The sequence below is a fragment of the Micromonospora lupini str. Lupac 08 genome (genome assembly GCF_000297395.2).
Lineage (GTDB): Bacteria > Actinomycetota > Actinomycetes > Mycobacteriales > Micromonosporaceae > Micromonospora > Micromonospora lupini.
Map to the genome: position 1 here is coordinate 6686255 of NZ_HF570108.1, position 54683 is coordinate 6740937.

Below are 54683 nucleotides of genomic sequence, written 5' to 3' on the forward strand. Positions count from 1 at the left end.
GGCGGGCGCGAGCCGGCTCGCCGGTCGGTGCCGTTGCGCCGCGCCGGCTCCGCGTCCGGCACGGGCGGCCCCGGCGGTACGTCGTACGGCCCCATGCCCGCCGGCTCACTCCTCGCGCTCACAGCGTCCGCTCCCGTACCGCTGCCCGGACCTGCCGGATGCCGTCCAGGACCAACTGCTCGGCGGCGGCCAACTGCCCCCGGCTGAGCACCACCCCACCGTGGTGGGCGCGGATGAAGTCGTCGAACGCGGCGGCGGTGGAGCGGGGTGTGAAGCCGTACTCCTGCTCGAGGCGGGTGGTGTCGACGACCCGCCCGTGCACGAAGAGATCGACCTGGTCCAGGCCGTAGCCGCCGAAGCCCATGCTGCGGGCCAGCGCCGCGGCGCCGGAGAGACCCGGCTCCAGCACCGGCACGGCCACCCGACCGGCCCGCCGGATCGCCTGGGACAGCGACAGCACCCCCGGACCGGCGACGTTGTAGGTGCCCGGATGATCCTCCACGATCGACCGGTGCAGCACCTCCAACGCGTCGTCGAAGTGCAGGAACTGCAACCGGGGATCGCGGCCGAAGACTGTCGGCACGAACGGCTGCGCGAAGTAGCGCGTCAACGTCGTGTCGGCTGTCGAACCGATGAACGGGGCGAAGCGCAGCACAGTCGCGGTCACGTCGGCCCGGCGGCGGCGGAAGCCCCGGACGTACCCCTCGACGTCGAGGATGTCGCGGCCGAAACCGCCGCGCGGCACCTCGCGCGGCTCGGTCTCCTCGGTGAACACCGCCGGATCGCGGAACGACACCCCGTACGCGGCGGTCGACGACCGGACCACCAGCTTGCGCAGGCGGGGCGCCCGCTGGCAGGCGGCGAGCAGTTGCATCGTCCCGATGACGTTCTGGTCCTTCATGGCCGACCGGCCGCCGTGCTGCTGGTCGGGGGCGCTCACCAACGCGAGGTGGACCACCGCGTCGACCTCCAGGTCGGCGAGGAGCCCGCCGAGCGACCCCGGATCGACGCGGATCCGTTCGACCCGGTCCAGCAGATCGGTGAACTCGGCGCCCGGCTCCGGCGCGTCCACGCCGATGACCCGCTCGATGCGGGGGTCGGCGGCCAGCCGGGCCGCCACGTGCGCGCCCAGGTACCGGCCGACCCCGGTGACGACGACGACCCCCGGAGCACCTGGGGTGCTACCGGGGGTCATCTGACGCACCTACGCCGACAGGGAGGATCGAGCCGGGACGACCACGGCCTGATCACCTGAGCCTCCGGAGGTCGACAGTTTGGCAAGTGACACCGAATGCCGGGCGGGTAGCCCGGCGTGGGTCACTTGCCGAGACGGCGACGCTGGACGCGGGTCTTGCGCAGCAGCTTGCGGTGCTTCTTCTTAGCCATGCGCTTACGGCGCTTCTTGACCACCGAGCCCATACGACAGCCTTTCGATACAACGTGCGGGGCGGACCGGATGACACCACGCAGGTGGCGACGGCGACCGCATGCGGACAACGGACCGGACCAGTCTGGGCGGCGGGGCGCACCGGTGGGGTCTCGGTCGGGCTCCAGGGTAGCCGGAGAGCGTCAGCAGGACCAACGCGCCCCCGTCCATGCCGCCTACGTGGCACTCGATCGGCGGACCGGTGGCTCAGGCGGTCTCCTGAAACGCGCCCCGCAGGTATTCGTGCACCGCGTGCTCGGGCACCCGGAACGACCGCCCCACCCGGACGGCGGTGAGCTCACCGCTGTGCACGAGGCGATAGACGGTCATCTTCGACACCCGCATGACCGTCGCCACCTCCGCGACGGTCAGGAACTTGACCTCCGACAGCCGTCCGTCGGACTGCGACCCGGCCATGGCTCACCGACCCATCCCATGCCCGGCGCGTGCCAACCCGACGGATGCTCCGGGCCGGGCGGCGACGCGCGTGTTACCAGTACGGTAGCGGGGCGGCTGTGACCGGCGCGATCCCTTCGTACAACTGATCATGCCCGGATCGTCGGTTCACCCGATCCGTGCTCCCGCTATCTCCCCGCCTGCGTCGGTCGTCCGGTTGACCCGGCCGACTCTCACTCGGCGCGGAGCGCCACCACCGGGTCGAGCCGGCCGGCGCGCTGCGCGGGGACCACCCCGAAGACGATCCCCACCGCGGCCGACACACCGAAGGCCAGCGCCAGCGACCACCAGGTGATCGCCGCCGGGATCGGTGACAACGCGTCCACCAGCAGGGCGGTGCCCACGCCCAGCGCCATCCCGGTCAACCCGCCGATCGTGGTGAGCAGCACCGCCTCCAGCAGGAACTGCACGCCGATGTCGCGGGGCCGGGCGCCGACCGCCTTGCGCAGACCGATCTCCCGGGTCCGTTCCCGGACGCTCACCAGCATGATGTTGGAGACGCCGACGCCGCCGACGAGCAGCGAGATGCCGGCGATGGCGGCGAGCACGCCGGTGAGGACGCCCAGGATGTCGCCGAGCACACCGAGGATCTGCTGCTGCGTGACCGCGCTGAACTCGGTGTCCGGGTGGCGGCGGTTCAACTCGGCGACGATGCGCTCACCCAGCTCGTCGATCCGCTCCCGGTCCGGCGCCTTGACCGCGATGCCGTCCACCCGTTGGGTGCCCCACAGTCGCTGCGCGGCGGTCACCGGTACGTGCACCTCGTCGTCCCGGTCGACGCCGAGGCTCTGCCCGAGGGGCGCGAAGACGCCGATGACCCGGAACCGCACCCCGGCGAGGGTCACCTGCTGACCCAGCGGGTCGCGGTCGGGAAACAGCGTCCGGGCCACCGAGTCGCCGAGCACCGCGACCCGTCGGCTGGTGTCCACGTCCGTGCCGGTGAGGTAGCGGCCCCGGGCCAGCGACCTGGTGAACACCGTCGGGGTGGTCTCCAGCACGCCCTGCACCGTGGTGAAGTCGGAGCGGGCGCCGGCCCGTGCGGTCGCCCCGGAGGCGACGGTGACCGCGACCCGCTGGGGATCGCCGACGACCCGGGAGACCGCGTCCACGTCCTTGAGCGTCAACGGCGACACGACCGGTGCGGTGCCCACCTCGATCTTGCCGGGGACGACAAGCAGCAGGTTGGAGCCGAGCCCCTCGACCTGCTGCTCGACCTGCTGCTTGGTGCCGGTGCCGATGGCTACCAGCAGCACCACCGAGGCCACCCCGATGATCACGCCGAGCATGGTGAGCGAGCTGCGCAGCCGGTTGGCCCGCAGGGCGTCCAGCGCGACCCGCCACGCCTCGGCGACCCTCATGCCGCACCTGCCGGCCGGTCGACCCCGGGGCCGTCCGCGTCGACCTCGCGCGGAAGGCGCCCGGTGGCTCCGGCGGCGCCACCAGAGCCACCGGACGGGTGCCCCGGGCCGCTTCCGGACACGGACCGGGGCTCCGCGCTGGGAGCGGGGACCAGTGTCTCAGGTCGACCGTGATCGACGGACAGCGGTCGATCATGAGCGTCGGTGGCGCTGTCCGCCACCACCACACCGTCGCGCATGGTGATCCGGCGGGCGGCCCGTGCCGCCACCTCCTGGTCGTGGGTGACCATCACCAACGCCACCCCGGACTCCGCGTTCAACCGCTCCAGCAGCTCCAGGACAGCCGCGCCCGTCACGCTGTCCAGGTTGCCGGTGGGCTCGTCGGCCAGCAGCACCGTCGGCTCGGTGACCAGGGCACGGGCGATGGCGACGCGCTGCTGCTCGCCACCGGACATCTGGTTGGGCCGGTGGTCCAGGCGGTGCCCGAGACCGACCCGGCCCAGCATCGCCGCCGCCCGCTCCCGGCGCTGCCGGGCCGACACACCCCGGTAGACCAGGGGCAACGCCACGTTCTCCACCGCCGAGGTACGCGGCAGCAGGTGGAACGCCTGGAAGACGAACCCGATCGTCTCGTTGCGCAGGGCTGCCATCTCCGGCGGGGAGAGGGTGTTGACGTCCCGCCCGCCGATCACCAGCCGGCCACCTGTCGGTCGGTCGAGCCCGCCCAACAGGTGCATGAGCGTGGACTTCCCCGAGCCGGACGGCCCCACCAGCGCCACGTAGTCACCGGGCTGCACGGTCAACGACACCCCGCGCAGCGCTTCCACCGACACTCCGTCGAGCTGATAGGTGCGGGACACGTCCACCGCCTCGATCGCCGCGACACGCTCCCCCGCCGACCCGGCTCCCGGCGGCTCGCCGTCGCGGGCCGGAGCGGCAGGTTCGGTCACCGGACCTCCTGGCCGTCGCGCACCTGGTCGGTGCCGCGCACGACGACCCGGTCACCGGCCTGGACCCCGTTGAGGATCTGCACCAGGTCGGACCCCTGGACGCCCACCGTCACCGGCGCCCGGTCGGCCCTGCCGTCGCGGACCACCCACACCGCGTCCCGGCCGTCGGCGGAGAACACCGCCGAGGCGGGGACGGTCACCGCGTCGGCGGCCTCGCGTACGCGCAGGTGCACTATCGCGTTCATGCCGGGGCGGGGCGTCGGGGCCGGCGTGTCCTCGGCCAGCTTCCCGGCGCCCAGCGTGAGGCGTACCCGATAGGTGACGCCGCCCTGCGCGGAGCTGGTGGGGAGCACGTCGACCGAGCGGACCGTGGCGTCGTAGCTGGCGCCGGTGACGGCATCCAACTCGACGGTGGCGGTGACGCCTGCCTTGACCAGCAGCACGTCGGTCTCGTCCACGTCGGCGAGCAGCCCCAACTGCCCGGTGTCCACCACGGTCAGCACCGGCGTGCCGGCGGTGACCTGACCGCCGACCGCGACGGCGTCGTCGACCCCGGCGGGCGGTCCGGTCTGGGCGGGGGCCAGCGCGGAAGGGTCGAGGCCCGCCCCACCGGCCTGCTCCAACAACCCGGCCAGGCCGCCCGTCGGACCGCCACCGGCCCGGGTGCCGCCCGGCTGCACCACCCCGGCGATCGGCGCGCGCAGGGTCAGCGCGTCGACTGTCGCCTTCGCCAGGTCGTACGCCTGCTGGGCCTGGAGTCGTTGCGCCGCGGAGAGCGAGCCGACCGCGGAGTTCAGTCCGCTGATCCCCCGCTGTACCGCGCGGACGGCCGCGTCGGCGCTGCGCGCCGCGGCGGCGTACTGCCGCTGCGCGGACGTCACCTGGGCCAGCAGCGCGTCGCGCAGTTGCGGGTCGGCGATCTTCTCGGCGGCCTCGCGGGCAGCGTCGAACGCCTCGTCGGCGGCCTTGTCGGTGCCCCGCCGGCTGCTGCTCAGGTTGCCGACGGAGACACCCCGACCGGCCCGCTTGGCGGCGTCCAGCGCCTCCTTCGCCTGACGCAGCCGCGCCTGGGCCGACGGGGACGCGACCACGGCGAGCACCTGGCCACGCTTCACCCGCTGTCCAGGCTGGACGCGCAGACCGGCCAGGGTGCCGTCGGCGGGCGCGGTAAGGGTGGCGGCGGCCCGGGCGGTCACCGTCGCCGGAGCGTCGATCACCTCGCTGACCGGGTTGCGGGCCACCGAGGCGAGCGCGACGGCCGGCTGGTCGTCGCCGCACGAGGCGGCGGTGGTGGCGGTGAGGACGGCGACGGCGGTCAGGGCGATGAACAGGCGGGGCCGCGTGGCGCTCGCGGGCCGCGGCAGGTCGGGGCGGCGCACCCATCGATCGTACGGCGCACCGTCGCGCGTCCCGCCGCGACGGTCAGGCGACGGTGGCGCGGACGTACGCCACGCACTCGTCGTGCAACGTCGACCACTGCTCCCCGAACGCCTGCTCGGCGGCGGCGTCGGGCGTCTTGCGCTCGTGCACCACTGCCTTGAAGAAGGTCAGCAGCCGCTCCGGCCCGAACCGGTCGACGAGGTGGCGGACGGCGAGGTAGCCGACGCCGTAGCTGCCACCGACCCGCTCGGCGGGGGCGTCGTCGGCGGGCGTGACGCCCTCCAGTCGGCCGTCCCAACCGCCCCGGACCAGCTTGCGCACCTCCGCGAGCCCCTCGTACCTGTCGACGGGCTGACCGCCCGAGCCGGCGAACTCGGCCAGCCCCTCGACCAGCCACCAGGTCGTCTTGCCCGGGTAACCGCGCTCGGGCAGCGAGGCGGCGTGGGTCAGCTCGTGCCGGAGCAGATCGTCGGCGCCGCTGCTGGTCAGCCCGTCGGCGTTGAGCACCACCTCGTGGTGGCCACCGCCCACCGTGACCGCGTAGCCGCCGGTCCACTGTGGGCGCCCGCCGCCGTACCAGCGCTGCCACTCCGTCCGCCCGGCGTAGAAGATCCGGTAGCGGTCCGGCGTGGAGCCGGTCACGGCGTAGGTGTCGGCGACTCTGGCGGCCGCCTCCGCCTGGGCCAGCAGGCCGGGCAGCTTGCCGCGCAGCGCCAGTGTGGTGGCGACGACGGTCCGCGCCCCGACCGCCACTGCCAGTTCGCTGATCTCCCACGGTCGGGTGCCGGTCTCGGCGGACTTGGACTCCTCCAGGGCGACCAGTCGGGGCTGGTCGCCGTTCTCCCGCCAACGGGTGCCGATCAGGACCGGGCTGGGTCGGCAGCCGGGCGCCACGAAGCAGTACTGGAAGCGCACCAGCAGCCGCCACTCGCCCGGCCTGCCGACGACCGGCACGGGCAGGCCGCTCGGCTCGGCCCGCCACACCGTCACCCGCAGGGCGCGCAGTGCGGCGAAGCGACGACGCAGGTCGAGGTGCGCGGCGGGGTCGGCGACGGCGAGGAAGGAAGCCCGGTCGCCGCCGAGCAGCGCCGTGGACTGCCGTTGGAGCTGCGCGGTCATCCGGTCGGACAGCCCACGGGCGACGGCGGTGGCCGGGTCGTCGGCCGCGGTGGCGCCGGCCCGGCCGAGCGTGGCCCGGCCGCCGGCCTCGCGGACCGCGCCGACGACCAACGCCGCCGGAAGGCCGCAGCCCAGCAGCAGGACCACCACGACGAGCACGGTCCACAGCGGCCAGAGCCGCCGCGGTGCCGGCTGCTGCACCCCGTCAGTCACCCGCCGAAGGGTACGACCAAATGCCGGATCGGGCGAGGCCGACCCGGGCCGATCGGACGGGTTCAGGCTTCGCGAGCCGGCCAGGAGCGGAATGCCACATCCAGGCCGGCGACCAACTGGTGGTACGAGCGGTCGACCTCGCGGGGCAGGCCGAAGCCGCCGGCGGCCTCCAGGGCGACGAAACCGTGCAGGGCGCTGCGCAGCGCCCGGGTCGCGTCCACCGCGTCGTCGCCGGTGAGGCCGTAGCCGCGCAGCACCGCGAAGATCGCGCCGACGGCGCGTTCGCCCGCCTCGACGTGTTCCGGGTCGGACGGGTCGGGCACCCGTTGGGTGGCGGGGTAGCGCCCGGGGTGCCGGTGGGCGTAGGCGCGGTAGGCGTCCGCCATCGCCCGCAGCGCGTCCCCGCCGGCGCGGCCGGCTGCCGCCGTGGTCAGGTCGGTGGCCAGCTCGGCGGTGGCCAGCGCGGCGAGCTTCTGGCTCAGCGCGTCCACTCCCCGGATGTGCTTGTAGAGGCTGGGCAGCGCGACACCGAGCCGGCTGGCGAGCGCGGCGAGGGTGAGCTGTTGGTAGCCGACCTCGTCGGCCAGCCGGGCGGCCTCCCGCACCACTGTCTGCTGGTTGAGCCCGGCCCTAGGCACCCGCACACACCGCCAGGAAACCCACCAGCTCGTCGGCGGTGGCCTGCGGCCGGTCGGCGTGCGGGTAGTGCCCGGCCTCCTCGATCATCCGGGCCTCGGCGACGCGGAAGAGCCGGCGGGCCGCCCGCGCCTCGGCGCCCGGGTCGGGGAAGTCCGGGTCGCGGGCGCCCATCAGCACCAGCACCGGTTGGCGTACCTGCGGCGCGCGGGTGGTCCAGTGCGGCTCGACCGGCGCGATCACCCCGCGGGTCGCGGCCATCCGGCCCGGCTCGCGCAGGTTGGCCACCATCGACCGGCGGTACGCGGCGTCGTCGGCGGGTCGGTGCACCGGAAAGAGCGTGTTGTGGAACATCCCGAACAGTCGTGCACTGCGCAGCACGGCCCCCATCGCCACCCGCAGCAGCGGGTTGAGTTTCGGCTGGCCGACGAACGCACCGATCTGCACGATGCCGGAGACCAGCTCGGGCGCGTCGGTCGCGGCGAAGACCACCGCCGCGGCGGCGGACGAGCTGCCGACCAGCACGGCCGGCCCGGCGTCGAGGTCACGGACGACGGCCAGCAGGTCCGCGCCGACCTCCGCCGGGGCGTACGAGGGCCAGCCGACGCTGGACTCCCCGTGCCCGCGTACGTCGACCGAGGCGACCCGGTGACCGGCGGCCACCAGCAGCGGCACCAGGTGTCGGAAGCTCGCCCTGTTCTCGCCCATGCCGTGCGCGAGGACGACAAGTGGGCCGTCGCCGTGCACCTCGTACGCGATGTGTCCGCCGTCCCGCCGCACCTGGCTAGCTGTCATAGCCATAAAGCTAAGCCTGCTAGCCAACCGCGTCAAGCCCTGTTACTTCTTGGAGACCAGCGCCCGCCCGAAGAAGACCAGGTTGGCCGGGCGCTCGGCCAGCCGACGCATCAGGTAGCCGTACCACTCGTCGCCGTACGGGACGTAGGTGCGCACCGTGTAGCCCTCGCCGGCCAGCCGGGCCTGCTCCTCGGGACGGATGCCGTAGAGCATCTGGAACTCGAAGCGCTCCGGCCCCCGGTCGAACCAGCGGGCCCGGTCCTCGCCGATCGCGATCATCCGCGGATCGTGGGTCGCCAGCATCGGGTACCCGTCGCCGGACATCAGGATGTTCAGGCAGCGGACGTAGGACTTGTCCACCTCGCGGGCCGACTGGTACGCCACCGACTCCGGCTCCCGGTACGCGCCCTTGCACAGCCGCACCCGCGACCCGGCGGAGGACAGCTCCCGGCAGTCCGACTCGGTCCGCCGCAGGTACGCCTGGAGCACCGCGCCCGTCGACGGGAAGTCCTTGCGCAGCTTGGCCAGCACCTCCAACGTCGAGTCCGTGGTGGTGTGGTCCTCCATGTCCAGGGTGACAGTGGTGCCCGCCGCGTCGGCGGCCGCGCAGATCGCCCGCACGTTGTCGTACGCCAACTGCTCGTCGAACATCTGGCCGAGCGCGGAGAGTTTCACGCTCACCTCGGCCGCCGGGGTGAGCCCCGCGCCGGAGAGCATCTTCAGCAGCTTCAGGTATTCGTCCCGGGTGGCCGTGGCCTGCTCGGGACGGACGGTGTCCTCGCCCAGGTGGTCGAGGGTGACGGCCAGACCGTCGTCGACGAGCCCGCGGGTCGCGCGCAACGCGTCGTCGGTGGCGGCGCCGGCGACGAACCGGCGAACGACGTCCCGGGTGTACGGGGCGGTCGCGACGAGCCGCTCGACCTGGGATGACCGGGAGGCGGCGAGGATGACGGAACGGAGCATGAGCCGAGCGTATCGTCCCTGCCAGGCCCCCCGCCGAGGGGCGGCCGGGGCTGCGGTGCTGGCGCCGATCGGCTACAACGATCCCGTGGACCAACGCCCCCGCCGCCGCCTCCGGTCGGCCTCCGTGCAGCTCGGCGCGCTCACCGCTCTCGCGCTCGCCCTCTCCGGCTGCAACATGACCTCGGACGACGACGATGACGACTGCGCCCTCGGGCCGGTCGGCGGCGGTGACACGGTCGCGCTGGCGATGCGGGTGTCCGCCCCCGTCGCGCAGCGCGCCGCCGGCGAGCCGACGACCGCCGCCCTGCCCGAGCGCGGCGGGTTCGGCACCCACCTCGCCTCCTGCGGCGGCTGACGTGCGCCGCGAGTCCGTGCCACCCCGGCCCGACTGGGACGCCACCATCCGCGCGCAGGGGCTGGTGTACGTCGACACCGAGCTGCCCGACGGCGGGATCATGTCGTACTGGGACGAGACCGCCGCGTACGCCTTCGACCTCGACGAGGTGCTCCGCCTGGAGGAGGCCACCGAGGAGCTGCACCGGATGTCCGTGGCCGCCGCCGAGCACGTGGTGACCCACGGCCGGTACGCCGAGTTCGGCATCCCCGCCTGGGCGGCCGAGGCGGTCGCCCGGTCGCTGCGGGAGGCGCCACCCACCCTCTACGGGCGCTTCGACCTGGCGTACGACGGCACCTGGCCGCCGAAGATGCTTGAGTACAACGCGGACACGCCGACGGCGCTCGTCGAGGCGAGCATCATCCAGTGGTACTGGCTGGAGCAGACCCGCCCCGAGCTGGACCAGTGGAACAGCCTGCACGAGCGGCTGGTCGGCGCCTGGGCCAAGATCGGCGCCGGGCTGCACGACCCCCTGGTGCACGTGCTCTGGTCGAACGAGGAGGAGTCGGGCGAGGACCACATGACGGCCGGCTACCTCGCCGAGACCGCCCGGCAGGCCGGCCTGAGCGTCGAGCTGCAACCCATCCAGGAGATCGGCTGGGACGGCCGGCGCTTCGTCGACGCCGACGACCGACCGGTGACCACCTGCTTCAAGCTCTACCCGTGGGAGTGGATGCTGGCCGAGCCGTACGGGCCGCCCGCGCTGGCCCCGGGCACCCCGACCACCTGGATCGAGCCGGCCTGGAAGCTCCTGCTGTCCAACAAGGCGCTGCTCGCGATCCTCTGGGAGCTGTACCCCGACCACGAGTACCTGCTCCCGGCGTACCTCGACTCGCCGCGTGGCATGCCCGAGTACGTGGCCAAGCCGCTGCTCGGCCGCGAGGGTGGCTCGGTACGCATCGTGACCGCCGAGCAGGAGATCACCAACCCGGGGATCTACGGCGACGAGGGCTGGTGCTACCAGGAGTTCCGGGCGCTGCCGCAGTTCGCCGGCAACCGGACGGTGCTGGGCAGCTGGATCGTCGACGGGGAGTCGGCCGGGGTGGGCGTGCGGGAGAGCGCGAGTCTGATCACCGACGGCTACGCGCGGTTCCTGCCGCACTACATCGACGCGCCGCGCACCCCGTGAGTCGTCTACGGTTGGGGGCGTGAACTTCGACGCGTACGCCCGGACCGGTGTTGACCTGGTCAACGCCCGCCTGGACGACCTCGACGACCTGCGGGCCCTCTTTCCCGACGACAACGCCTGGATGCGCGACGAGGTCGCCGATCGCGACGTCGCGATCTTCCGGCGGGCGCAGAAGCGGCTCCGCGACGTCTTCGAGTACGGCACCTCGGGGCGCGACGCCCAGGCGGTGACCGAGCTGAACGCGCTGCTCGAGGCGTTCCCGGTCCAGCCGCGCATCTCCGGGCACGACTCCAGCGACTGGCACATGCACGTGACCAGCCGGGGCGCGTCGGTAAGCGCCGAATACCTGGCGGGCGCGGTCTGGGGGCTGTCGGTGTGGCTCTGCGAGTACGGCAGCGCACGCTTCGGGGTCTGCGCCGACGAGCGGTGCGGCAACGTCTACCTGGACACGTCGTCCAACTGCTGCCGGCGGTTCTGCTCCGAGCGCTGCGCCACCCGTTCGCACGTGGCGGCGCACCGGGCCCGCAAGCGGGCCGCCATCGGGGAGCAACTGCCGGTCGCCCCGCAGCCGACCGCGACCACCGAGTCGCTCACCCCGGTGAGCTGACCGCCCGCGCCCCCGCCCACGGGGTGGGGTCAGACGTCGACAGGTGACTGCGCGGGCAGGTGCTGCCGGGCGAACTCCAGCGCGGCGCGCAGGTCCGCCTCGCGCACCGCGCGGCTCTTCGCGCCCCGGGTCGCCACCTCGACGGCCACCGAGCCGGTGAAGCCCCGCGCCGCCAGCGAGGAGAGCAGCTCCCCGCAGGGCTGGGTGCCGCGCCCGGGCACCAGATGCTCGTCGCGGCCCTCGCCGGTGCCGTCGCCGAGGTGCACGTGGGCCAGGCCCGCGCCCATCCGGTCGGCCATCTCCAGGGGGTCGCTGTGCGACGCCGCGCAGTGCGACAGATCCAGGGTGTACGACGGGTAGCCGGCGTCGGTGGGATCCCACCCGGGGACGTACGGGACGAACTGCCGGCCCGCCATCCGCACCGGGTACATGTTCTCCACGGCGAAGCGCAGGCCGTTGAACCGCTCCGCGACAGTGGCCAGCCCCTCGGCGAAGTTACGCGCGTAGTCGCGCTGCCAGGAGAACGGCGGGTGCACCACGACCGTCGGCGCTCCCAGCGTCTCGGCCAGCTCGGCGGCTCTGCGCAGTCGCTCCCACGGATCCGGGCTCCACACCCGCTGGGTGACCAGCAGGCAGGGCGCGTGCACCGAGAGAACCGGCACGTCGTAGTGCGCCGACAGGCCACGCAGCGCGCCCGCGTCCTGGCTGACCACGTCGGTCCAGACCATCACCTCGACGCCGTCGTAGCCGAGCGCCGCGGCCAGTTGGAACGCCGCCGCGGTCGGCTCGGGAAAGACCGACGAGCTGGACAGGAGCACCGGAACGCGGGAAGTCACGTCAGCCAGCGTAGCCCGGCCGTCGTAGGGCCATCAGGACGAGCGCCGGCAAACCGCCCGTAACCCGGCAGCCCGGTCAGATCGGTTCGAGTTGATCGAGTCGGCGGAGGATGACCCCCTCCCGCAGGGCCCACGGGCAGATGTCAAGCGAGTCCAGGTCGAGCCTGCGCATCACCGCCTCGGCGACCACCGCGCCCGCCAGCAACTGGTGGGCCCGGCCCGCACTGACCCCCTCCAACTCCATCAACTGGGTGGGCGGGATGTGCCGGATGAAGCCGATGACCTGCCGCAGACCGGCACGGGTCAGGCTGCGCCGCGTCCAGAGCCCGGCCCCGGACGGCGCCGCGCCGGCCAGTCGCGCCAGGGTGCGGAACGTCTTCGAGGTGGCCACCGCCCGTCCCCAGCCCACCTCGGTCAACTGGTCGACGACCTTGTCCAGCCGGCCGTCCACGTACTCCCGCAGCTTGTCGACGGCCTCGGTGGACGGCGGCGTCGCGCTGTCCGGGTCGACCCGCAGCCGCTCCCTGGTCAGGCGGCCGGCGCCGAGCGGCAGCGAGATCGCCGCGTCCGGGTCCTCGTCGATCCCGGCGGCGATCTCCAGGGAGCCGCCACCGATGTCGAGCACCAGCAGGCGCCCCGCCGACCAGCCGAACCAGCGCCGCACCGCCAGGAAGGTCATCCGCGCCTCGTCCGCGCCGGAGAGCACCTCCAGGCGTACGCCGGTCTCGTCGCGCACCCGGGCGAGCACGTCGGCCGCGTTTGTGGCGTCGCGTACCGCCGAGGTGGCGAACGCGATCAGGTCGTCGGCCTCCAGCCCCGTGGCCGCCGCCTTGGCCATGCCGACCGCCTTGACCAGGCCGTCCGAGCCGGCCTCGGTCAACGCGCCGTCCGGGCCGATCTGCTCGGCGAGACGCAGGACGACCTTCTCCGAGTGCGCCGGCCAGGGGTGCGCGCCGTGGTGCGCGTCGACCACCAGCAGGTGCACCGTGTTGGATCCGACGTCGAGGACACCCAGTCGCATGGTGAAGACCCTAGGTGCAACACGTTCGTGCGGCTCGCCGGCCTGCCGACGTCACCGCGCGTACGCTGGTCCGGGTGACGATGGAGCTGCGCGTGCTGGTGGACGATCCGGGCGATCCGCGCAGCCGCGAGGTGCCGCTGGACTTTCCCCGGGAGTGGATCGAGTTCGCCGACCCGGCGGACGAGACCCACCTGATCCGGGCCGACCTGACCTGGCTGCTCTCCCGCTGGACCTGCATCTTCGGGCGGGGTTGCCACGGCATCATCGCCGGCCGGTCGGCCGACGGCTGCTGCTCGCACGGGGCGTTCTTCACCGACTCGGACGACGAGAAGCGTGTCCGCAACGCGGTCAAACGGCTCACTCCGTCGACCTGGCAGCACTTCCGGCGCGGTTTCAAGAACTGGACCGACGAGGACACGATCGACGGCAAGAACCCGGCGCGCCGCACCGCCACCCAGGGCGCCGACGGGCCGTGCGTCTTCCTCAACGACGCCGACTTCGCCGGCGGCGGAGGGTGCGCGCTGCACGCCCAGGCGCTGCGCGACGGGGTGCACCCGCTGGAATACAAGCCGGACGTCTGCTGGCAACTGCCGATCCGGCGGGACCAGGACTGGGTCAAGCGCCCCGACAACTCCAAGGTGCTGGTCTCCACGCTGTCCGAGTTCGACAGGCGCGGCTGGGGCGCCGGCGGGCACGATCTGGACTGGTGGTGCACCTCCTCGACGGACGCCCACGTGGGCACCGAGCCGATGTACCTCTCCTACGGGCCGGAGCTGACCGCGCTGATCGGCGCCGCCGCGTACGAGCGGCTGGCCGAGCTGTGCGCGGCGCGGGTCAAGCAGGGCATGGTCGCCCCGCACCCGGCCGACAATCTCTAGCTGGTCAGCGCAACGCCGCGTCGACGAGCGTGCGGGCGCTGCGCCGGGCCGCGTCGGCGTTCACCGGATCGCCGTCCAGCACACCGCCGGCGAGCCCGCCGTCGAGCAGCAGGGTGAGCTGCCGGGCGAGCAGCTCCGGGTCGGCGGCGCCGGCCTGCCGGGCCAGCTCGGTCACCCACGCCCGGACCACCGTCTTGTGCTCGACCGTGCGGGCGTGCACCGCCCCGCCGGCCGGTGACTCGGCGGCCGTGTTGATGAACGCGCAGCCGTGGTAGCCGTCCCGCCGACAGGCGCCGGCCAGCGCGTCGAACATCCCGACCAACTGGTCGCGCGGCTCGTCGCCGGCGTCCCGGGCCGCGGCGCGCAGCGCGCCGAACCACGCCTGGTCGACCCGATCGAGGTACGCCAGCACCAGGTCGTCCTTGCGCGGGAAGTGCTTGTAGAGCGTCGCCTTGGCCACGCCCGACTCGGCGATGACCGTGTCGACCCCCACGCCGCGCGGGCCGTGGGCGTAGAAGAGCCGGAACGCGGTCTCCAGGATCCGGTCCCGGGCCGAGCCGGCCGGTGTGCGGTGGGCAGGCATCGGTACTCCCTCGACGTGCTGGCGGCGGGCCGATTCTACAGACAGCTCCGTCTACTGCTGCCGTCCGAGCCCCTCGCCCGGCCGCCCGCCCACCCCGACGAGTACCCGCGCCCGCGCCCGCGATACGGCGATGCCGACACCCCGGCCGACGCCCCCAGGGGCGGCGCTGCTCGACGAGCGGGCCACCTTCCGAGGCAGCGGGGCTGAACGGCGCCCGCAGCGGCAACCGCCCGTCCCGCTGGCTCCACGCCGCCTCCAACCCCCGCAACACCCCCGTCCCCAGCAGCCCAGAGGTATGGGCCGCGACTCCTTTGGAGCTGATAGCGCCGACGTCATCGGCAGATCAATAGTCCGAGACATCTGGCGGATGGCTTGGTTTGAGATCAACGGCGGAAGAGTTGTTTGTGATCAACGGCTGATTCGTTTGCGGCATCAGCTCCAAAGGCTCCGCAGCATGCCCGGCCGGCACGGGCCGGGCCGGGCACAGGCCGGGCCGGGCCACCTTTGAGCCGTCAGGGACAGCGAGTAGACAGACCTGTCTGTTAGCCTGCTCGCAACCGGCGCGACGCCACTCCGCGCCCGAGTGGAGGATCGATCGACATGCGCATCGCAGTTCTCGGCACCGGCTCGGTCGGCAGGACCATCAGCGCCCGCGCGGCGGAGTTGGGCCACCAGGTCACCATCGGCACCCGGGACGTCGCGGCCACCCTGGCCGGCGACTACGCCGCCTGGACCGCCGAGCACCCTGAGGTGGGCCTGGCAACCCAGGCAGACGCGGCCGCAGGCGCCGAGCTGGTGGTAAACGCCACCAGTGGCAGCGGCTCCCTGCCGGCGCTCACCGCGGCCGGCGCGGCGAACCTGGCCGGCAAGGTCCTGCTCGACATCGCCAACCCGCTCGACTTCAGCGCAGGCTTCCCGCCCACCCTGACAGTGCAGGACACCGATTCCCTCGCCGAGCAGATCCAGCGGGAGTTCCCGCAGGCCAAGGTGGTCAAGTCACTCAACACGCTTACCGCCGAGCTGATGGTGCGACCGCGCCAGCTCGCCGACGGCGCGCACAGCGTGTTCGTCTCCGGCGACGACGCGGAGGCCAAGCGGATCGTCACCGGGCTGCTCGTCAGCTTCGGCCACACCGACGTGATCGACCTCGGCGACCTCTCCACCGCCCGGGGCACCGAGATGCTGATGCCACTCTGGCTACGGCTCTACGGCCGGCTCGGCACCGCCGACTTCAATTTCAAGGTCGTCCGCTGAGCGGCCCCCGACAGCCCGAAGGGGGCCCACGCCGAGCGTGGGCCCCCTTCGGGTCGGCCGATCACGGCTCGAACTTGTACCCCAGGCCCCGCACCGTGACGATGAAGCGCGGCGCCGACGGCTCCGGCTCGATCTTGGAGCGCAGCCGCTTGACGTGCACGTCGAGTGTCTTGGTGTCACCGACGTAGTCGGCACCCCAGACCCGGTCGATGAGCTGACCGCGGGTCAGCACCCGGCCCGCGTTGCGCAGCAGCAGCTCCAGCAGCTCGAACTCCTTGAGCGGCAGCTGCACGGCCCCGCCCTCGACGGTCACCACGTGCCGCTCGATGTCCATCCGGACCGGTCCGGCGGCCAACGTCGGGGCGCCCGCCTCGGCCACCTCCGGGCTCTGCCGGCGCAGCACCGCGCGGATCCGCGCGACCAGCTCCCGGGGAGAGTACGGCTTGGTGACGTAGTCGTCGGCGCCGATCTCCAGGCCGACCACCTTGTCGATCTCGCTGTCCCGCGCGGTGACCATGATGATCGGTACGGCCGAGCGCTGCCGGAGCTGCCGGCACACCTCGGTCCCCGACATCTCGGGCAACATCAGGTCGAGCAGCACGATGTCGGCGCCGGTTCGGTCGAACTCGGTGAGGGCATCGGTGCCGGTCGCGGCGACCGAGACCTCGAAGCCCTCCTTACGGAGCATGTACGACAGGGCGTCGGAGAACGACTCCTCGTCCTCGACCACCAGAACGCGGCTCAACGGGGATTTCCTTTCCATTGCTGTCAGACCTGCCGAAGCTCGGCCGGATCGGCCTCGATCCCAACCGGCGGCAGTGTCGCCAGCAGGTCGTCAGGTGGGCTGGCGGGCAACCGTAGGGTGAACGTCGATCCACCCCCAAGAGTGCTCGACACCTCCACCCGACCGCCATGGTTGCTCGCGATGTGTTTCACGATGGCCAGGCCGAGCCCGGTGCCACCGGTAGCGCGCGAGCGGGCCTGGTCGGCCCGGTAGAACCGCTCGAAGATCCGGTCCACGTCGGTCGGGGCGATGCCGATGCCCTGGTCGGCGACCGCGACCTCGACGTGTTCGCCGTCCCCGCGGAGGGTGACCCGCACCGCGGTGTCCTCGCCCGAGTAGTTGATGGCGTTCTCCACCAGGTTCGCCACGGCCGTGGCGAGTTGGCTGTCGCTGCCGTACGCGGTGAGGCCGCGCTGGCCGTCGACAGTCACCTCGACCCCCCGGGCGGCAGCCGTGGTGCGGGTGCGGTCGACCACCTCGGCGATCACCCAGTCGAGCGCGACGGGTTCCGGTGGCGGCTGCGGCTCGGCGCCCTGGAGCCGGGTCAGCTCCAGCAGCTCCTGCACCAGCCGGCCCAGCCGGGTCGACTCGTGCTGGATCCGTTCGGCGAACCGGCGGGCGGCGACCAGGTCCTCGGAGAGGTCGGGTACCGCAGCGTCGGCCGGCTCGGTGGCGTCCAGCAGCGCCTCGGCGAGCAGTTGGAGCGCACCGATCGGTGTCTTGAGCTCATGGCTCACGTTCGCCACGAAGTCACGTCGGACCCGGGTCAGGCGGTGCGACTCGGTCACGTCGACCGCCTCCACGGCGATGAAGCCGTTCCCGAGGCCCATGGCGCGCAGGTGCACGCCCAGCGGGTTCTCCCCCGCGCTGTCGCGACCCCGCGGCAGGTCCAGCTCGATCTCGCGCCGCACGCCGGTGCGGCGCACCTGGCCCGCGAGGGTACGGATCAACGGGTGCGCGGCGATCGAGCCCGGGGTGCTGCCGGTACGCAGCAGACCCATCGCGCGGGCGGCCGGGTTGATCAGCACGGGCACGTCGTCGTTGTCCAGTACCACGACACCGGCCCGGAGCGAATCGATCGTCCGGCGGCCGAGCCCGGCCTGCTGCTCGTCGGCTATCGCGGGCCTCCCCCTGCTCCAGCGGGAGCTCGCGCTGCCCGTCGACGTGGAGCGGCCGCGCGCCGGCAGGAACCGGGGCAGCAGAAGGCCGACGACCAGTCCGGTCGCCAACGCCACGGCCACCACGACCGCCACCGCCCACTCCACCCGGCGATCGTAGGGTCATTGTTAACCTGGCTACCACACAGAACGGGACGAACCACCCGCACTTCGGGAAGTGTTCACCCCCACGTCTGGCGTCGTTCACCGTGGTTCATCCGGGATCCGTTCGCGCGCCCTACCGTTGGCGTCGCACCTGCTCAACCCCTGCGCCGGCACCCGTCGGCGGCGACCGACCACAGGACGTGATGATGCGCGACGAGTTCCGGGCCGACCTCCAGATCGTCAGCCAACTGCTGGTGGACATGGCGGAGGGCGTCCGCGCTGCCATGCGCCAGGCCACCCGGGCCCTGCTCACCGCCGACCGGCAGGCCGCCGAGACGGTCATCGAGCGGGACGCCGAGATCGACGACCTCTACCGGCACGTCGAGGAGCGGGTGTGTGACCTGCTCGCCCGACAGGCGCCGGTCGCCTCCGACCTGCGTGCCATGATCACCGCGCTGCACGTGGCGGCCGACCTGGAGCGGATGGGCGACCTCGCCGACCACGTGGCGAAGACCGCCCTGCGCCGCCACCCCTCGCCCGCCGTACCGGCCGAGCTGCGGACGATCTTCACCGAGATGGCCGACATCGCCGACCGGATGGCGGTGAAGATCGGTTCGGTGCTGGCCAAGCCCGACGTCGACCTGGCCGGTGAGCTGGACCGGGACGACGACGCCATGGACGAGCTGCACAAGAGCCTGTTCTCGGTGCTGCTCGGCGACGACTGGCCGTACGGGGTGGAGACCGCCATCGACGCCACCCTGCTGGGCCGCTTCTACGAGCGCTTCGCCGACCACGCGGTAAACGCCGGCGAGCACGTGATCTACCTGATCACCGGGGAGAGCACGCCCACCGGCAACTGACAGACGTCGGAAAAGGGGCCCCCGCGTCGCGGGGCCCCTTTTCTCTGCTCTCAGCGGCCCTGGTTGGCGACCGCGGCGGCGGCTTCCTTCGCCGCCGTCGGGTCGAGGTAGGTGCCACCCAGGGTGAGCGGGCGCAGCTGCGGGTCGAGGTCGTAGCGCAGCGGGATGCCGGTCGGGATGTTCAGCTTGGCGATCGCCTCGTCGGAGATCTGGTCGAGGTGCTTCACCAGGGCGCGCAGCGAGTTGCCGTGCGCGGCCACCAGCACCGTGCGGCCGGCGAGGATGTCCGGCACGATCGAGTCGTACCAGTAGGGAAGCATCCGCTCGACGACGTCCTTGAGGCACTCGGTGCGCGGCATCAGCTCGGTCGGCAGCAGCGCGTACCGCGGGTCGCCCACCTGCGACCACTCGTCGTCGTCCGCGATCGGCGGCGGCGGGGTGTCGTACGACCGGCGCCAGAGCATGAACTGCTCCTCGCCGTACTCGTCAAGGGTCTGCTTCTTGTTCTTGCCCTGTAGGGCGCCGTAGTGCCGCTCGTTGAGCCGCCACGACCGGCGCACCGCGATCCAGTGCCGGTCGGCGGCGTTCAGCGCCAGCTCGGCGGTGCGGATCGCCCGGCGCATCACGCTGGTGTGGACGACGTCCGGCAGCAGGCTGTGCTCGCGCAGCAGCTCGCCGCCGCGCCGTGCCTCGCCCTCGCCCTTCTCGGTCAGGTCGACGTCCACCCAGCCGGTGAAGAGATTCTTGGCGTTCCAGTCACTCTCGCCGTGCCGCAGCAGGACCAGCGTCCCGACGGTGGGCCCCTCGCTCGCAGTCATGCGGATCATCCTGCCTCAACCCCGTAGCGGACACGCGGGCACCCGTCGTGACGACCACCACGTGATAAAGCGGGTGACCTGCGAATCCGGCCGCCACTAGGGTTGTAAGGCGCTGTAGTCACATCGGTCATTACTTGCAAGCGGGGGCACCACGTGCGGACGATGCGGAGCTGGTTCCGGGACACCACCGGCGGGCTGCCGGCCACCTTCTGGTACCTGTGGTCGGGCACCCTGATCAACCGGCTCGGCTCGTTCGTCCTCGTCTTCCTCGCCATCTACCTGACCCAGGAGCGGGGCTTCTCCGCCTCGCAGGCCGGTCTGGTGATCGGCCTCTGGGGCGTCGGCGGGGCGGTCGGCACCACCGCCGGCGGCACCCTCGCCGACCGGTGGGGCCGCCGGCCGACGCTGCTCACCGCGCATGTCGGCGCGGCGGCAATGATGCTCGCCCTCGGGTTGGCCCGGGACCTCTGGGCGGTGGCGCTGGGAGCGCTGCTGCTCGGCATGTTCGCCGAGGCGGCCCGGCCGGCGTTCGGGGCCATGATGATCGACGTGGTGCCGGCCAGGGACCGGCTGCGCGCCTTCTCGCTCAACTACTGGGCGATCAACCTGGGCTTCGCCTGCGCCGCCGTCCTCGCCGGCCTGGCCGCGCAGGCCGACTATCTGCTGCTGTTCGTGGTCGACGCGGGCACGATGCTGATCACCGCTCTGATCATCTTTGCCCGGGTACCGGAGACCCGCCGTGGCGGGTACACGGTCGCGGCGACGACCGCCCCGCGCGGCGCCCTGCGCACGATCCTCACCGACCGGGTCTTCCTCGGCTTCGTGGCGCTGAACCTGTTCGCCGCGATGGTCTTCCTCCAGCACATCTCGATGCTGCCGATCGCCATGGGCGACTCCGGCCTGAGCCCGGCCACGTACGGCTCGGTGATCGCGCTCAACGGCCTCCTCATCGTCGTCGGCCAGCTCTTCGTGCCCCGGCTGATCCGGGGCCGGAACCGTTCGCACGTGCTCGCGCTCGCCGCCGTGGTGATGGGTGTCGGGTTCGGGTTGACCGCGTTCGCCGGCAGCGCCTGGTTCTACGGGCTGACGGTGCTGATCTGGACGCTCGGCGAGATGCTGAACTCGCCGTCCAACTCCACGCTTATCGCCGAGCTCTCCCCGGCCGAGCTGCGCGGTCGCTACCAGGGCGTGTTCGGGCTCTCCTGGCAGATCGCCGGGGCGAGCGCCCCGATTCTCGGCGGTCTGGTGCGCGAACACGTCGGCAACGCCGCGCTCTGGTTCGGCTGCGCCGTGATCGGCGTACTGACGGCGGTGGCCCACCTGGCGTCCGGTCCCGCCCGGGAGCGACGTGCCGTCGCGCTGCGCCACGCCGCCGACGCGTCCGCCCCGGTCGGCGACCGCCCCGCGGCGCCGCAGCCGGCCGAGGCGGCAGCCTGAGCCGGGCGTGACCGCTGAGACGTACGGCTCATGATCGGGGAACCGACTGGCGCAACCCGGCCCGACTTTCTACCGTCCAGGAGAAACGGTTAAGAAAGTAAACTGTCGGGAGGTCGGATGCACGCCCTGCGGCGCCTGTGGCACGACACCGCGGGCGGGCTACCCGCCACCTTCTGGTACCTGTGGGCGGGACTGCTGATCAACCGAGCGGGCGCGTTCGCCATGCTCTTCCTGTCGCTCTACCTCACCGACGCCCGGGGAGCCAGCGAGTCGGTGGCCGGCACCGTGGTCGGGGCGTACGGGGCCGGCGGGGCGGCCGGCGTCCTGCTCGGCGGGGTACTGGCCGACCGGTGGGGCCGCCGGGCCACCCTGCTCGCCGCCCACCTGGCCACCGCCGTCCTGATGGTGGCGCTTGCCTTCAGCCGGCCCCTGCTGCTGATCGCGGCGCTGTCCGCGCTCGTCGGCGTGGTGCACTCGATGCCCAGCCCCGCCTTCGTGGCGGCGATCGTCGACGTGGTGCCCGCGCAGCGTCGCTCGCGCGCGTTCAACCTCCAGTTCTGGGCCTTCAACCTGGGCATGGCGGTCGCGTCGCTGCTCGCCGGGGTGCTGGCCGAGGCGAGTTTCACCGCGCTGTTCCTGGTCGACGCCGCCGCCACGCTCACCGCCGCCGCCGTCATCGGCTGGAAGGTGCCGGAGACCTTGGGACGGGCCACCGGCGTCCCGCCGGCCGGCCCCCCGACGGCCGATCGCTCCCCTCGAGAGGGGCTGCACACCGCGCTCACCGACCGGACCTTCCTGGTCTTCGTCGGGCTCACCTTCGTGCTGGCCGTACTCACCCTGCAGACCTCGACGATCATGCCGCTGGCGATGCGCGCCGACGGTCTGGGGCCGTCGGCGTACGGGGCGGTGGTGGCACTCGGGGGCGCGCTGATCGTGCTGGGGCAGCTGTTCGTGCCCCGGCTGATCGACAGGCACCGCAAGGACGTCGTGCTTGCCGTCTCCACGGCCCTGCTGGCGATCGGCTTCGGCGTGCTCGCCGTCGCGGACGACCTGGGGGTCTACCTCGGCGCGGCGGTGGTCTGGACGGTCGGCTCGATGCTCGCCGCGCCGCCCAACGCGCAGATCAACGCGGATCTGGCACCGCCGCACCTACGCGCCCGGTACCAGTCGGTCTTCTACCTGACGTTCCCGGCGGCGGCGTTCGTCGCACCCACGCTGGGCGGTGTGAGCCTGCAACACCTCGGCGACCGGCACTGGCTGATCGTGGGCGGGCTGGGCCTGCTGGCCGCGCTCGGGCATCTGCTGGCCGGGCCGCCCCGCGACCGGCACGTCGCCGCGCTGCGCAGGGACGCCGGCCGGGAGCCGGCGCCGCGCGTGGACCGCGTCCGGACGGGCTGATCGACCGTACGACGGCAAAGCGCCCACCCTGTCCCGAAGGTCATGGTGGGCGCTCGCCGGTGGGGCCGGCGGCGGCGGGCAACACTCACCCCCGTAAGCATCGCCCGCTCGCGCCGCCGGTCCAAACAGGTGGGCACCGTCCCCCAACGGTTGGTCCACCCGTCCCATCGCGCCTCGCCTGGTGCGCGGATCTGATCGATCCGCCGCTCCCCCGAACGTTTCCAAGCGTGGCGCGGTGCAATAAAGCTAGTTCGGCCGGATTCTGGATTCAACCCAGATGGGTTGTCTCGCCGGTCACAACTGGCGAGTATCCCCAGCTCGGGCCTCGGTCTGTGGCAACAGCCGGGTACCCGTCGGGCATTCCCGCAAACACGTCAGCCGTCCTCACGATCGGGTGACTCGGTCCGGAAGAAGTTGCTCTGCCGGCCGTCGCGCATCTGCTCCTGAAAGATCAGGTTCAGCCGGCGCAGGTCGAACGTGTAGAACCACTCATCCCAGGTGATCTCACGAATCCGGCTGCTTTCCCGGTATCCGGGGATGTTGAAGGTCAACACTCCGGCCCGACCGTCCCGCTCGGTGCCCGCGATGGTCGCCGGCTTCGCGCCGCGCTCCGCCGCCCAACGCTTGATCACCTCGTGATTCGCGGTGATCAGGCTTCGTCCCGGCCGCTCCGGCCGGTCCGCGATCGACGAGATCACCTGCGAGCTGCGGACCGACCGTCCGGTGCCCCGTCCGGTGCGGATCCCACCGGCCGCCATCCCACCGGTCGCCGTACCACCGGCCGCCGGCCGGCTCGCCGTGGCCCGCTTGGCCGGCGTCGCCCGCTTGGCCGTGGCCCGCTTGGCGGGTGCCGCCCGCTTAGCCGGTGCCGCCTTCGCCGTGGCCCGCTTGGCCGGTGCCGACCGCTTGGCGGCCGGTCGCGACGGCGCCTTCTTCGCGGGCGCCTTCCGCGCTGGCGCGGTACGCGCGGAAGTCGACGTCCTGCGTGCGGCTGTCGACTTCGCCGCCGCTGTCGTCTTCTTCGCCGCAGCCGTCTTCTTCGCCGCGGCCGTCTTACGGACCCCCGTCGACGTCCGTGCGGTGGTCGTCCGCTTCGCGGCTGTCGACCTGTTCGCGGCGGTCGTCTTCTTTGCCGCGGTGGTCCGCTTCGCAGCGGTCGTCTTCTTCGCGGCGGCCCGCTTCGCGGGGGCGCTCTTGTTCGCGGGCGCGGCCTTCGCGCGACTCGGTACCGCCCTCGACGCCGACTTCTTCGTCGCTGCGGCCCGACCGGCCGACGCCCTGGTGCCGGCGGCCCGACCAGCCGGTCCGGTGCTGCGTCGACCCGCGCCACCGGCGTCGGAACGCAGCGAGCGCACCAACTGTTTCACCAGGTCGGGCTTGCGCAGCGCGGAGATCCCGGAGACCCCGCGTTTGCGCAACTGCCCGCGGATGTCGTCCACCCGCATCCGGGAGATCTCCGTCTCGGAGACCCCGGGAGTAGCCGGGCTCTGGTTGCCTGCCTGCCGTTTGGTCCTGGTCGCAGTCCCGCCGCGACCTGAGCTGTTCCGCTGAGCCATGGGACGCTCACGCTCCTCGACACTCCGTCCTCGGCGCGCGGGGGTCCCTATGCCGCACCGCGCGGTGCGGCATACCCGTCAGGAGCGGTCCGAACCTCCAGCGACGAACCAGCTCGAACCGGAGTCGGATCAGGCCACAAGCCGGCCGGGGGCACTGGGCGCAGGCCGCGCGGGAGGGCTGGCGGGGCGTCAGGCGGGGTCGGGGGCGGGGCCCGTGCCGGACGGCTCGAAGAGGTGGGCGAAGGCGGCCAGGTTCGCGGTCGACTCGCCGCGCTTGACCCGCCACTCGTACTCGCGCCGGATGGAGCTGCCGAAGCCGATCTCCAGCATGGTGTCGAAGGACTCGTCGGAGTAGGTAAGCACCGAACCGAGCAGCCGGTCCAGCTCGTCGGCGTCCACACCGGCCGGGTTGACCCGCCCGGTCAGGTACACGTCGCCGACCGCGTCGGTGGAGAAGGAGACCCCGTACATCCGGGCGTTGCGTTGCAGCAGCCAGGCCCACAGCTCCTCGCGCCGCTCGTCGGGCTGGCGCATGACGAACGCCTCGATCCGCAGCGCGTGCTCGCCGACGATCAGGTTGCAGATCGTCTTGAGCTTGTGGGTGCCCGGCAGGGTGACCGCGTACGAGCCGGGCCCGGTGGACTCCCAGGCCAGGTCACGTTCGGCACAGACCGACTCGATCAGGGTCGCAAGATCGCTCTTCGGGCTCACCGGACCCACTCTACGACCGCCCCGGCCCGCGCACCGGATGACGACCGCCGCGCGGTCACCACCGGCACCACCGCCGGGCGGTCACCCACCGGCACGGCCCGGGCGCGGTCACCCACCGGCACGACCGGCGGGCGTCACCAGGAGCAGGAGAGGGCGGGGCCTCCGGCCAGGTCGGCAGCGAGGCGGGCCCGGCGCGCGGCGATCGCCTCGCCGTAGACGTCGAGCAGGTCCGCGACGGTGCGATCCCAGGAGAAGTGTCGGGCGTGCTGCGCGGCGCCGCGGGACAACCTGGCCCGCAGGGCACGGTCCGGCAACAGGCGGCCCAGGGCGCGGGCCCAGTCGACCGGGTCGTGCCCGTCGATGAGCACCCCGCTGCCCTGGTCCCGGACGGCGGTGACCAGGCCGCCGACGGCGGCGGCCAGCACCGGCGTACCGCAGGCCTGGGCCTCCAGGGCGACGAGCCCGAAGGATTCGTTGTGCGACGGCACCGCGACCAGGTCGGCCGCCCGGTACAGGGCCGGCAGGTCGTCGCCGGTACGCGGCGGCAGGAAACGGACCCGGTCGGCGACCCCGAGCGTCGCGGCCAGCTCGATCAGGGCTGTCGGCCGGTCCAGCCCACTGCCGCTGGGCCCGCCGCAGATCACCACGGTCACCTCGTCGGCGAGGGCCGGATCACGCTCGCGCAGGGCGGCGATCGCACGGATGAGCACGTCCGGCGCCTTGAGTGGTTGGATCCGACCGACGAAGGCCACCACGTACCCGTCGACCGGCAGGCCCAGCCGGCGGCGGGCGGCACGGGCGGCCACGAACCGGTCGCCCGGCGCGGGCCGGAACCGGGCCAGGTCGACGCCCGGCTGCACGACGGAGACCTGGTCGGGGTCGGCGTCGTACCGCTCGACGAGGTCGCGGGCCTCCACCCGGGTGTTGGCGACCAGCCGGTCGGCCTCGGCGACGACCTGCTCCTCGCCGATCACCCGGGCCTTGGGTTCCGGCCGGTCGTCGGCGGCGAGCTGGGCGTTCTTGACCTTCGCCAGGGTGTGCGCGGTGTGCACCAGCGGCACTCCCCAGCGCTCCTTGGCCAGCCAGCCGACCTGGCCCGACAGCCAGTAGTGGGAGTGGATGAGGTCGTAGTGCCCGGGTGGGCGGGACGCCTCGGCGCGCAGCACCCCGGCGGTGAAGGCGCAGAGCTGGCCGGGCAGCTCCTCCTTGGTCAGCCCTTCCAGCGGGCCGGAGGTGATGTGCCGGACCTGCACGCCGGGGGCCATCTCGACCACCGGGGGGAGGTCACCCGAGGTGGCCCGGGTGAAGATCTCCACCTCGACGTCGGCCTCGGCGAGCCGCCGGGCGACCTCCAGGATGTAGACGTTCATCCCGCCGGCGTCGCCGGTGCCGGGTTGGTGCAGCGGGGAGGTGTGCACCGACAGGGTGGCGATGCGGCGTGGCCGGGGCCACGGTCGGGCACCTCGCTGACGACCGACGCCGGTGTGCAGTTCCGCCACGTCCGCTCCTTCAGTCACGGTTAATGCCGTCTCGCACGACCGGCGCTTCTCGCTCAACCTGTACGCCGGGTGTCATCTTCCCCATCGGGCAACGGAAATGCCTCGGCGCGGCCGGCCGGGGTGACGGACCTCATCAACAGTCGGCCCTCGGCGGCGAAGCTTGCGCCCGATCGGAAGGCTCCGGACGGCCGGGGCGACAATGGCGCAATGACCTCTGTCGCCATCGTCACCGGAGCGTCCAGCGGGATCGGGGCGGCCACCGCCCGCCGGCTGGCCGCCGAGGGTTTCCACGTGCTCGCCGCCGCCCGCCGCGAAGACCGTCTCGCCGAACTGGTCGCCGAGATCACCGCCGCAGGTGGGCAGGCCACAGCGGTGACCTGCGACGTCACCTCGGACGAGTCGGTGGCGGGGCTCGCCGAGGCCGCCGCGCGGGCACCCGGGCCGGTCACCCTCCTGGTCAACAACGCCGGCGGGGCACGAGGGCTGGACCCGGTGGAGTCCGGCTCGGTCGCCGACTGGCAGTGGATGTACGACGTCAACGTGCTCGGCACGCTGCGGGTCACCCAGGCGCTGCTGCCGGCGCTGGAGGCCTCCGGTTCCGGCACCGTCGTGGTGGTCTCCTCCACCGCCGGCCTGACCGTGTACGAGGGCGGGGGCGGCTACACCGCCGCGAAGCACGCGCAGACGGCAATCGCCGGCACGCTCCGCCTGGAGCTGTGCGGCCGGCCGCTGCGGGTCATCGAGATCGACCCCGGGATGGTGAAGACCGACGAGTTCGGGCTGGTCCGCTTCGAGGGCGACGCCGAGCGCGCGGCCGCCGTCTACGCCGGGGTGCCGGGGCCGCTCGTCGCCGAGGACGTGGCCGACTGCATCGCCTGGTGCGCCACCCGTCCCGAGCACGTCAACATCGACCGGCTCGTCGTCCGCCCACGGGCGCAGGCGGCGCAGCACAAGGTGCACCGGGTCTCCTGAGTCGGGGACAGGACCCATGAGCGGGGCTCCACGACGCCGGCCGCTCGGCGTGGTCACTCGGGGCACGACCAACCCGAACCGGCTGCGCCGGGTGGACAACTGGATCGTCGCGACCTGCGCCGACCGGCTGCGGGCGGCGGCCGATCCGCTGGTGGTGGACCTCGGGTACGGCGCCACGCCGGTGACCGCCGTGGAGTTGCGGGCCCGGCTGGCCGCCGGGGTCCGTCGGGACGTACGCCTGGTCGGGCTGGAGATCGACCCGGCGCGGGTGGCCGCCGCGACGCCGGCCGCCGATCCGCCCGGCCTGACCTTCGCCCGGGGTGGCTTCGAGCTGGCCGGGCTCCGGCCGGTGCTGGTCCGCGCGTTCAACGTCCTGCGGCAGTACGACGAGAGCGAGGTGCCCGACGCCTGGCGCACCATGACCGCCGCGCTCGCCCCGGGTGGGGCCCTCGTCGAGGGCACCTGCGACGAGCTGGGCCGGCTGGCGAGCTGGCTGCTTGTCGACGCGGACGGCCCACGGACGCTGACCCTGGCCGCGAAGCTCACCACGCTGGGCAGCCCCGCCGAGTTGGCCGAGCGGCTGCCGAAGGCGCTGATCCACCGCAACGTCCCGGGCGAGGCGGTGCACGACCTGATCCGGGCCCTGGACGACGCCTGGCAGGCAGCGGCCCCCTACGCCACCTTCGGCCCTCGCCAGCGTTGGCTACGGGCCGTGGGCAGGCTCAGAGACGACGGCTGGCCCGTACGTGACGGCCCGCACCGCTGGCGGCACGGCGAGCTGACCCTCTCCTGGCCCCTGCCCTGACGTGCGGTGGGTTCAGAGGGCGCAGTTGATCAGGACGGGCTCGGGGTGCAGGGTCACGCCGAGGCGGGCGTGCACGGTGTCACGGATGGTGCCGGCGAGGGTGAGCAGGTCGCTGGTGCTCGCCGTGCCGCTGCGGTTGGTGAGGGCGAGGGTGTGCTTGCTGGAGATGGCCACACCGTCCGGGCCGGGGTGCCCCTTGGCGAAGCCGGCCCGGTCGATGAGCCAGGCCGCGCTCACCTTGACCAGGCCGTCCGCCCCGGGCCAGGAAGGGGGCTCGCCCAGGTCGGCGGCGCGCTCCCGGAGCAGCTCGTACGTCGCCCGGTCGAGCACCGGGTTGGTGAAGAAGGAGCCGACCGAGCGGGTGTCCGGGTCGGCGGCGTCGAGCACCATGCCCTTGCCGGCGCGCAGCCGCAGCACCGTCGCCCGCGCGTCGTCCAGCGGCACCCGCTCGCCCACCTCGACACCGAGCGCCCGGGCCAGCTCGGCGTAGCGCACCGGGCCGGACAGCGGCGAGCGGGTGAGCCGGAAGTCGACCGAGAGCACGACCCAGCGGTCCTGGTACTTGAAGATGCTGCCCCGGTAGGCGAAGCCACACTCTGCCGCGGGGATGGTCCGACGGGTGCCGTCGAGCCGGTCGTACACCTCGACGCCGGTGATCGTCTCGGCGACCTCCTGGCCGTACGCGCCGACGTTCTGGATCGGGGTGGCGCCCGTCGAGCCGGGGATGCCGGAGAGGCACTCCAGGCCGGCCCAGCCGTTGCCGATCGTCGTGGCGACCAGGTCGTCCCACGGCTCGCCTGCCTCGACGCGTACGGTGACCGACTCGGCGTCCTCGGAGAGGACCCGTAGGCCACGGGAGCGCACCAGCACGACCGTGCCGGGGAAGCCGGCGTCGCCGATCACCACGTTGCTGCCGCCGGCCAGGACCAGGATCGGCCCGTCGGTGGCCTGGACCGCCCGGATGATCTCGTCGGCGCTCGTCGCGGCCACGATCCGCCCGGCCGGCCCGCCCATCCGTAGCGTGGTGTAGCCGGCCAGTGGACCGGGGATGGCACGATCGGCTTCGGTTGTCGGCTGGGCGTAGGCGTCTGACACGTCTTTCACCTTAGGCTGATGGGCAGCCGTGGCACCTACTGGTGGCCCGGCACCCCCGGGAGGATGGCGATGAGCAGACTGCAGGGCAGCAAGGATTTCTGGATTGGGGCGCTCCGGGCCGAGGGTCCGGCGTTCGCCGCGGCGGTCGCCGAGGCGCCGCCGGAGACACCCGTGCTGTCCTGTCCGGGCTGGACAGTCAATGATCTCACCCTGCACCTCGCGGGCCTGTACCACTGGGTTAATTCGTTCGCCGGGTCGGGGCAGACGGAGGCGCCGGCCCGCCGGGACCCGTCCGTAGCGCCGCCGGGCCTGACCGCGCTCCAGCTCTGGCAGCAGGAGTACGACCAGCTGATGACCCTCTTCGAGGGTCTCGACCCGGAGGCGCCGGCCTGGAACTGGGCACCGCAGCCGAAGAAGGCCGCCTTCTGGCCGCGCCGGATGGCGCACGAGACGGCGGTGCACCGCTGGGACGCCCAGCTCGCCATCGCCGCAGGTGAGCCGGTCGAGGCCAAGCTCGCCGCCGACGGGGTGAGCGAGGTGCTGGACACCTGGTTGCCGGCCGGTCGACGGCAGCGCAAGGGCGACTGGCACGGCGTGGTGCAGCTCGCCGCGACGGACGCGGATCAGGAGTGGTATCTGCGGCTGCGCGGCGAGGGGGTGGCGCTGCTGGACACGGCGACCATCTTCGACCACGACGATCACCACGCCCGCGCGCAGGTCAGCGGCACCGCGAGCGATCTGCTGCTGGCGCTCTGGGGCCGGGTGAGCTTCGAGACTCTCGACGTCACGGGCGACCTCGCGCTGCTCGACGGCCTGCGTACCGGCTGACCGACTGATCGGCTCGACGAGGGCGTCATCCCGACACCGGGGTGACGCCCTCGTCGTGTGTCCGGTGACGGCCGGAGAGAGCGCTCTCTTGACAGCGCCGCATCGACGCACCACCCTGACGTGAGAGCGCTCTCTTGGCCTTCTGCCACCACCTGACCACCTTGAGAGAGGTCCATACCCGATGGCTGTCCTTCCGCGCCGCCGCCTCGCCGCGGTGGCCCTCGCCGCCACGACCGCCCTGCTCGTCACCGCCGGCTGCGGCGGCGGTGACGACGCCGAGGCCGACGGGCCGGTCACGCTCACCGTCGACGTCTTCGGCCAGTTCGGCTACGACCAGCTCTACCAGGAGTACATGGCCGCGCACCCCGACGTGAAGATCGTCGAGCGGGGCACCGGCAGCAACCTCGACGAGTACTCGCCGAAGCTGACCCAGTGGCTCGCCGCCGGCCGGGGCGCCGGTGACATCGTGGCCATCGAGGAGGGCCTGCTCGTCGAGTACAAGGCCAACCCCGGCAACTTCGTCAACCTGCTTGACCACGGCGCCGCCGACCTCAAGGGCAACTTCCTCGAATGGAAGTGGAACGCCGGCCTGACCGCCGACGGCAAGCAGCTCATCGGCCTCGGCACCGACGTCGGCGGCATCGCCATCTGCTACCGCAAGGACCTCTTCGAAAAGGCCGGTCTGCCCACCGAACGGGACGCGGTCTCGAAGCTCTGGCCGACCTGGCAGGACTACATCGCCACCGGCGAGAAGTTCGTCGCGGCCAGGACCGGGGCGTCCTTCCTCGACGCGGCCACCAACACGTTCAACACGATCCTGTTGCAGACCGCCGGCAACACCACCGGCTACAGCTACTACGACACCAACGGCAACGTCGTCGTCGACAGCAACCCGGCGGTACGGCAGGCCTGGGACACCACGATGGACATCATCGACTCGGGCCTCTCCGGCAAGTACGGCTCGTGGTCCGAGGAGTGGGTGTCCGCCTTCAAGCAGACGAAGTTCGCCACCATCGCCTGCCCGGCCTGGATGACCGGGGTCATCGAGGGCAACGCCGGCCCCGCCGCCAAGGGCAAGTGGGACATCGCCCGGGTGCCCGGCAGCGGCGGCAACTGGGGCGGGTCGCACCTCGCCGTGCCGAAGCAGAGCAAGCACCAGGCCCAGGCCATCGAACTCGCCAAGTTCCTGACCAGCGCGAAGGGCCAGATCGGCGCGTTCAAGGCCAAGGGGCCACTGCCCTCCTCGCCGCAGGCGCTCGACGACCCGGCCATCGCCGGCTCGACGAACGCGTACTTCTCCGGGGCGCCCGTCGGCGCGATCTTCGGCACCGGCGCGAAGAGCCTGAAGCCGGTCTACATGGGCCCCAAGAACCAGGCCGTCCGCACCGAGGTGGAGAACGCCGTGCGGACCGTGGAGCTGGGCCAGCGCAGCCCCGCACAGGGCTGGACGGACGCGGTGACCAACGCGAAGAAGGCCGCCGCCAAGTAGCCCGAGCCAGCGTGCGGGCGGGTTCCACGAACCGGAATCCCGCCCGCACGACGGAAAGGAGTCCCCGGGCATGACCGTCCAGCTCGACGCCCGTCCACCTGTCGCACCGGCACCCGGGCGCCAACGCCGATCGTCGGGTCGGCTCAGCCGGCTCGACACCCGCTACTCGCCGTACCTCTACATCGCCCCGTTCTTCCTGCTCTTCGCCGTGTTCGGGGTCTACCCGCTGGCGTACACCTTCTGGGTCTCGCTGCACGACTGGGACCTGCTCGGCACCGACCACCCGTTCGTCGGCGCGGAGAACTACACCCGGCTGCTCGCCGACGTCGACTTCTGGCACGCGCTTGTCAACACGCTGGGCATCTTCGTGATCTCCACAGTGCCGCAGCTGCTCGCCGCGCTGTGGTTGGCCAACCTGCTGAACCGGGGGCTGCGGGCGCGTACGGGCTGGCGGATGGCGGTGCTCGTCCCCAACGTCACCTCCACCGCCGCCGTGGCGATCGTCTTCGGGGTGCTCTTCGGCCGCGAGTTCGGCATGGTCAACTGGCTGCTCGACCTGGTCGGCATGGACGCGATCGAGTGGAAGTCCAACCGGTTCGCCTCCTGGGTGGCCATCTCCGCCATGGTCGACTGGCGGTGGACCGGCTACAACGCGCTGATCCTCCTGGCCGCGATGCAGGCCATCCCCCGCGACCTGTACGAGGCGGCGGCGATCGACGGCGCCAACCGGGCCCGGCAGTTCTGGTCGGTCACCGTGCCGCTGCTCAAACCGACGATCATCTTCTGCACCATCATCGCCACCATCGGCGGGCTGCAACTCTTCACCGAGCCCCGGATGTTCCACTCCGGCACCAACCCGATCCGGGGCGGACCGCTGCGCGAGTCGCAGACCCTGACCATGTACATGTTCGAGAACGCCTTCGCGCCGCACTACAACTTCGGTTACGGGTCGGCGGTGGCGTGGCTGCTCTTCGCGCTCATCGCCCTCGTCGCGGCGGTAAACGTGCTGGTCCTGCGCCGCCTCGGCGGCGGGGCCGGCCCACGGAAGGGAGCCACCCGATGAGCCGGCTCTGGCGGGCGAGCCCGCTCACCTACCTGGCCCTGGTGTTCGCCGCCGTCCTGTCGATCTTTCCGATCTGGTGGATGTTCGTCGTCGCCAGCCGCACCAGCGACGCGATGGGCCAACTGCCACCCCCGATCACACCGGGCAACAACCTGGGCGCCAACATCGCCCGGCTGTTCGACAACACCGACGCCTACTTCCTCACCGGCCTGATCAACTCGGTGATCGTGGCCACCACTGTCACCGTGTCGGTGGTGTTCTTCTCCAGCCTTGCCGGGTTCGCCTTCGCGAAGCTGCGCTTCCGGGGCCGCAACGCGCTGCTGCTGGTGATCATCGCGACCATGATGGTGCCGACGCAGCTCGGCGTGATCCCGCTCTATCTCCTCATGACGAAGTTGCAGTGGAACGACCGGCTGCCCGCGGTCATCGTCCCGGTGCTGGTCACCGGCTTCGGGGTGTTCATGATGCGGCAGTACGCCGGCCAGGCCATCAGCGACGAGCTCATCGAGGCCGCCCGGATGGACGGCTGCGGCACCGCGCGGATCTGGTGGCACGTGGTGCTGCCCGCGCTGCGCCCGGCCGCCGCGGTGCTCGGCCTGCTCACGTTCATGACCACCTGGAACGACTTCCTGTGGCCGTACGCTGTGCTGAACGACCCGGCGAACCCGACCGTTCAGCTCTCCCTGCGAGCGCTGTCCGACGGGTATTACCAGGACATGTCGCAGGTGTTCACCGGGACGGCCATCGCGACGCTGCCCCTGTTGCTGGTCTTCGTGCTGTTCGGCCGCCAGATCATCGGCGGGATCATGGAAGGTGCGGTCAAGGCGTGAATGAGATCCGGTTTCCTGAGCACTTCCTCTGGGGGGCGGCCACCGCCTCGTACCAGATCGAGGGCGCGGCCCGCGACGACGGTCGCGGTCCGTCCATCTGGGACACCTTCTGCCGTACGCCAGGCAAGGTGTACCAGGGCCACACCGGCGACGTCGCCTGCGACCACTACCACCGTTCGGCCGACGACGTGGCGTTGATGGCCGAGCTGGGGATGCGGGCGTACCGGTTCTCGGTCGCCTGGCCCCGGATCCAGCCCGACGGCAGCGGCCCGGTCAACCCGCGCGGGCTGGACTTCTACGACCGCCTCACCGACACGCTGCTCGCCCGGGGCATCGACCCGATCGTCACCCTCTACCACTGGGACCTGCCGCAGAGCCTGGGCGACCGGGGCGGCTGGACCAACCGGGAGACCGCCGAGCACTTCGCCACGTACGCCACCGCCGTGTACGCCCGCCTCGGCGACCGGATCGACGTCTGGACCACGCTCAACGAGCCGTGGTGCTCCGCCTACCTCGGCTACGCCAACGGGGTGCACGCGCCGGGTGAGCAGGATCCCGCGGCGGCCTTCACCGCCGTACACCATCTGCTGTTGGGGCACGGTCTGGCGGCGCGGGCGCTGCGCGCGGCCGGCGCGCGCAGCGTCGGCATCACCGTCAACCCCGCCGATGTACGACCGGCGGACCCGCAGAGCGCGGCCGACGCCGCCGCCGTCCGCCTGGTCGACGGCCTGCACAACCGGATCTTCCTCGACCCGCTGCTGGCCGGCGGCTATCCCGACGACGTACGCGAGCACGTGGCCCGCATCGTCGAGCCGACGTTCATCCGCGACGGCGACGAGAAGCTGATCGCCGCCCCGATCGACCTGCTCGGCATCAACTACTACGCGCCCACCTACGTGGCGGGCCGGCCCGACGGCGACGGCGACGGCGCCTACCCCGGCACCGAGGGCGCGGTGCACTTCCTGCCTCCGGCCGGGCCGCTCACCGACATGGGCTGGATGATCGAGCCCTCCGGGCTGACCCGGCTGTTGGAACGGATCGCCACCGACTACCCAGGCGTGCCGCTGCTGATCACCGAGAACGGCGCGGCGTTCCCCGACAAGGCGGGCGCCGACTCGCCCCACGGGCCGGCACAGGTTATCGACAACGACCGGATCGCCTACCTCGACGGACACCTGCGGGCGGCACACGAGGCGATCTCCCGGGGCGTGGATCTGCGCGGGTATCTCGTATGGTCATTCCTGGACAACTTCGAGTGGGCGGAGGGTTACCGCAAGCGGTTCGGGATCGTGCACGTCGACTACCTGACCCAGCGGCGCACACCGAAGGCCAGCGCCCGGTGGTACCAGGAGGTGATCTCCCGGAACGGGCTGTGACGAGCGGGGGAAAGTCGCGATGACGACGGCGCAGCGACCGACGCTCGAGGCGGTGGCGGCCCGGGCCGGGGTGTCCCGGGCCACCGTCTCCCGGGTCGTCAACGGCTCCACCACCGTCGCCGAGCCCATCCGGGAGGCAGTCAACCGGGCGGTCGCCGAGCTGGGGTACGTGCCCAACCTGGCCGCCCGCAGCCTGGTCACCCAGCGGACCGACTCGATCGCCCTGGTCATGCCGGAGGCGGCCACCCGGGTCTTCTCCGACGACCAGGTCTTCCCCGGCATCATCCGTGGCGTCAGCCAGGAGCTGGAGGCGGCCGACAAGCAACTGGTGCTGATGCTGGCCGGCTCACCCGCCGGGCACCAGCGGGTCGAGCGGTACACCACCGGTCGCCACGTCGACGGGGTGCTCTTCGCCTCGCTGCACGGCGCCGACCCGCTGCCCGGCACGCTGGCCCGGCTCGGCATCCCCGTGGTGGTCAGCGGCCGGCCGCTCGGCGACGCACCCGTGCCGTACGTCGACGTGGACCACGTCGGCGGGGTCACCGCCGCCGTCCGACACCTGATCGACGGCGGTCGCCGGCGGATCGCCACCATCGCCGGCCCGCAGGACATGGTCGCCGGGATCGAACGGCTCATCGGCTACCGGGAGACGGTGGCCGCCGCCGGGCTGCCCGAGCTGATCGCCGTCGGCGACTTCACCCGGGAGTCCGGTGCGGCGGCGATGGACCGCCTGCTCACCGACCATCCCGACCTGGACGGGGTGTTCGCCGCCTCCGACCTGATGGCACACGCCGCCCTGCGCACCCTGCGCGCGGCCGGCCGGCGGGTGCCGGAGGACGTCGCCGTGATCGGCTTCGACGACATCGAGACCGCCGCCTACACCGAACCGCCGCTGACCACCGTCCGACAACCGATCGTGGAACTCGGCCGCCGGATGACCCAGCAACTGCTCCGCCTCGCCGCCGGCGAGACGATCGAACCGGCGGTCATGCTCCCGACCGAGCTGATCTTCCGCGCTTCCGCCTGACGGGCTCACTCGGCCGCGAAGTCGTGGCCCGCTCACGGCCCGTCGGCCGCGTTAATGCGTCGCTCCGGCGGGCGATCGTCGTTACCGTCGCCGGCATGCCGGATCCTGTCGCGCTGCTGCACGTCCCTGCCCTCTCCGACACCGCCGAGTACGCGTACGCGGCCACCGTCGAGCCACCCGCCCGGCTGGTCTTCACCGCCGGCGCGTGTCCGCTGGACGCCGAGGGCCGTACCGTCGCGCCCGGTGACCATGCGGCGCAGGCCCGGCAGGTGCTGGCGAACCTGGAGACCGCTCTCGGCGCGGCCGGCGCGCGGCTGACCGACGTCGTCAAGACCACCGTGTACGTGGCGTCGTCCCGGCAGTCCGACCTGGTGACGGTCTGGGAGGTGGTACGGGACTTCTTCGGCGACCACGACCCGCCCAGCACACTGCTCGGGGTGGCCGTCCTCGGTTACACCGACCAGCTCGTCGAGGTCGAGGCCGTCGCCGCCGTACGGACGGGGGCCTGACATGCGGATCCGTGTGGCGCGGCCGGACGACGCCCCGGGCGTGGTGGCCCTGCGGGCCCTGGTCTTCCCGTACCTGGTCCGCGGTGTCGAGTCGACCCGGAAGATGATCGCGGAGCCGATCCCGGGGAGAGGGTGGGCCGCCTTCGTGGCCGAGGTCGACGCCCAGGTCGTCGGTTGGGTGACGGCCCAACGCAACGCCTCGACCTCGACGGCGAACTTCGGTGACATCACCCTCCTGCACGTCCACCCGGAGCACCGGCGGCGCGGAATCGGCACCGCGCTGTTGACGACCGCGACGGGTCACCTCGCCCCCATGGGGATCCACCGGCTACGGGGCTTCGCGCAGCCGGACGCGCTGCCCTTCGCTCGTCGGCACGGCTACGAGCCCAGCCGCGAGCTGCGCTTCTCGGCGCTCGACCTGGATCCGGCGCCCGCGTTACCCGCGCCACCCCCGGGCGTACGGCTGCTCCCGATCGCCGACCTGGACCCGCAGCTGCTGTACGCGGCCGACGTGGCCTCGGCCGCCGACGAGCCGGGTGACGTGCCTGTCGACTCGATCAGCTACGAGAGCTGGCAGTACGACGTCTGGGACAACCTGGGCCTCGACAAGTCGGCAAGCATCGCCGCCGAGGTCGATGGTGAGGTCGCCGCCTTCAGCCTCGTGAAGCGGGACGGGGACCGGATGTGGTCGGACTACACCGGGACCGTCCCGGAGTACCGGGGGCGGGGACTCGCCCGGCTCACCAAGACCGCCGCGCTGCACCAGGCTGCCGCCGACGGCGTCCGGGTCGCCTACACCTCCAACGACGAGGCCAATGCGCCGATGCTCGCGATCAACGCCCGACTCGGCTACCGGCCGGTGGCATCCCACTGGTCGTGCCTGGCCGAGCTGACGTGACGGGCCTCCAGCGGACGCCGCCAGCCGGTGTCAGGCGGCGGTGTCGTCGAACACTTGGCGCGCTGTGGCGTGGGTGTCGGCGCCGAAGAGGACCAGGCGGGCCTCGGTGACGGTGGCCGGCGCGGCCGACCGCAGCACCGACAGCGCCTGGCGTACCGCGTCGTCGACCGGCCACCCGTAGATGCCGGCGGAGATCAACGGGAACGCCACAGTCGTCGCGCCCAGCTCGTCGGCCACCCGGAGGCTGTTGGCGTAGCAGTCGCGCAGCAGAGCCGACCGGTCCTCGGTGGCCGACCAGACCGGGCCGACGGTGTGGATCACCCAGCGGGCCGGAAGCTCCCCGGCCGTGGTCGCCACCGCCTGGCCGGTGGGCAGGCCCCTGCCGTAGTGGGACGCCCGCAGCGCCCGACAGTCGGCGAGGATCGCCGGCCCGCCGCGCCGGTGGATGGCGCCGTCGACACCGCCGCCACCCAGCAGCGACGAGTTCGCGGCGTTCACGACGGCATCCACCCGCTGGGTGGTGATGTCTCCCTCGACCAGGGTGATCTCCACGTCAGCTCTCCTCGATCGGCTGGCCGAGCGACCGGCGGGCCAGCAGGGTGGCGCCGGCGACCGCGGCCGGCATGATCAGCACCGCACCGAGCGGAATGAGGAAGCACAGGAAGACCGCCACCCCGAAGCCGAGCGCCATGGGTCGGTCCGCCTTGAGGATCGTCCGGCGCTGCGGCAGCCGCATCCCACGCCGATAGAACGGCGCTCCGACCAACTCCACGGCCAGGAACCAGCCACCCACCGCCGCCCCGATCACCGGGACGACGGTCTGACCGACCACCGGGATGAAGCCGGCGACGAAGAGCGGGATTCCGACAAGCGCCGTGAGGGCCAGCAGACGTACCGAGTCGGCGAGGCTGCGGCGCAGCGACGACCAGAACGGCACCTCCACGGCGTCCGGGGTGCCGCCGAGCCGCTCCTCGACCCGCTCGGAGATCTTCTCGTAGAACGGATCGCCGATGACGAGGGTGACCGCGGTGAACCCGAGGACGCCGAGCAGGCCGCCGAGCCCCAGGAAGGCCAGGCCGGCGACGACGCGGACCAGGCTGCGGGCGCTGCTCGACCAGTCGTCGGCGAACGGGGTGACAAGCGCGGCGAGGTCGTCCACGAAGTACACAAGGGTGGCGAGCGCGGCCACGAAGAGAGCGCCGGAGATCAACGCCGGTATCAGGCCGAGCAACATCAGCTTGGGGCTGCGGACGTAGAGGCCCAGGCCGCGCAGGAGCAGCCTGACCCCGAGGAAGAAGCGTCCGACGGCCCCGGTCACCGGGCTGGCGATTCTGCTGGCGTCCACGATCGAGCAGCCTAACGACAGGTGATCGAAACCGCCGGGCAGCGCGCCCCGGAGGCGAGCGGGACCGGGCAGGATGGGCGGGTGCGCGCGTCCCGACTGATCTCCCTGCTGCTGCTGTTGCAGTCGCGCGGGTCGATGACGGCGGGTGAACTGGCACGCGAGCTGGAGGTTTCCGAGCGGACCGTCTACCGGGACGTGCTGGCGCTCTCCGCCGCCGGAGTGCCCGTGTACGCCGACCGGGGCCGCGCCGGCGGCTACCGGTTGCTCGGCGGCTACCGGACCCGGCTGACCGGGCTGACCCGCGACGAGGCGGAGGCCCTCTTCCTCGCCGGGCTGCCCGGCCCGGCCGGCGACATGGGCCTGGCCGACGCGGTGGCCGCCGCCGAGCTGAAGGTGCTCGCGGCGTTGCCACCGGCGCTGCGCGACGCGCCGGTCCGCGCGGGCCAACGGTTCCACCTGGACGTGCCCGGCTGGTTCCGGGAGACGCCGCCACCGCCGTGGCTAGCCGAGCTGGCGCGGGCGGTCTGGGGAGACCGGGTGGCGCAGCTGCGGTACCGGCGCGGCGCCGACGAGGTGACCCGCCGGGTGCAGCCGTACGGGCTGGTGCTCAAGAACGGGGTCTGGTATCTGGTCGGCCGGGTCGGCGACGACACGCGCACCTACCGGGTGGACCGGGTGACCGGGGTCGAGGTGGGCGAGGAACACTTCGAGCGGAACGAGGGCTTCGACCTGGCCGGGCACTGGCGGGAGCAGGCCGGCGCGTTCCTGCGCACCATGCTGCGGGCCGAGGTGGGCGTCCGGCTCAGCCCCGACGGCCTGCGCCGGCTCCGACATCTGGTCGACGCCCCGCACGTGTACGACGAGGTGGTCGCCGCCGCGGGTGAGCCCGACGAGCAGGGCTGGGTGGTGGCCCGGCTGCCCGTCGAGTCGGTCGACGTCGCGTACACCCAGTTGCTGGCGCTGGGCCCGGAGGTGGAGGCGCTCGACCCGCCGGAGCTGCGCGCACGGATGGCGGACGCGGCGCGCCGGGCCGCCGCGCGCTACGACGGCCCGGCAGGTCAGCAGGTCAGCGGTAGCCGGTGACGTCGGCGGGCTTGCCGGCGTCGACCACCTCGGTGATGTAGCGGAAGCCCTCGGGTTGGCTGCCGTCCAGGTCGGTGAAGCCGTACACCTTTGACAGCGTGCCGGCGTCGACGGATTTGCCGTTCCAGCGGGCCCTGTCCTCGTCGGCGGCGAGCGCGGCCACCGCGCGGCCGACGAAGGCCGGGGTCTCGGAGATGAGGAAGTTCGGGTCGGTGGCGGCGCCGTCCCGCCAGGTCTCCTCGGTCACGCCGAAGTGCTCCAGCATCGCCTCGGAGCGGATCCAGCCGGGCGTGAGTGCCACGGCCGTGCCGCCGTGCGGCTTCAGCTCGTGCGCCTGGGTGAAGGCGAGTCGGTTGACCGAGACCTTGGCCAGGTCGTAGAAGACCGAGAGGCGGTAGTTCTCGTCGTTGTACGCCTTGGTGCCGTCGCCGATCTCCACCACCAGGCCACCGGGCCGACGGATCAGCAGCGGCAGGGCGAAGTGGCTGGTGATGATGTGCGTGTCGACGGCCAGCCGCAGGGTGCGGAAACCCGCCTCCAGCGGCTGCTCCCAGACCGGCTTGTCCCAGGTCACCAGGGGGTCGCCGCCCCAGATGTCGTTGACCAGCACGTCGAGTCGGCCCTGCTCGGCGTCGATCCGGGCGGCCAGGTCGCGGACCTGTTCGGGCACCAGGTGGTCGACCCGCACGGCGATGCCCGTGCCGCCGGCCGCGGTGACCAGCTCGGCGGTCTCCTCGATGGTCTCCGGCCGGTCCATCTCCGAACGGCCGGCGCGGCTGCTGCGACCGGTGGCGTACACGGTGGCGCCTGCGGCACCCAACTGGACCGCGATCTGTCGACCGGCGCCCCGCGTGGCACCGGCGACGAGCGCGATCTTTCCTGCGAGCGGTTGTGTCATGCCTGCGAGGCTGTCAGCGATACCTGACAGCCGGCGTCCGAATTTGTCAGTCGACCAGTCTGACGCGCACCCGGCGGTTGGCCCGGCCCTTGCTCTCCACCTTCACCACCTGCACCTTGCCGATCTGGGCGGTGGACGCGACGTGGGTGCCGCCGTCGGCCTGGACGTCCAGGCCGACGATGTCGACGATCCGGACCTCCTGCTCGTCCGGCGGAATGAGGTTGGACTGGGTGCGGATGATGTCCGGAAGGGCCAGCGCCTCGGTGCGCGGCAGTACCCGGGTGGCGACCGAACGGTCCGCGGCCACCTCGGCGTTGACCAGCTCCTCGATGCGACTCTTGAAGTCCGGGGGCACCTCGGGGAGGTTGAAGTCCATCCGGGCCTCGCCGGGTTCCATGTTGCCGCCGGTCACCAGCGCGCCGAAGTCGCGGAACACCACGCCGCAGAGCACGTGCAGCCCGGAGTGCGTACGCATCAGACGGGTGCGGCGCTCGTCCTCCACCGCGCCGACGACCTCGGTGCCGACCGGCGGCAGCGGGTCACCCTCGGCGGGGATCAGGTACGGGTCGTCGCCCTTGCGGGTGCCGACGATCCGGGTCTGCACGCCCTGCCAGAGCAGTACGCCGTGGTCCGGCGGTTGGCCGCCGCCACCCGGGTAGAACGCCGAGCGGTCCAGCACGATGCCCTGCTCCGGGTCGGCGTGCAGGACCGTGCAGGTCCATTCGCGCAGGGTCGGGTCGGCGAGGTCCAGCCGGTGCGTCCGGCCATGCTGTGTGACGCCCATGACAGGGCAGATTACTCGTTCAGGAAGCCGGAGATGCGCTCCCGCAGGTCGGCGCGTTCCGACCAGAGCACCCCCGGCCGGTCGTACACGTGCAGGGTGGCCTGGGGCAGCGCGGCGGCGAGCTGCTCGGCGACCTCGACCGGGTGCAGGTCGTCGCCCGCGCAGCCGATCACCAGGGCCGGAGCGGTGACCGCCGCGAGGACCGTCGCGTCCTGCAGCGGCGCCTGCTCCGGAAGCGTGGCCAGGCCGTCGGCCAGACCGTCGCGGAGCAGCTGGTCGAGCCGCTGCCGCAGGTACGCCCAGCCGGCCGGCGTGTTGCGGACCGCCGCCGGCAGCTCCAGCGAGACGACGTCGGCGACCGCCGAGGCCTCTCCGCTCTCGACGGCCTCCAGCAGGGCGGTGATGCGGTCGTGGGCGACCGGGCCGCGGGGCTGGTCCAGGACCGCCGGCAGGAAGAACACCAGCTTCTCGAAGCGTTCCGGGCTCTCGGCCAGCAGGCTGCACAGTGCGCCCGCGCCGAGGCTCGCCCCGAACGCCCGGCTGGCGCCGCCGAGGTCCGCGATGGCCCGCAGGTCCCGCGCGAGGTCGAGGTAGGTCCACGGGCCGGCCGGGGCCTCCGAGCGGCCGTGACCCCGGAACTGGAAGAACACCCGGCGACCGGTCACCCCACTGCCGAACGGGCGTGTGGTGGCGATGCCGTTGCCCAGTCCGTGCGCGAACACGGTGACCGGGTCACCGATGCCGGTGACCAGGCGCTCCAACTGCACCCCGTGCGGGGTGGCGACCAGTTCGGTCTCCGGCTCCGGCAGAGCGGGCCGGCCAGTACGCGGCCCGCCCGGGCCCGGCCCCCAGGTGCGGGGACCACTGTCGGGCGGAGGCGGCCAGCGAAAACCTCTCACCAGAACCCTTTGCCGTCACTGAGGTCGCGGAGACCGACCCGGACGTCGAGCAGATAGATGAGCGCGGCGGCGATGCCGATCAGTCCGAAGAGGCTGATCGGACCGCGGCTGAGCAGGATCAGCACGAGGCAGACCGCCAGGATGGCGATCCAGCCGCCCTTGGGCAGCGTGCCGATGGCGGAGAATGCGTCGGAGCGCTGCGTGATGGCGTGCACCAGCGCGACACCCTGGATGATCAGCGCGAAGACGAGCAGGATCAGCTCGATCACGTAACGGACTTCGAACGCGAAGATCGGCGCGGCGTTGGCCATGCCGGCAAGTTTATGTCGACGACCCCGACTACGTCCGACAAGGACGCCGTCGGGATCGTCGACACGCCGAACTACTCGGCCGCCGGGCGGGTCCGCTTGGTGGCCCGGGGCAGCTTCGCCGACGGGGTCTCGACCGGCTTGGCGGCCTTCGCCCGGGCGGCCTTCTTGACGGCGGCCGGCTTGGCCTCGGCGATCTCGGCCACCTCGGCCGGGCTGGGCACCTCCGCCGGGGCCGTCGTCGCGGCCGGGGCCGTCGTCGCCGTCGTCGCGGCGGGGGCGGCCTGGGTGGCCTCGATGTCGGCGTTGACCGTCTCCGCGGCCTCCAGCACGCCGGCGCCGACGACCCGCTCACCACGGGCCACCAGCGCGCCGTACGCGGCGAACGCCCGCTCCTGCGCGGCCTGGGCGCCGGCGACCACCACTGCGGCGTTGCGGGTCGCGGCGGCCCGCAGCTTGTCGATGTCGGCGACCTCACGGAGCTTGGCCAGGTCGGCGACCTCGCGGAGCTTGGCCAGGTCGGCCGACTCGCGCAGCTTGGCCAGGTCCAGCTCGGCCTGCGCGCGACCGCGCAGGCTGCCGGCGGTCTCGTTGGCGGTACGCAGCGTCTCGGTGGCCTTCTGGCGCAGCTCGAAGCCGGTCAGCACGGCCCGACCGCCCAGGTCGGCGACGACCCGGGTGCCGTGCACACCGACGACCGCAGGCAGCTTGCGCAGCTGTTCGAGGGCCAGCTCGGCGGCGCCGGCGGCGGCGTAGATCGGGGCGGGGATGCGGTTGGTCTTCGGCTCCGTCATGACGTCTCCTCCTCGGCCGACTGGGCGGCCTTCTTCTCGGGGGTGCTGGTGCTGCTCTTCGCGGGGTTGCTGGTGCTGCTCGGGGCGGGGGCGGCGCCCGCCTCGGTGACGGCGACCGACTCGAGCACGGCCTCGGTCGGAGTGCCGCTCGCGGTGGTGGGGCCGGTCGCGGCCAGGTTGGCCACGTCGGCCGGCTCGTCGGCGACGTCGGTCGGGGTGGTCGCCCCGGTCACTCCGGCGCTGCCGGCGACGTCCGGGCTTCCGGCGGCCGGACTTCCGGTGGCTGGGCTCTCGGCGGCCGGGTTCCCGGCGGCCGCGCCCTCGGCGGCGGCCTGGGCCTCGGAGAGCCGGGCGTTCTCCCGGCGGAACGTCTCGTAGATCTGGCTTAGCGACTGCTTCTGGGCCATCGTGAGGTCGGGGTCCACCGCGATGGCGGCGAGCACGCCGTGGCCCTCCTTGTCGTCGAGCAGCCCGGCCCGCAGGTACATCGCCGGGGTCGAGACCCGCAGCGCGCTGGCCAGTTGCTGGAGCACCTCGGCGCTGGGCTTGCGCAGCCCGCGCTCGATCTGGCTGAGGTACGGATTGCTGACCCCCGCCTGCTCGGCGAGCTGCCGCAGCGAGATCTTGGCGTTGCGCCGTAGATCGCGGATGAACCCGCCGACGTCGGGAAGGTCCTTGGGTGTGGCCATGGACCCGACGCTAGTGCGGCCTGCTAGCTCCTGCAAGCAAAATGCTTGCCAGAGTTAGCAAGGTCTCAGCATCCCGTTTGCGCGTCGCTCGGCGGATCCGTACGGTCCGTTGGTGCACAAGATCACAGTCAACGGAGCACTTCTCGCGTACGACGAGGCCGGCAGCGGTTCACCCGTCGTGCTGCTGCACGCCGGCATCGCGGACCGGCGGATGTGGCGGGGTGTCGTGCCCGCGCTCGCCGCCCGGCACCGGGTGATCGTTCCGGACCTGCGCGGGTACGGAGACTCCGAGCTGCCCCCGACGCCGTTCGCGCACCACGACGACGTGGCCGGCCTGCTGGACGCCCTCGACCTGCCCCGGGCCGCGCTCGTCGGCTGCTCCTTCGGCGGGTCGGTCGCCGTCGACACCGCGCTCGCGCATCCGGACCGGGTGAGCGCGCTCGCCCTCTTCGACACGGCGATCTCCGGCAACGAGTGGTCCGACGAGGCCAACGACCTCTGGGACGACCTGGTCGGCGAGGTCGACCCGGACGACTTCGTCGCCGGCGCTGCCGGCGAGGTGCGGTTCTGGGTGGTCGGGCCGGGCCGCGAGCCCGCCGACGTCGACCCCGGGCTGCTGGCGTTCGCGCAGGAGATGGACCAGCGCGCCCTGGCCGCAGAACTGGCGCTGGGCGCGGTGGAGGTGGGCGAGCTGACTCCTCCGGCGATCGGCCGCCTCGGCGAGCTGCGGGTGCCGGTCCTGGTCACCGCCGGCGCCGCCGACGTACCGGACATCAGCCGGCTCGCCGACCGGATCGCCGCCGAGGCTCCCCACGCGACACGGCTGCCCGACGTGCCGGACGCCGCGCACCTGCTGCCGCTGGAACGCCCCGAAGCGGTCGCCGCCGCCCTGCTCGACTTCCTGCGCTGACCCGAGGACGCTCCGCACGCTGTTCGCCGAGGCGATCGAGCCGGCGGCGGCGTATTGGCACCGCGCCCTTCGCACCTGCCCGCCGGCTAGCTGCCGCCCCTGAGAGCGCTATACCTCACAGTCATGAATATGCCTGTGAGGTATAGCGCTTGATAAGTCATCGGCCGCCGGCTCGACCTGGCAGCCCGAGCGCCTCACCGGCCGAACGGCTCGCAGGCCAAGCGGGCAGCGGACCCGCTGGCCGACGGGTCACCAGAGCGGGCGGACCGCCCCGACCGGAAGGCCACCGCCGAACAGCGGCACCTCGGCGTACTCGGTCAGCACCGGCGCGTCCACGCCGAGCCGGCGCAGCGCGGAGACCAGCACCGGCATCCGCGCCCGGTCGGCCCCATCGTCGATCTTCAGGGCCACCGCGCCGACGCCCGGCAGTCCCACCGCGAACACGCCCTCGGCGCCGACCTTGGCCAGCAGGCCCGGAACACCGCGCATCAGCCGGGTGTCGTCGGCCTGGGTGCCACCGACGATCTCCGGGTGGGCGCGCATCGCGTCGGCCACCGCGCGCGGCGCCGAGCCGGGCTCGGCGTCGACCAGGCGGAGGTACGCCCCGGCCAGGCCGGTAAGCGACACCGCGAGCACCGGAGCGCCGCAGCCGTCCACACCCACCGCCGCGGCCCGCTCGCCGGTGAACTCCTCGATGGCGGCCCGCAATCCCTGCTGCAACGGATGCTCCGGCCGCCAGTAGCCGTCCCGCGGCCACCCGGCGGCCTCGCAGGTCAGCAGCATTCCGCTGTGCTTGCCGGAGCAGTTCATCTGCACCCGACTCGGCCCGCCCCCGGCCCGCAGCACCGCCTCCCGGGCCGCCGCGCCCGCCGGCAGGTCGGGCGGGCAGTGCAGCGCCGAGGCGTCCAGCCCGGCCCGCTCGAGGAGCGCGCCGACCCGGACCAGGTGGAAGTCCTCCCCCGCGTGGCTCGCCGAGACCAACGCCAGGTCGGCCGGGTCGGTGAGGGTCAGGCCGGCGCGGAGCATCCCGATCGCCTGCATCGGCTTGCTGGCCGAGCGCGGAAAGATCGGCGCGGTCACGTCCCCGGCGGTCGCCAGCGGCTCCCCGGTGGCGCCCAGCACCACCACCGAGCCGCGGTGGCCGCCCTCCACGAACCCGGACCGGACCACCTCGGCGAGCGGCACGCCACCCTCGTACGTCTTCGTCACGCGCTGGACGGTACCGACGGCCCGGGGGTGCCCGGCGGCGGGGTGACCAGGGGGTCCACCGCACGGGTGACAGGAGCGCGGAACCGACCCGGCCTTACAGCCCGAGCAGCTCGCGGGCCTCGGTGGTGGTCAGCGGCGGTCGCTGGGCGAGTTGGGCGAAACCGACCGCGCGGGCGACCAACTGCATGTTGGACTCGACCGGACGACCCTTGGCGTACGTCACCGTGTCCTCCATGCCGACCCGCAGGTGCCCGCCTGTCGACAGGGAGGCCAGCAGCACCGGGATCGTGCTGCGGCCGATGCCGGTGGCCGAGAAGGTGGTGCCCGCGGGCAGGTCCGCAAGCATCCGGTGGGCGGCGACGAGCGTCTCGGTGGTGCCCGGCATGCCGCCCGGCACCCCCATCACGAAGTCGACGTGCACGTGACCGCCGGCCGGCAGGCCGTATTTGCCCAGCAGCCGCTGCAACGCGGACAGGTGGCCGAGGTCGAAGATCTCGTACTCCGGCACGATGCCGCGTTCCTGCATCCGGGTGTGCAGGTCGACGATGAACTCCCAGCGGTTGAGGAAGACGTCGTCGCCGAAGTTGACAGTGCCCATCGTGCAGGAGGCCATGTCCGGACCCGCGTCGAGCACGGCGAGCCGGGACGCCTCCGGGTCGGTCACCGCGCCGCCGGAGGAGAGCTGCACGATCAGGTCGGTGCTCTCCCGCAGTGCCGCCACCGTCTCGGCCAGCCGGGCCGGGTCGAGGGTCGGCCGCGCCGCGTCGTCGCGGATGTGGACGTGGATCACGGCGGCGCCGAGCGCCTCGCACTCCTTGGCGGTGAGCAGCAGCTCGTCCAGGGTCACCGGCAGCGCCGGCACCTCCGCCTTGGCCGACTCCGCGCCGGTCGGGGCCACCGTGATCAACGTCCCTGTCGTCATGCCGGCGATCCTAGACGCCACGCTCAGGACGGGTCGATCGCCGCCGCGGTCTCGCCGATCAGCAGCGCGGCGTCGTCCGGGACGTTCCGCTTCAGGACCGCGAGGGCGACCTGACCCAGTTCGTGGTGCAGCACGGCGGTGCCCACGAAGCCCACCGCCCGGCCGTCGAGGGTCACCGGCGTACCGGCGGCCGGCGGCTGGTCGGTGGTCACCCCGTCCAGGTGCAGCAGTACGAGGCGACGCGGCGGACGGCCCATGTTGTGCACGCGGGCCACCGTCTCCTGACCCCGGTAACAGCCCTTGTCCAGGTGCACCGCCGGGCCGATGAGGTCCACCTCGGCCGGGATGGTGCGGTGGTCGGTGTCCACCCCGACCCGGGGCTGTCGGGCGGCGACCCGGATCGCCTCGTACGCCCAGAGGCCGGCGACCGGAACGCCCGCGCCGCGCAGCTCCGCCACCACCTGCTCCATCGCCGAGCGGGGCACCAGCAGGTCTACCCCGAGGACGCCGCGTCGCGCCCAGCCGCCCATCGGCAGCGGCCGGACGTCGTACCGGATGCCCGCTCGGGGCGGCACGGCCCCGGCGGCGAACTTCGGACCTGGCACCGGGACCAGGTCCGGTGCGGCCAGCCCGGTCACGCCGAGCGTGCCCAGCGCTTCCGTCGCCGCCGGCCCGACCAGCGACAACAGCGCCCGCTCGGCGGTCGCGTCGCGCGGCTCGACCTTGCTGAAGAACCGCATCTTCTCCAGGTACGACAGCAGACCCTCGGTCGCCCCCGGCTCGGTGTCCAGCCAGGTGGTCTCGCCGTCCTCGGCGACCAGGGCGTGCTGCTCGACGTGCCCGTGCGGGGACAGCACGAGCAGCTCGGTGCCCTCGCCGGCGGCAAGCGTCGACAGGTGCTGCGAGGTGATCGTGTGCAGCCAGCCGGCGCGTTCCTCGCCGGGCACCGCGATGATCCCCCGGTGCGACCGGTCGACCAGACCGACCTCGGTGTCCAGGGTGCGCTGCTCCCGCAGCGGGTCGCCGTAGTGCGCGGCCACCCCCCGCACCCCGGCCGCGACGTGCGCCGGGTCCGGCTGGTCGCGGCTGGCCTCGTCGATGCTCTCGACGGCCACCGCGCCCGCGATGTCGATCATTTGTGATCCCCGTTCTCGCAGCGGTCGCAGACGCCGAAGAGTGACACGTGCCCGATGTCCACCCGGAAACCCCGCTGCGCGGCCAACTGGTCGGCGAGCGGGCGCAGCAGCTCCGGATCGATCTCGTCGATCGCGCCGCACTCCCGGCAGACCAGGTGGACGTGTTGGTGCTCACCCGCCGCGTGGTAGGTCGGCGAACCGTGCGAGAGGTGGGTGTGGGTCACCAGGCCGAGCCGTTCCAGCAGCTCCAGCGTGCGGTAGATGGTGGTGATGTTGACGCCGGCGGCGACCTCCCGGACAGCGGTGTGCACCTGCTCCGGGGTGGCGTGGCCCAGATCGAGCACAGCCTGGAGGACGAGCTGTCGCTGGGCCGTCAGCCGCAGCCCACGGGCCCGGAGCATTTCCGCGAGGGAGGATTCGGACACCGTCCGATCATAGTTCGGCGGCCGGGGTCGCCTCCGCCACGCGACGGCCGTCGCTACCCTCGACCCTCATGGCGACGTCCTTCAGCGGGCCGGACCCGGCCGGCCCGACCGCGCGGATCGCCGTGCTCGGGCACGGTCCGGTCCCGGCGGCCGAGCCGGTGGTACGCGGCGACGACCGTGGCGTCCTGCACGGCGACGGGCTCTTCGAGAGCATGCACCTGCGCCAGGGCCGGCCGTGGCTGCGCGACGAGCACCTGGCCCGGCTGGCCGCGTCGGCCGCAGCCATCGAGTTGCCACTGCCCGACGCCGCCGCGCTCACCGACCTGCTCGACGCGGTCCGCACCGACTGGCCGGAGCGGGTCGAGGGGGCGCTGCGCCTGGTCTGCACCCGCGGCCCGGAGGGCGGCGCACCGACGGTCTACGCCACGCTTAGCGAGGTGCCGGCGGCGGCGCGAAGGGCGCGACGGGACGGGATCAGCGTGGCGACCCTGCCGCTGGGGGTGCCCGCCACCGCCCGCGCCGAGTTGACCTGGCTGCCCACCGGGATCAAGTCCACCTCGTACGCCGTCAACAGCGCCGCCCGCCGCTGGGCGCGTGGCAACGGGGTGGACGACGTGCTCTGGGTCTCCTCGGACGGGTACGCCCTGGAGGGGCCCACGGCCAACGTGGTGTGGCTCACCCGGGACACGCTCCGTACGGTGCCGGCCGTCAGCACCGGCATCCTGCCCGGCACGACCGTCGCCTGGCTGCTCGCCCACGCCGACGAGCTGGGCCTGGGCGCCGCCGAGCGGATGGTCACCCCGGCCGAGCTGCACGACGCCGGACGGGGTGTGGTTCGCGTCGTCGGTGCGCGGGCTCACCGAGGTGCACACGCTTGACGGGGTGCGCCGGGACCGCTGCCCGCGCACCCCGGCCCTCCAGGCGCTGCTGGGTTTCCCCGCCGGCTGAGTGTCAGCCGCCGACCCGGATGAGCCGGGCCGAGAGGTGCGGGCTGAGTGGTTGACCCACCGCGGCCATCTCCTGGGCGTAGAGCAGCGCGCCCTCGACGATGCCGAAGAGGCGGTGCCCGCCGGTGACCTCCTTGGCGGTCGCCGTCCGGATCACCGCGTCGGTGGCGAACTCGACCTGGGTGCCGGTGCGCTTGCCGAGGTGCAGCTCCATCACGCCGGTGGGCGTCGTGAGCAGGGCCTCCAGCTCGTCGGTCGCCCGACCGTCCACCAGCACCGGTCGCCACCAGCCGACCTCACGCCCGGCCGGGCGGACCGGCCTGCTCTGCTCGTCGAGGATCCAGGCGCGCGACTCGTAGTGCAGGAACGGCCGGCCGTCGTGGCTGATCCGGATCTCCTGCGCGTAGTCGAAGTCCTCGATGGTGGGGAAGCCACCCTTGCCCCGCCCGCGCCACAGACCGACGTACGGCAGCAGGCCGTCCAGCGCCGGGTGCAGCTTGGGACCGACCCGCAGGTCGTGACTCTCCTCGAACGGGTACTCCTCGACCGGCGGCGCGTTCAGCCACGGTGGTTGCAGCGGGTTCTCGTCGCTCACCAGACCACCTTCGTTCGCGACTGCGGGGCTCGCAGGCCCGGCTCACTCCTCGCGCTCACCAGACCACCTTCGTTCGCGACTGCGGGGCTCGCAGGCCCGGCTCACTCCTCGCGCTCACCAACGTCCCCTCGAAATGCGTACGGCCAGATAGACCAGGCCACCGGCGAGCCCGCCCAGGCCGGCGACCAGCAGGCTGACGAACCCGATCTCGGTAACCATCGTGACCATCCTATGCTGGGCCTCATGGCCCGCTCTCTCGTCGTCAAGGTCACCGCTGGGGCGGACGCCCCGGAGCGGTGCGCGCAGGCGTTCACCGTCGCCGCCACAGCGGTCGCCGCCGGCGTGGACGTCTCGCTCTGGCTGACCGGGGAGTCGACCTGGTTCGCGCTGCCCGGCCGCGCCCAGGAGTTCGAGCTGCCGCACTCCGCGCCGCTGGCCGAGCTGCTGCACGTCATCCTGACCAGCGGTCGGGTGACCGCCTGCACCCAGTGCGCGGCCCGGCGGGAGATCGGCCCGGACGACGTACTGCCCGGTGTGCGGATCGCGGGTGCCGCGGTCTTCGTCGAGGAGGCGTTGGCCGAGGGCGCGCAGGCACTGGTCTACTGACCACCGGAACCCCTCGGGGCGACGGTGTGGGCGGAGTACGGATACCGACCCGACATCTCGGACAGCTGCCTACGATTCGGATGTGACCGAGGCGACGGAGAGGTTCTTCGAATCACTGCCGACGCGTGCCCCCGCCGTCCTGGGCGGCCTGGCCGTCGGGACCCTCCAGATCGATCTCGGCACCGACCACCAGACCGAGCACTGGCTGGTCCGGATGCGGCCGGGGGCGGTGCAGAGCAGCCGTGAGCGGGGCCCGGCCGACGCCATCTGGTACAGCAGCTCGGCCCTGTTCGACAGGCTGGTCAGCGGAGAAGCTCAGGCGCTCGCGGCGGTGCTGCGCAACGAGAGCACCTTCAGCGGTGACGTGGTGCTCTTCCTGGCCTTCCGCCGTTTCTTCCCGGACCCGCCGGGCACCCGCGACCCCCGCGAGGTGGCCCGGGAGGCAGTCGGGCGGCGGGCGTGAAGGATCTGGTCAGCATCCTGGACGGCAACACCTTCCTGGTCAGCGACCGTCGCGGAGACATCGAGCCGTCCTTCGCCTTCCCGACCGGGTTGTTCTCCTTCGACACGCGTTTCCTGTCCACCTGGGTCCTCACCCTCAACGGCGAGCGCCTGCACGCCCTCTCCGTCGACGACAGCGAGTCGTACCGGACGACGTTCTTCCTCGCCCCCGGCGAACCCACCCACTACCTGGACGCCAAGGCGTCGGTGATCCGCAGCCGAGCGATCGGGGGCAGCTTCGACGAGGAGCTGACAGTGCTCAACCACTCCGGCGAGGAGGTCGACTTCTCCGTCCGGCTCGAGATGAGCAGTGACTTCGCCGACCTGTTCGAGATCAAGCACGCTCGGGAGAAAATCGGTCGGACGACGGTCGCGGTGACCGACAACGAGCTGCGGTTGACGTACCGGCGGGAGGCGTTCCACCGGGAGACAGTGGTCCGCTCCACGGTGCCGGCGCAGGTCGACGCCTCCGGGATGACCTTCCAGGTCCGGATCCAGAGCAACAGCGAGTGGACCACCCGGCTGCACGTCTCCACGGTCGTCTACGGCGCCCGGGGCGAGGACATCCGGGCCACCCTGCCGTACGCGGGCAGCCGCGGCGGGGACGCCATCCGCGCCGAGCAGCAGGAGCTGATCGACCGGGCGCCGAAACTCGGCTGTGACTGCGAGCCGCTTGCCGGGGCGTACCGGCGCAGCCTCAACGACCTGGCCGCGCTGCGCTACGAGTCGATCGCCCTGGGCGTACGGCTGATCGCCGCCGGTCTGCCGTGGTTCATGACCCTGTTCGGTCGGGACAGCATCATCACCTCGTTGCAGGTGCTGCCGTTCCTGCCGGAGCTGATCCCGCCGACGATTCTCATGCTGGCCGGTCTTCAGGGACACCGGGTGGACGACTTCCGGGACGAGGAGCCCGGCAAGATCCTGCACGAGCTGCGGTACGGCGAGACCGCAGGCTTCGAGGAGCAGCCGCACTCGCCGTACTACGGATCGGCCGACTCGACGCCGCTGTTCGTCATCCTGATCGACGAGTACGAGCGCTGGACCGGCGACACCGCGCTGGTCAAGCGGCTGGAGCCGCACGTCCGGGCGGCCCTGGAGTGGATCGACACGTACGGCGACCTGCTCGGCACCGGCTATCTCTGGTACCGGACCCGGCAACCCGGAGACCGGGTTGCAGAACCAGTGCTGGAAGGACTCCTGGGACGCCATCTCGTACGCCGACGGCCGGATGCCGGACTTCCCCCGGGCCACCTGCGAGTTGCAGGGCTACGCGTACGACGCGAAGATCCGGGCAGCCCGGCTGGCCCGGAAGGTCTGGAACGACCCGGCGTACGCCGACCGGTTGGAGCGGGAGGCTGCGGCGCTCAAGCAGCGGTTCAACCACGACTTCTGGATCGCCGACCGGGAGTACTATGCGCTCGCCCTGGACGCCGACGGCCGGCAGGTGGACGCGCTGACGTCGAACATCGGGCACCTGCTGTGGAGCGGGATCGTGGACGAGTCCCGGGCCGGCAAGGTGGTCGACCACCTGCTCGGGCCGCGGCTCTTCTCCGGCTGGGGGGTGCGGACCCTCGCCGAGGGTGAGGGTCGGTACAACCCGATCGGCTACCACGTGGGCACCGTCTGGCCGTTCGACAACTCGATCATCGCCTGGGGCCTGGGCCGGTACGGCTACCGGGAGGAGGCCGGGCGGATCTGCGACGCGATGCTCGCGGCGTCCCACTACTTCGACGGGCGACTGCCGGAGGCGTTCGCCGGGTACGCCCGCAGCCGCACCGGCTACCCGGTGGAGTATCCGACCGCGTGCAGCCCGCAGGCCTGGTCGAGTGGCACCCCGCTGCTGTTGTTGCGGGTGATGCTGGGGCTGGAGCCGCAGGGCGAGCACCTGATCATCGATCCGGCCGTGCCACCGGGCATGGGCCGGGTGGAGCTGCTGGACATTCCCGGTCGCTGGGGTCGGGTGGACGCCCTGGGTCGCAGCCGCGGTTCGCAGGATCAGGAGACGGGCGGCTGACCCGGGCGTGACGCCCGGCTCAACCGGGGCAGCCGACGGTGGCGGCCACCCGTGCGGGGTCCGGGCCGAGTTCGGCAAGCACTGTGACGTCGCCGGCGCGGTACGCGTACACCGGGGGGTTGTCCAGCAGTGGGGTGCCGCCGGCCAGCGGGGCGAGCGCGTCGGGCGCGGCCGGGCCGGAACCGGCGGCGGACCGTGCGGTACGGGCCAGGGCGCCGTCCGGGCACGGCGCGGTGACCAGCTCCGGCGCGGCGTCGGTCGGACGGTCGAGCGCGCTCAGGGCGGCCGTCAGGGCGGTGGCCTCCGGGCCGGCGCCGGTGGCCGGCTTCGGGTGGTAGCCGGCGCCCAGCGGACGACAGCCGGTGTCGACCGTCAACCGGAGCCGGCCGTCCCCGGTCGGTCGCCCCTCGACGGCGACGAAGTCCCCGGCGTCGGCGCGCAGTTCCGGGCCGTCCAGGCCGGGGCCGACCCCGGCCCGCCAGGTCGCCGGCAGCCGATCGGCGATGCCGGTCAGCACGGAGCGCTCGGTGCCGGCGGGTGCGAGCACGCCGACCTCGCGGCGCAGCGCCGCGCCGTCCGCGAACGGGGTGACGCGGCAGCCGGCGTCGACCCGCACCGGGCCCAGCTCCAGCAGCCCGGCCGCGCCGGCGGCCCGGGCCAGCTCACCGACCGCCCGGTCGACCACCGGGGCGGCCTCGTCGACGGAGCGCTGCTCGCGCACCGTGGGCGGGTCGTCGCGGACCGACATCCAGGCGAGCCCGGCCAGCAGCACGGCCCACAGCACGGTCGCGACCAGCAGCCAGCGCCGCCCACGCCGGGCAGGTGCCGGCGTGGCGGGATCGCTCGACGGGGCCCAACCCGTCTGGACAGCACCGCTCACCCGGCCATGGTGTCACGGGCGGTCCTCCGCACCGGAGGCAGCGGTCGGCGGTCGGGATGACGACGGGTCAGGCCGGCGGGGGCGGCGGATCGAGCCGGTAGCCGACCCCGCGCACGGTGTGCACCCGCGGCCCTCCGGGCAGGCCGCGCAGCTTGTGCCGGAGCCGCTTGACCGCGGAGTGCAGGATCGCCGTGTCGCCGAGGTACGCGCCGGCCCAGACCGCGGCGAAGAGCTGCTCGTAGCTCCACACCACGAGCGGCGGACCGACGAGCCGGGCGAGCAGCTCCCGCTCGGTACGGGTGAGCGGAAGTGGATCGCCGCGCCAGGTGACCAGGTGCCCGACCCGGTCGACGACCAGCTCACCCCAGCTGACCCGCCCCTGCGGCGGCACCGGTGGGGTGGTCGGCCCGACGGCCGGCATCCAGCCTCCCGACGGCGGGAACAGCATCGCCCGCAACTGGGTCAGGTCGGCACAGGTCACGACCGGCCCGATCCCGTCGAGCTGCCGCAACACCCGCTCGCG

General features: G+C 72.7%; 57 protein-coding genes and 3 pseudogenes (1 of these 60 cut by a window edge). 24 read left to right on the top strand and 36 right to left on the bottom strand.

All coding sequences use genetic code 11. From position 1 onward, the window contains the following. Positions 1-118 precede the first annotated feature (118 nt). The 10 genes from MILUP08_RS31715 to MILUP08_RS31755 all read right to left on the bottom strand — a co-directional run bounded on the left by MILUP08_RS31715 (position 119) and on the right by MILUP08_RS31755 (position 9296). The gene (locus MILUP08_RS31715; protein WP_007465611.1) at positions 119-1195 is read right to left on the bottom strand and encodes an NAD-dependent epimerase/dehydratase family protein; all 1077 of its coding nucleotides are present in this window, start codon (positions 1193-1195) and stop codon (positions 119-121) included. A 122-nt stretch (positions 1196-1317) separates the two neighbouring features. Continuing rightward, entirely contained in the window at positions 1318-1419 is a 102-nt protein-coding gene (locus MILUP08_RS35040; protein WP_007465623.1) for a 30S ribosomal protein bS22, read from the bottom strand. A 214-nt stretch (positions 1420-1633) separates the two neighbouring features. Further along, entirely contained in the window at positions 1634-1843 is a 210-nt protein-coding gene (locus tag MILUP08_RS31720; protein WP_007465625.1) for a helix-turn-helix domain-containing protein, read from the bottom strand. Positions 1844-2055: 212 nt separating this feature from the next. Further along, positions 2056-3240: an ABC transporter permease gene (locus tag MILUP08_RS31725; RefSeq protein ID WP_007465627.1), complete on the bottom strand. Its 1185-nt coding sequence runs from the start codon at positions 3238-3240 to the stop codon at positions 2056-2058. Then, positions 3237-4115: an ABC transporter ATP-binding protein gene (locus MILUP08_RS31730; protein ID WP_051066096.1), complete on the bottom strand. Its 879-nt coding sequence runs from the start codon at positions 4113-4115 to the stop codon at positions 3237-3239. Before MILUP08_RS31730 ends, MILUP08_RS31725 begins: the two co-directional genes overlap by 4 nt. 71 nt (positions 4116-4186) lie before the next feature. Next, positions 4187-5569: an efflux RND transporter periplasmic adaptor subunit gene (locus MILUP08_RS31735; protein WP_007465631.1), complete on the bottom strand. Its 1383-nt coding sequence runs from the start codon at positions 5567-5569 to the stop codon at positions 4187-4189. Between the two features lie 43 nt (positions 5570-5612). After that, positions 5613-6902 (bottom strand): hypothetical protein, encoded by a 1290-nt coding sequence (locus MILUP08_RS31740; protein ID WP_007465632.1) that lies wholly within the window; start codon positions 6900-6902, stop codon positions 5613-5615. Positions 6903-6964: 62 nt separating this feature from the next. Continuing rightward, a complete protein-coding gene (locus tag MILUP08_RS31745; protein WP_039909068.1) occupies positions 6965-7540 on the bottom strand; it encodes a TetR/AcrR family transcriptional regulator in 576 nt (191 codons plus the stop codon). Then, a complete protein-coding gene (locus MILUP08_RS31750) occupies positions 7533-8333 on the bottom strand; it encodes an alpha/beta fold hydrolase (RefSeq protein WP_051065857.1) in 801 nt (266 codons plus the stop codon). The genes MILUP08_RS31745 and MILUP08_RS31750 overlap by 8 nt, the downstream gene beginning before the upstream one ends. Positions 8334-8375: 42 nt before the next feature. Then, on the bottom strand, positions 8376-9296 hold the full coding sequence (locus MILUP08_RS31755; protein WP_007465638.1) for a proline dehydrogenase family protein: 921 nt from the start codon (positions 9294-9296) through the stop codon (positions 8376-8378). Here MILUP08_RS31755 and MILUP08_RS37025 point away from each other — a divergent pair. From MILUP08_RS37025 to MILUP08_RS31770, 3 genes are read left to right on the top strand one after another with little or no spacing between them, the layout of a single operon-like run. Next, on the top strand, positions 9295-9651 hold the full coding sequence (locus tag MILUP08_RS37025; protein WP_237747214.1) for a hypothetical protein: 357 nt from the start codon (positions 9295-9297) through the stop codon (positions 9649-9651). The genes MILUP08_RS31755 and MILUP08_RS37025 overlap by 2 nt on opposite strands. Before the next feature lies 1 nt (position 9652). Next, entirely contained in the window at positions 9653-10819 is a 1167-nt protein-coding gene (locus MILUP08_RS31765; protein ID WP_007465642.1) for a glutathionylspermidine synthase family protein, read from the top strand. Between the two features lie 19 nt (positions 10820-10838). Continuing rightward, the gene (locus MILUP08_RS31770; protein WP_007465644.1) at positions 10839-11426 is read left to right on the top strand and encodes a CGNR zinc finger domain-containing protein; all 588 of its coding nucleotides are present in this window, start codon (positions 10839-10841) and stop codon (positions 11424-11426) included. Between the two features lie 29 nt (positions 11427-11455). Here MILUP08_RS31770 and MILUP08_RS31775 read toward each other — a convergent pair whose 3' ends face one another. Together MILUP08_RS31775 and MILUP08_RS31780 are read right to left on the bottom strand one after the other, a co-directional pair. Next, on the bottom strand, positions 11456-12262 hold the full coding sequence (locus MILUP08_RS31775) for a sugar phosphate isomerase/epimerase family protein (RefSeq protein ID WP_007465647.1): 807 nt from the start codon (positions 12260-12262) through the stop codon (positions 11456-11458). Positions 12263-12338: 76 nt separating this feature from the next. Continuing rightward, positions 12339-13283: a Ppx/GppA phosphatase family protein gene (locus MILUP08_RS31780; RefSeq protein WP_007465649.1), complete on the bottom strand. Its 945-nt coding sequence runs from the start codon at positions 13281-13283 to the stop codon at positions 12339-12341. A gap of 80 nt (positions 13284-13363) precedes the next feature. Between MILUP08_RS31780 and MILUP08_RS31785 the strand changes: the two genes are divergently transcribed. Beyond that, complete coding sequence (locus tag MILUP08_RS31785) at positions 13364-14161, top strand: DUF3109 family protein (RefSeq protein ID WP_039909071.1); 798 nt, start codon at positions 13364-13366, stop codon at positions 14159-14161. 4 nt (positions 14162-14165) lie between these two features. On the opposite strand, the gene MILUP08_RS31790 is transcribed toward MILUP08_RS31785, so the two are convergent. Beyond that, a complete protein-coding gene (locus MILUP08_RS31790) occupies positions 14166-14744 on the bottom strand; it encodes a TetR/AcrR family transcriptional regulator (protein WP_007465653.1) in 579 nt (192 codons plus the stop codon). 600 nt (positions 14745-15344) lie between these two features. Between MILUP08_RS31790 and MILUP08_RS31795 the strand changes: the two genes are divergently transcribed. Next, entirely contained in the window at positions 15345-15998 is a 654-nt protein-coding gene (locus tag MILUP08_RS31795; RefSeq protein WP_007465659.1) for an NADPH-dependent F420 reductase, read from the top strand. Between the two features lie 61 nt (positions 15999-16059). Here MILUP08_RS31795 and MILUP08_RS31800 read toward each other — a convergent pair whose 3' ends face one another. Together MILUP08_RS31800 and MILUP08_RS31805 are read right to left on the bottom strand one after the other, a co-directional pair. Continuing rightward, positions 16060-16743, bottom strand: a complete 684-nt coding sequence (locus tag MILUP08_RS31800) for a response regulator transcription factor (protein WP_039906992.1) — start codon at positions 16741-16743, stop codon at positions 16060-16062. Between the two features lie 23 nt (positions 16744-16766). Further along, positions 16767-18026 carry a sensor histidine kinase gene (locus MILUP08_RS31805; protein WP_420329277.1) on the bottom strand — a complete coding sequence of 420 codons (1260 nt, stop codon included), beginning with the start codon at positions 18024-18026 and terminating at the stop codon, positions 16767-16769. A gap of 224 nt (positions 18027-18250) precedes the next feature. Between MILUP08_RS31805 and phoU the strand changes: the two genes are divergently transcribed. After that, a complete protein-coding gene (gene phoU / locus MILUP08_RS31810) occupies positions 18251-18904 on the top strand; it encodes a phosphate signaling complex protein PhoU (protein WP_007465665.1) in 654 nt (217 codons plus the stop codon). A 50-nt stretch (positions 18905-18954) separates the two neighbouring features. On the opposite strand, the gene MILUP08_RS31815 is transcribed toward phoU, so the two are convergent. Further along, positions 18955-19722 carry a phosphoglyceromutase gene (locus MILUP08_RS31815; protein WP_007465667.1) on the bottom strand — a complete coding sequence of 256 codons (768 nt, stop codon included), beginning with the start codon at positions 19720-19722 and terminating at the stop codon, positions 18955-18957. A gap of 153 nt (positions 19723-19875) precedes the next feature. Between MILUP08_RS31815 and MILUP08_RS31820 the strand changes: the two genes are divergently transcribed. Then, positions 19876-21159 (top strand): MDR family MFS transporter, encoded by a 1284-nt coding sequence (locus MILUP08_RS31820; RefSeq protein ID WP_007465669.1) that lies wholly within the window; start codon positions 19876-19878, stop codon positions 21157-21159. Between the two features lie 117 nt (positions 21160-21276). Then, positions 21277-22557, top strand: coding sequence for an MFS transporter (locus tag MILUP08_RS31825; RefSeq protein WP_007465671.1), 1281 nt, complete (start codon positions 21277-21279; stop codon positions 22555-22557). Between the two features lie 374 nt (positions 22558-22931). Here the strand turns inward: MILUP08_RS31825 and MILUP08_RS37350 are convergent. From MILUP08_RS37350 to mshA, 3 genes and pseudogenes are all read right to left on the bottom strand, one after another. Beyond that, positions 22932-23621, bottom strand: a pseudogene (locus MILUP08_RS37350) (hypothetical protein); the annotation flags it as partial. A 681-nt stretch (positions 23622-24302) separates the two neighbouring features. Next, positions 24303-24824, bottom strand: a complete 522-nt coding sequence (locus MILUP08_RS31835) for a type III secretion system chaperone family protein (RefSeq protein WP_007465676.1) — start codon at positions 24822-24824, stop codon at positions 24303-24305. Positions 24825-24958: 134 nt separating this feature from the next. Then, the gene (gene mshA, locus MILUP08_RS31840; protein WP_007465679.1) at positions 24959-26323 is read right to left on the bottom strand and encodes a D-inositol-3-phosphate glycosyltransferase; all 1365 of its coding nucleotides are present in this window, start codon (positions 26321-26323) and stop codon (positions 24959-24961) included. A gap of 207 nt (positions 26324-26530) precedes the next feature. Here mshA and MILUP08_RS31845 point away from each other — a divergent pair, with 207 nt between their 5' ends. Together MILUP08_RS31845 and MILUP08_RS31850 are read left to right on the top strand one after the other, a co-directional pair. Next, on the top strand, positions 26531-27295 hold the full coding sequence (locus MILUP08_RS31845) for an SDR family oxidoreductase (RefSeq protein WP_007465681.1): 765 nt from the start codon (positions 26531-26533) through the stop codon (positions 27293-27295). A 16-nt stretch (positions 27296-27311) separates the two neighbouring features. Further along, entirely contained in the window at positions 27312-28100 is a 789-nt protein-coding gene (locus MILUP08_RS31850; protein WP_007465682.1) for a hypothetical protein, read from the top strand. A 12-nt stretch (positions 28101-28112) separates the two neighbouring features. On the opposite strand, the gene MILUP08_RS31855 is transcribed toward MILUP08_RS31850, so the two are convergent. Then, a complete protein-coding gene (locus MILUP08_RS31855; RefSeq protein WP_007465684.1) occupies positions 28113-29195 on the bottom strand; it encodes a UDP-N-acetylmuramate dehydrogenase in 1083 nt (360 codons plus the stop codon). A 69-nt stretch (positions 29196-29264) separates the two neighbouring features. On the opposite strand from MILUP08_RS31855, the gene MILUP08_RS31860 reads away from it, so the two are divergent. The 8 genes from MILUP08_RS31860 (at position 29265) to MILUP08_RS31895 (ending at position 37215) form a co-directional block, all read left to right on the top strand. Next, positions 29265-30023: a maleylpyruvate isomerase family mycothiol-dependent enzyme gene (locus MILUP08_RS31860; RefSeq protein ID WP_007465685.1), complete on the top strand. Its 759-nt coding sequence runs from the start codon at positions 29265-29267 to the stop codon at positions 30021-30023. Between the two features lie 181 nt (positions 30024-30204). Beyond that, complete coding sequence (locus MILUP08_RS31865; RefSeq protein ID WP_007465687.1) at positions 30205-31512, top strand: ABC transporter substrate-binding protein; 1308 nt, start codon at positions 30205-30207, stop codon at positions 31510-31512. Positions 31513-31582: 70 nt separating this feature from the next. After that, complete coding sequence (locus MILUP08_RS31870; protein WP_007465689.1) at positions 31583-32575, top strand: carbohydrate ABC transporter permease; 993 nt, start codon at positions 31583-31585, stop codon at positions 32573-32575. Beyond that, entirely contained in the window at positions 32572-33405 is an 834-nt protein-coding gene (locus MILUP08_RS31875) for a carbohydrate ABC transporter permease (RefSeq protein ID WP_007465691.1), read from the top strand. Before MILUP08_RS31870 ends, MILUP08_RS31875 begins: the two co-directional genes overlap by 4 nt. Then, positions 33402-34781 (top strand): GH1 family beta-glucosidase, encoded by a 1380-nt coding sequence (locus MILUP08_RS31880; RefSeq protein WP_007465693.1) that lies wholly within the window; start codon positions 33402-33404, stop codon positions 34779-34781. The genes MILUP08_RS31875 and MILUP08_RS31880 overlap by 4 nt, the downstream gene beginning before the upstream one ends. Positions 34782-34800: 19 nt before the next feature. Next, a complete protein-coding gene (locus MILUP08_RS31885; protein WP_007465696.1) occupies positions 34801-35808 on the top strand; it encodes a LacI family DNA-binding transcriptional regulator in 1008 nt (335 codons plus the stop codon). A gap of 95 nt (positions 35809-35903) precedes the next feature. Continuing rightward, positions 35904-36317: a RidA family protein gene (locus MILUP08_RS31890; RefSeq protein ID WP_007465698.1), complete on the top strand. Its 414-nt coding sequence runs from the start codon at positions 35904-35906 to the stop codon at positions 36315-36317. Position 36318: 1 nt separating this feature from the next. After that, complete coding sequence (locus MILUP08_RS31895) at positions 36319-37215, top strand: GNAT family N-acetyltransferase (RefSeq protein WP_007465700.1); 897 nt, start codon at positions 36319-36321, stop codon at positions 37213-37215. Positions 37216-37245: 30 nt separating this feature from the next. On the opposite strand, the gene MILUP08_RS31900 is transcribed toward MILUP08_RS31895, so the two are convergent. Further along, positions 37246-37767 (bottom strand): O-acetyl-ADP-ribose deacetylase, encoded by a 522-nt coding sequence (locus MILUP08_RS31900; RefSeq protein WP_007465701.1) that lies wholly within the window; start codon positions 37765-37767, stop codon positions 37246-37248. 1 nt (position 37768) lies between these two features. Continuing rightward, positions 37769-38560 (bottom strand): EI24 domain-containing protein, encoded by a 792-nt coding sequence (locus tag MILUP08_RS31905; RefSeq protein ID WP_007465703.1) that lies wholly within the window; start codon positions 38558-38560, stop codon positions 37769-37771. 21 nt (positions 38561-38581) lie between these two features. Between MILUP08_RS31905 and MILUP08_RS31910 the strand changes: the two genes are divergently transcribed. Continuing rightward, the gene (locus MILUP08_RS31910; RefSeq protein ID WP_007465705.1) at positions 38582-39643 is read left to right on the top strand and encodes a helix-turn-helix transcriptional regulator; all 1062 of its coding nucleotides are present in this window, start codon (positions 38582-38584) and stop codon (positions 39641-39643) included. Here MILUP08_RS31910 and MILUP08_RS31915 read toward each other — a convergent pair. From MILUP08_RS31915 to MILUP08_RS31940, 6 genes are all read right to left on the bottom strand, one after another. Next, positions 39627-40541, bottom strand: a complete 915-nt coding sequence (locus MILUP08_RS31915) for an SDR family oxidoreductase (RefSeq protein ID WP_007465707.1) — start codon at positions 40539-40541, stop codon at positions 39627-39629. The two genes, MILUP08_RS31910 and MILUP08_RS31915, sit on opposite strands and share 17 nt — an antisense overlap. Positions 40542-40587: 46 nt before the next feature. Beyond that, positions 40588-41325: an alanyl-tRNA editing protein gene (locus MILUP08_RS31920; protein ID WP_007465709.1), complete on the bottom strand. Its 738-nt coding sequence runs from the start codon at positions 41323-41325 to the stop codon at positions 40588-40590. Between the two features lie 11 nt (positions 41326-41336). Next, positions 41337-42224, bottom strand: coding sequence for an alpha/beta fold hydrolase (locus tag MILUP08_RS31925; protein ID WP_007465711.1), 888 nt, complete (start codon positions 42222-42224; stop codon positions 41337-41339). Then, positions 42221-42535, bottom strand: coding sequence for a DUF2516 family protein (locus MILUP08_RS31930; protein ID WP_007465713.1), 315 nt, complete (start codon positions 42533-42535; stop codon positions 42221-42223). The genes MILUP08_RS31925 and MILUP08_RS31930 overlap by 4 nt, the downstream gene beginning before the upstream one ends. A gap of 71 nt (positions 42536-42606) precedes the next feature. Next, positions 42607-43326, bottom strand: a complete 720-nt coding sequence (locus tag MILUP08_RS31935) for a hypothetical protein (RefSeq protein WP_007465714.1) — start codon at positions 43324-43326, stop codon at positions 42607-42609. After that, positions 43323-44015 carry a helix-turn-helix domain-containing protein gene (locus MILUP08_RS31940; protein WP_007465716.1) on the bottom strand — a complete coding sequence of 231 codons (693 nt, stop codon included), beginning with the start codon at positions 44013-44015 and terminating at the stop codon, positions 43323-43325. The genes MILUP08_RS31935 and MILUP08_RS31940 overlap by 4 nt, the downstream gene beginning before the upstream one ends. 112 nt (positions 44016-44127) lie before the next feature. Between MILUP08_RS31940 and MILUP08_RS31945 the strand changes: the two genes are divergently transcribed. Then, a complete protein-coding gene (locus MILUP08_RS31945; protein ID WP_007465718.1) occupies positions 44128-44925 on the top strand; it encodes an alpha/beta fold hydrolase in 798 nt (265 codons plus the stop codon). Between the two features lie 249 nt (positions 44926-45174). Here MILUP08_RS31945 and MILUP08_RS31950 read toward each other — a convergent pair whose 3' ends face one another. The 4 genes from MILUP08_RS31950 to MILUP08_RS31965 form a co-directional block, all read right to left on the bottom strand. Then, positions 45175-46134: an asparaginase gene (locus tag MILUP08_RS31950; RefSeq protein ID WP_007465721.1), complete on the bottom strand. Its 960-nt coding sequence runs from the start codon at positions 46132-46134 to the stop codon at positions 45175-45177. A gap of 94 nt (positions 46135-46228) precedes the next feature. Beyond that, positions 46229-47056, bottom strand: a complete 828-nt coding sequence (locus MILUP08_RS31955; protein ID WP_007465723.1) for a beta-keto acid cleavage family enzyme — start codon at positions 47054-47056, stop codon at positions 46229-46231. A 23-nt stretch (positions 47057-47079) separates the two neighbouring features. After that, complete coding sequence (ygfZ, locus tag MILUP08_RS31960; RefSeq protein ID WP_007465725.1) at positions 47080-48192, bottom strand: CAF17-like 4Fe-4S cluster assembly/insertion protein YgfZ; 1113 nt, start codon at positions 48190-48192, stop codon at positions 47080-47082. Beyond that, positions 48189-48617, bottom strand: a complete 429-nt coding sequence (locus tag MILUP08_RS31965; protein ID WP_039907001.1) for a Fur family transcriptional regulator — start codon at positions 48615-48617, stop codon at positions 48189-48191. Before MILUP08_RS31965 ends, ygfZ begins: the two co-directional genes overlap by 4 nt. 68 nt (positions 48618-48685) lie before the next feature. On the opposite strand from MILUP08_RS31965, the pseudogene MILUP08_RS31970 reads away from it, so the two are divergent. Further along, a pseudogene (locus MILUP08_RS31970) lies at positions 48686-49565 on the top strand (aminotransferase class IV). 3 nt (positions 49566-49568) lie between these two features. Here MILUP08_RS31970 and MILUP08_RS31975 read toward each other — a convergent pair. Continuing rightward, on the bottom strand, positions 49569-50159 hold the full coding sequence (locus tag MILUP08_RS31975; protein ID WP_007465734.1) for a heme-binding beta-barrel domain-containing protein: 591 nt from the start codon (positions 50157-50159) through the stop codon (positions 49569-49571). A gap of 114 nt (positions 50160-50273) precedes the next feature. Then, the gene (gene mtfM / locus MILUP08_RS37240; RefSeq protein WP_030327764.1) at positions 50274-50378 is read right to left on the bottom strand and encodes a small membrane protein MtfM; all 105 of its coding nucleotides are present in this window, start codon (positions 50376-50378) and stop codon (positions 50274-50276) included. A 12-nt stretch (positions 50379-50390) separates the two neighbouring features. On the opposite strand from mtfM, the gene MILUP08_RS31985 reads away from it, so the two are divergent. From MILUP08_RS31985 to MILUP08_RS31995, 3 genes and pseudogenes are all read left to right on the top strand, one after another. Next, positions 50391-50765 carry a DsrE family protein gene (locus MILUP08_RS31985; RefSeq protein WP_007465736.1) on the top strand — a complete coding sequence of 125 codons (375 nt, stop codon included), beginning with the start codon at positions 50391-50393 and terminating at the stop codon, positions 50763-50765. Positions 50766-50847: 82 nt separating this feature from the next. Further along, a complete protein-coding gene (locus tag MILUP08_RS31990) occupies positions 50848-51228 on the top strand; it encodes an SCP2 sterol-binding domain-containing protein (protein WP_007465738.1) in 381 nt (126 codons plus the stop codon). Continuing rightward, positions 51225-53280: pseudogene (locus tag MILUP08_RS31995) on the top strand (amylo-alpha-1,6-glucosidase). The gene MILUP08_RS31990 and the pseudogene MILUP08_RS31995 overlap by 4 nt, the downstream one beginning before the upstream one ends. 19 nt (positions 53281-53299) lie before the next feature. Here the strand turns inward: MILUP08_RS31995 and MILUP08_RS32000 are convergent. Continuing rightward, a complete protein-coding gene (locus MILUP08_RS32000; protein WP_007465744.1) occupies positions 53300-54160 on the bottom strand; it encodes a hypothetical protein in 861 nt (286 codons plus the stop codon). A gap of 67 nt (positions 54161-54227) precedes the next feature. Continuing rightward, positions 54228-54683: the 3' portion of a winged helix-turn-helix domain-containing protein gene (locus MILUP08_RS32005; RefSeq protein ID WP_007465746.1), read on the bottom strand. 81 nt of this gene lie beyond the right edge of the window; the window shows 456 of its 537 coding nt (coding positions 82-537); its start codon lies beyond the right edge, outside the window; its stop codon occupies positions 54228-54230.

What these genes read in the sequence shown, in the direction of transcription:
- MILUP08_RS31715 (WP_007465611.1), bottom strand. Translation starts at nt 1,195, where the DNA reads ATGACCCCCGGTAGCACCCCAGGTGCTCCGGGGGTCGTCGTCGTCACC.
- MILUP08_RS35040 (WP_007465623.1), bottom strand. Translation starts at nt 1,419, where the DNA reads ATGGGCTCGGTGGTCAAGAAGCGCCGTAAGCGCATGGCTAAGAAGAAG.
- MILUP08_RS31720 (WP_007465625.1), bottom strand. Translation starts at nt 1,843, where the DNA reads ATGGCCGGGTCGCAGTCCGACGGACGGCTGTCGGAGGTCAAGTTCCTG.
- MILUP08_RS31725 (WP_007465627.1), bottom strand. Translation starts at nt 3,240, where the DNA reads ATGAGGGTCGCCGAGGCGTGGCGGGTCGCGCTGGACGCCCTGCGGGCC.
- MILUP08_RS31750 (WP_051065857.1), bottom strand. Translation starts at nt 8,333, where the DNA reads ATGACAGCTAGCCAGGTGCGGCGGGACGGCGGACACATCGCGTACGAG.
- MILUP08_RS37025 (WP_237747214.1), top strand. Translation starts at nt 9,295, where the DNA reads ATGAGCCGAGCGTATCGTCCCTGCCAGGCCCCCCGCCGAGGGGCGGCC.
- MILUP08_RS31755 (WP_007465638.1), bottom strand. Translation starts at nt 9,296, where the DNA reads ATGCTCCGTTCCGTCATCCTCGCCGCCTCCCGGTCATCCCAGGTCGAG.
- MILUP08_RS31780 (WP_007465649.1), bottom strand. Translation starts at nt 13,283, where the DNA reads ATGCGACTGGGTGTCCTCGACGTCGGATCCAACACGGTGCACCTGCTG.
- MILUP08_RS31785 (WP_039909071.1), top strand. Translation starts at nt 13,364, where the DNA reads ATGGAGCTGCGCGTGCTGGTGGACGATCCGGGCGATCCGCGCAGCCGC.
- MILUP08_RS31790 (WP_007465653.1), bottom strand. Translation starts at nt 14,744, where the DNA reads ATGCCTGCCCACCGCACACCGGCCGGCTCGGCCCGGGACCGGATCCTG.
- MILUP08_RS31795 (WP_007465659.1), top strand. Translation starts at nt 15,345, where the DNA reads ATGCGCATCGCAGTTCTCGGCACCGGCTCGGTCGGCAGGACCATCAGC.
- phoU (WP_007465665.1), top strand. Translation starts at nt 18,251, where the DNA reads ATGCGCGACGAGTTCCGGGCCGACCTCCAGATCGTCAGCCAACTGCTG.
- MILUP08_RS31815 (WP_007465667.1), bottom strand. Translation starts at nt 19,722, where the DNA reads ATGACTGCGAGCGAGGGGCCCACCGTCGGGACGCTGGTCCTGCTGCGG.
- MILUP08_RS31825 (WP_007465671.1), top strand. Translation starts at nt 21,277, where the DNA reads ATGCACGCCCTGCGGCGCCTGTGGCACGACACCGCGGGCGGGCTACCC.
- MILUP08_RS31845 (WP_007465681.1), top strand. Translation starts at nt 26,531, where the DNA reads ATGACCTCTGTCGCCATCGTCACCGGAGCGTCCAGCGGGATCGGGGCG.
- MILUP08_RS31850 (WP_007465682.1), top strand. Translation starts at nt 27,312, where the DNA reads ATGAGCGGGGCTCCACGACGCCGGCCGCTCGGCGTGGTCACTCGGGGC.
- MILUP08_RS31860 (WP_007465685.1), top strand. Translation starts at nt 29,265, where the DNA reads ATGAGCAGACTGCAGGGCAGCAAGGATTTCTGGATTGGGGCGCTCCGG.
- MILUP08_RS31865 (WP_007465687.1), top strand. Translation starts at nt 30,205, where the DNA reads ATGGCTGTCCTTCCGCGCCGCCGCCTCGCCGCGGTGGCCCTCGCCGCC.
- MILUP08_RS31870 (WP_007465689.1), top strand. Translation starts at nt 31,583, where the DNA reads ATGACCGTCCAGCTCGACGCCCGTCCACCTGTCGCACCGGCACCCGGG.
- MILUP08_RS31875 (WP_007465691.1), top strand. Translation starts at nt 32,572, where the DNA reads ATGAGCCGGCTCTGGCGGGCGAGCCCGCTCACCTACCTGGCCCTGGTG.
- MILUP08_RS31885 (WP_007465696.1), top strand. Translation starts at nt 34,801, where the DNA reads ATGACGACGGCGCAGCGACCGACGCTCGAGGCGGTGGCGGCCCGGGCC.
- MILUP08_RS31890 (WP_007465698.1), top strand. Translation starts at nt 35,904, where the DNA reads ATGCCGGATCCTGTCGCGCTGCTGCACGTCCCTGCCCTCTCCGACACC.
- MILUP08_RS31895 (WP_007465700.1), top strand. Translation starts at nt 36,319, where the DNA reads ATGCGGATCCGTGTGGCGCGGCCGGACGACGCCCCGGGCGTGGTGGCC.
- MILUP08_RS31915 (WP_007465707.1), bottom strand. Translation starts at nt 40,541, where the DNA reads ATGACACAACCGCTCGCAGGAAAGATCGCGCTCGTCGCCGGTGCCACG.
- MILUP08_RS31920 (WP_007465709.1), bottom strand. Translation starts at nt 41,325, where the DNA reads ATGGGCGTCACACAGCATGGCCGGACGCACCGGCTGGACCTCGCCGAC.
- MILUP08_RS31930 (WP_007465713.1), bottom strand. Translation starts at nt 42,535, where the DNA reads ATGGCCAACGCCGCGCCGATCTTCGCGTTCGAAGTCCGTTACGTGATC.
- MILUP08_RS31935 (WP_007465714.1), bottom strand. Translation starts at nt 43,326, where the DNA reads ATGACGGAGCCGAAGACCAACCGCATCCCCGCCCCGATCTACGCCGCC.
- MILUP08_RS31940 (WP_007465716.1), bottom strand. Translation starts at nt 44,015, where the DNA reads ATGGCCACACCCAAGGACCTTCCCGACGTCGGCGGGTTCATCCGCGAT.
- MILUP08_RS31955 (WP_007465723.1), bottom strand. Translation starts at nt 47,056, where the DNA reads ATGACGACAGGGACGTTGATCACGGTGGCCCCGACCGGCGCGGAGTCG.
- ygfZ (WP_007465725.1), bottom strand. Translation starts at nt 48,192, where the DNA reads ATGATCGACATCGCGGGCGCGGTGGCCGTCGAGAGCATCGACGAGGCC.
- mtfM (WP_030327764.1), bottom strand. Translation starts at nt 50,378, where the DNA reads ATGGTTACCGAGATCGGGTTCGTCAGCCTGCTGGTCGCCGGCCTGGGC.
- MILUP08_RS31985 (WP_007465736.1), top strand. Translation starts at nt 50,391, where the DNA reads ATGCTGGGCCTCATGGCCCGCTCTCTCGTCGTCAAGGTCACCGCTGGG.